Origin of the sequence: Streptomyces carpinensis, assembly GCF_002154505.1 — a bacterium.
Lineage (GTDB): Bacteria > Actinomycetota > Actinomycetes > Streptomycetales > Streptomycetaceae > Streptomyces > Streptomyces carpinensis.
Genome location: NZ_MUBM01000034.1, coordinates 1 through 52,351, shown reverse-complemented (window position 1 = coordinate 52,351; position 52,351 = coordinate 1). Strand labels below are relative to the sequence as shown.

Here is a 52,351-nt window from a genome sequence, read left to right as displayed (position 1 = left end):
CCAGGGCGCCCTGGGCGCGGCGGGGAGGCTGCGCGGGCAGGGGGCCGCGCGGGCCGGGCGGGCGGCGGCGCGCCGCCGGAGCCCCGGCTTCACGAACAGGCAGTGCGTCCGCCCTGGTCCCGGCGGGTCCCGGCCGTGCGGGTCCGCGCGGCCGGACCCCCGCCGGTGCTGATCACAGGTACAGCCCCGCGTCCGCCCCCTCGCGCGGCTCCGGGAGCGCCGTCGGGGAGGTGCCCCGGCGCAGCGCGTACAACTCTGCCAGGGTCGCGCCCTCGCGGCCGACACCCTCCTCGCTGCCCAGCCAGTTCACCGCCTCCCGCCGGGTCAGCCGCCCCACCTCGATGCGGGCCAGGCAGCGGCCCGGGCGGACCACGGCCGGGTGCAGGCGCTCCAGGTCCTCGTTGGTCGTCACGCCCACCAGGACGTTGCGGCCCTGGCCGAGCAGCCCGTCGGTGAGGTTCAGCAGCCGGGACAGCGCCTGGCCGGCCGTGTGCTTGGCCTCGCCGCGGATCAGTTCGTCGCAGTCCTCCAGCAGGAGCAGCCGCCAGCGGCCCTTGCCCGCCGAGTCCTCCTCGCCGATGGCGATGTCCATCAGGTAACCCACGTCGGAGAAGAGGCGCTCGGGGTCCAGGACGCAGTCCACCTGGCACCAGTCGCGCCAGGAGCGGGCCAGTGTGCGCAGCGCGGTGGTCTTGCCGGTGCCCGGCGGGCCGTGCAGCAGGAGCAGGCGGCCCGCGATGTCCTGCGGGGTCGTCTTCATCAGACGGTCCATCGCGTCCGCGACCGGCGCGGTGTAGTTGGCCCGGACCTCGTCCCAGGTGCCCGCCGAGATCTGCCGGGTGGTGCGGTACGGGCCGCGCCTGGGCGAGACGTACCAGAAGCCCATCGTCACGTTCTCCGGCTGTGGCTCCGGCTCGTCCGCCGCTCCGTCCGTGGCCTGGTCGAGGATCTTCTCGGCCAGTTCGGCGCTGGTCGCCGTGACCGTGACGTCGGCGCCCCGGTTCCAGCGGGAGACCAGCAGGGTCCAGCCCTCGCCCTCCGCGAGGGTCGCGCTGCGGTCGTCGTCCCGGGCCACGCGCAGCACCCGGGCGCCGTCGGGCACCAGCGTGGCCCCCTTGCGTACCCGGTCGATGTTGGCCGCGTGCGCGTACGGCTGCTCGCCCGTCGCGAAGCGGCCGAGGAACAGCGCGTCGACGACGTCGGACGGCGAGTCGGAGTCGTCGACGTTGAGCCGGATCGGCAGAGCGTCGTGTGGGTTTGCAGACATGCCGCCATGATCCGCCACGGGACCGCCGTGCGCACCCCGTTTCCGGCGCGCGCGTCATGTGTCGGTGCCCCGTCGGACCGGGCCTGCCCGGACCTGTGCCACGAGCTGCCCAAAACCCTCCCGGAGGGGTGAATTCCGCCCTTACTGTTGTCCTTGATGGGACGTCATGGGTGGAATTCGGGGGCGGGGCGGTGGCGGCTCACCGCGCTGCTCGGCGTCGGTGCGGCCGTCCTGGCCCTGGTGGTGGCCCTGGTCAACGCGCTGCCCGGCGGCGCGAGCAGCGAGGGAGCCACGCGCGACGGCGACAAGGTGCACGGCACGCCCGCGACCCCCCGGGACGCGGACGAGCCGGACGTCGGCTGGGGATTCACCCACACCCAGTTCAGCGCCGACGAGGGCAGCGCCGCCGCCACGGCCCGCGTCGAGGGGCTGCTGTCGAAGGGCGGCGGGTCTCCGCAGAACCAGGCGATCATGGGCTGGGGCGCCGACAACCCCGAGCCGGTGAAGGGGCGTTACGACTTCGCCGCGCTGGACCGCCGGATCGACTTCGTGCGCAGGTCGGGCGGCATCCCGGTGATCACCCTGTGCTGCGCCCCCGACTGGATGAAGGGCGGCAGGGCCGGTGCCGACAACACCGACTGGAGCCAGGCCGCCCTGGAGACCGCCCCGACGCCCGACCACTTCAGGGACTACGCAGCGCTCGCCGCGACGGTCGCCAAGCGCTACCCGGACGTACGCCACTTCCTGGTCTGGAACGAGTTCAAGGGCTTCTGGAACAACGCCAGGGCCCGCTGGGACTACGAGGGCTACACCGAGCTCTACAACCTGGTCTACAAGGCGCTCAAGAAGGTCGATCCCAAGATCATGGTGGGCGGTCCCTACCTCGTCATGGACAGCGTCGACCCGCGGCAGAAGGAGAACGCCTCGGCCACCCTGCGCGGCACTTGGGGGGCCATGGACCAGCGGGTCCTGGACGCCTTCGCCTACTGGAACACGCACAAGGCGGGCGCGGACTTCGTGGTCGTCGACGGCTCCAGCTACACCAAGGACGACGACCTGCTGCCCGACGAGTTCGCCGCCACCGACAAGCTGACGGCGGTCGGCCGGTGGGTGCGGCAGCAGACCCACGGTCTGCCGCTGTGGTGGGCCGAGTACTACGTCGAGCCGGCCGACGGCAACGACGACCGCAAGGGCTGGTCCGAGGCGCACCGCGTCGCCGTCCAGGCCACCGGCCTGATCGCCATGGTCAGGGGCGGCGCCTCCTCCGGCTTCTACTGGAACCCGGAGGAGGAGAACGGCAGGGGCTGCCCCGGCTGCCTGTGGACGCCCACCGGCACCGCCGCCGGCGGCCGGGCGCTGCCCATGTACGACCTGCTCTCCCGCTTCGACCGGGCCTTCCCGCCCGGCACGAGGTACGAGACGGTGTCCGTCGCGCCGGACGACGTGCCCAACGTGGCTGTCCTGGCGAGCGCGAAGACCGTCCTGGTGGTCAACACCCTGAACCGGCCGATCAGCGCACAGGTCGACGGCAGGCGGTTCGACATGGGGGCGTACGAAGTGAAGTGGCTCGAACGGTAGACCGTCCGAGCCACTTCACCAGCCGCCGTGCCGGCCGCTCAGCCCTTCCCCATCGTCATGAACCGCTGCACCAGCGAGGCGAGCAGCACCGCCAGCAGCGGCAGCGAGAACCAGAAGCTTCCCTGGAGCCACCGCAGTTGGCGCACGCTCGGCCGCATCGCGACCCGGACGATCTCCCGGGCGGTGAGCATCACGACCAGGGCGAGTGCCGCGAGTCCGCCGACCACCGACCACGGCGTCCAGGTCACCTTCGGTCCGATCGGCCCCGGATCCGGTTTCGGCACCGGCCCCGCGGGCTGCTTGCGCAGCGTGTACAGGGTCGCGTCGTCGTTGGTGAGGACCTTCTTCAGCTCCTGCCGGTTGTCCAGGTTCTCGACGAGCCGCGACGGCCAGGTGGCCGAGTAGCCGACGTCCATCCGGAGATAGGTGACCTGACTCTTGTTGATCATCAGATACGAGTTGGGGCCCGCGTCCTTGAGTGCCTTGACCAGGCCGGACACCAGCACCGGGTCGGTCGGTGCCAGGGCCGGCACGTAGTTGACGCGCTCCATGTCCCGCGCGCCCCACGGCATGGCCGGGGTGACGTCGGTGACCGGGTCGTTGCTCAGCCACAGCAGCCTTACGGTCGGCCGGTCGTGGGCGTACACGTAGTCCATGGCCGTGACCTCGCCGGGCCGGATCCGCTCGAACGGCTCATTGCCCCAGCGCGCCACCAGGAAGCCGCCCATGAGCAGTAGCCCGGCGAGCAGCGCCGCGACCGGCGCCAGGCTCACCCGGTCCTTCTCGCGTTCCCGGGCGGTGACCCCGGCGCGCGGGAACAGCGCGAGGGCCGCGAGCAGAGCGGCCCCGGGCAGGGCGAACATGAAGACGCGCAGCGCCATCTCGCCGCCGTAGGACTGCATGCCGAAGCCGAGGAACGGCACGAAGGCCAGCACCAGCAGCGACCGCTCCCGGTACTTGTGCTCGCGCCGCCGCCACCAGCCCCAGCAGGCGAACAGCATGATCGCCCCGGCCAGCAGCACCCGCGTGTACAGCACCAGTTTGTGCGTGGAGTCGCCGCCCTGGATCCGGCCGGAGACGGACGTCGACACGTTGCTGCCGACCCCGCCGACCCCGCCGAACAGCTCGTCGAAGTGCCCGGACCAGTACGGCTCGGCCATGAAGCCCAGCCAGAACGCCACCAGCACCGCGAACAGGATCGGCAGGCCGCGCAGTTCGGACCGGCCGACCAGGACGAGGACGGCCAGCACGCCCAGCATCACGAACGGCGTGAGCTGGTGGGCCGGGACGCTGGCGGCGAACAGGCCGATCACCACCATGAGCAGCACGGCCCGCTGCCGCCGGTTCGCCGGCTCGACCTCCGCCTCGCCCGGGCGCGCCTTGGTCCAGATCACGCGCGGCGCCCGGAACCAGACCAGGAGGATCGCCACGAAGGCCAGGTACAGCAGATAGGTGAAGCCCTGCGGGGAGAAGTAGTCCTGCCCCACCCAGCCGCTGAGCACGAAGATCCACACTCCGGTCCACCGGGCCCGCCAGCTCGCCCGCAGCGAGCGGGTGAGCAGGAACATCGGCGCCAGGTAGAGGAGCTGGACGGTCAGCGGCCACCAGCGGATGACCTCGGTGAAGTCGCTGAGCCCGCAGGCCCGGGCGACGAACGCGGCCACGGCGAAGAAGCCCGGCCAGCTCCAGCGCGCGTCCAGGTCCGGTACGGCCGCCCCGGTGCGGTCGATGTAGTCGATGAATCCCAGGTGCTGCCAGGCCGTGGCGAACCGCGGCTCGGTCTCGACGACCGCGGGCAGCGCGTGCAGGGAGACGACCGTCGCGAGCAGGGTGAGCAGCAGCAGCGCCCGGTGCTCGCGGCGCAGCCAGAGCAGCGCGGCGAACACCGTGATCAGCAGTGCCGCGCCGACCAGCGTCGGCAGCGGCAGCACCGAGATCAGGCCGAGCCCGCCCATCCGGTCCAGGGCGGAGTCGTCGAGCCGCAGCGCGGGCACCCAGTACAGCAGCAGCGCGGCGGTCAGCAGACAGCCGAGGACGACCCCGGGCCGGGTGGGCGCCAGGCGCTCGCGCAAGGAGCGCGGCGGCGCGTCGGCAGGCGGCGCCTCGGGCCCCGCGCGAAGGGCGTTCCCCGCCTCGGCCGCAGCCGGCCCTGCCGTCGCCGGGCCGGCCTCCTCCTCCGCAGCCGCAACCTCCGGCACGACGGGCCGCTCCCCGGTGGTGAACGGCGCGTGGGGCACGACCGCCCGCTCGTCGGTCCCGAACGGCGCGTCCACCTCCCGGTCGGCCGGCCCCAGCGAGGCCTCCGAGCCGGGTCGCCGTTCTTCGACGGGCAGCCCGAGGGTCTCCCGCCGCCGGGGCCCGCGCGCCCACGCCTGCGGCCCCTCCGGTCCTGCCACGGCGGTGCCCGCGGGCGGGGTGCCCGGTCCGGGACGTACGTCGGGCCGGCGTTCCACGTGGTCGAAGTCGACGTGAATGCCCAGGGCGAGCGTGTCGGACTCCAGCGCCCACGCGGGCCGCCGGTGCGGTTCGGGCCGGGCGGGGACCTCGCCCGCCCCCAGGTCGGCGAGGTCCCCGTCGGGTGCCGCGTCCTCGGGGACGGCGGCGGCCGGTGCGGCACGGACGGTCCGGAACAGCTTGGGCGCGGCGATCGCGACGATCACGGCGAGACTGGAGATCTCCGCGACGCCGGCACCGGTCAGCCCCATCCGGGGCAGCAGCAGCAGCGTCAGTCCGAGCACCAGCACGCACAGCAGGCCCTGCAGCCAGGCGAGCCCGGAGGTGCGGCTCTGCGCGCGCAGCACCGCGAAGTACGTCTCCATCACGACCCGCAGCAGCGCGCCCACGGCGAACCAGCGCAGCAGGGGGGTGGCGGCGTGCGCGTAGCCGTCGCCGAAGACGTGGAGGATCTGCGGCGCAAGCAGGAACAGCAGACCGCAGATCGGCACCATGATCCGGGCCATCCGCTTCAGCGCCGCCCGGGTGTTGGCGGCCAGCCTCGCCGGATCGTGGGAGCCCTCCACGGTGAGTGAGGCACCCATGTTGATGGCGAGCAGGTTGACCGTTCCGCCGATGGTGGTGGTGATGTAGAAGTAGGCGTTGTCCTCGGAGCTGACCCGCGAGGCGATGATCACCGGCACGAGGTAGACCACGGCCAGCGAGAACAGCGAGCCGGTGTAGTCGCCCGCGAGGAAGCGCCCGAGTTCCTTCGTCGTCGGCGGCTTGGCGCGGTCCTCGGTGGCCGTCACGTGCCGGGGCACCAGCCGCCGGAACACCAGCCAGCCCAGCGGCACGATCGAGGTGGCGATCGCCAGGCCCCAGGAGACGAACACGCCGGTCGTGGGGATCGCGGCGGCGAATCCCACCAGCAGCGCCAGCTTCACCGCCGAGAACACGGTGTTGCCGACCGGCACCCAGGGCGCGCTGCGCAGCCCGGTCAGCACCCCGTCCTGCAGGGTGAGCAGGTTCCAGGCCATCACGACCGCGATGAAGCCGAGCCCGTGGACGAGCCCGTGCAGGAAGCGGTACGACGGTCCCCATGTGTCGAGCGTGAGCAGGAAGACCGCGGCCGCGCACGCCACGATCAGCGAACTGCCCACGTACGTACGGGCGATCAGCGGCCCGGTGGCGCGCCCGGAGACCGGGATGAAGCGGGCCAGGGCGCCGGTGAGCGTCACCGCGGTCAGTCCGGCGAGGAACTTCATGGCGGCGATCGCGGCCGATCCCTGGCCGACGGCGGAGTCGGAGTAGTAGCGGGCGGCGACCAGCCAGAAGCCGAGGCCCAGCACCGCGGAGATCCCGGTGTTGAGCATCAGCGCGTAGGCGTTGCGGAACAGCTGGTTGCCGCCGGCGGACCGGCCCCTTCCGGGCAGGCGCAGCCGGCGTCCCGGCCGCTCGGACGCCTCGGGTTCGGTGGCCGACGCCTCGGTGGTGGTCGTGGTGTCAGACACGGGTACGGATGGCCTTCCGGCGGACCTGTCGGGCTCTGCGGACCATGGCGTAGCCCTTGGTGAGGGCACGGTCCCTGGCGAAGTTCCGGGCGATCGCGCGGCCCTGGACGAGCCGTTCGAACTCCTCGGTGGTCGTGGAGCGGCGCACGGTGAGCCGATGCAGGGCGTACGGGCCCTGGACGCGGCGGGCCAGGCCGTTGCCCACGGCGAGCGCCTGCGCGAAGCCGGCCGCCCGCACCCGTGCGCGCACCCGGCGGCTGGAGTAGCCGTAGGGGTAGGCGAAGGAGAGGGGCACGGTGCCCAGTTCGCCGGCGACGATGTCCTTGCACCGGATCAGCTCCGACCACAGCGTGTCGTCGTCGAGCTGGTCGAGCTCCGGATGGGTGTGGCTGTGCCCGCCGATCTCGACGCCGCCCGCCGCCAGCTCGCGCACCTGGTCCCAGTCCAGCATGGTGTCCAGGCCGCCGCCCATGTCGTACGCGCCCCGGATCCAGCCCGTGGAGACGAACAGCGTGGCCGGAAACGCGTGCTTGGCCAGCACCGGCAGGGCGTGCCGGTGCACGCCCTCGTAGCCGTCGTCGAAGGTGATCAGCACCGGGTTCCCGGGCAGCGCCGAGGCGGTCCGCGCACGCCAGTGGGCGGCCAGTTCGGCGGTGGTGACCGGATGGTGGTCCAGGTCCTCCAGCACCGCCATCTGCTCCGCGAACGCCTCCGGTGACACGGACAGGCCCCGCGTGGCCTCGTTCGGTTCCCGGGCGACCGCGTGGTACATGAGCACCGGCACGGGTGCGTTCATACGGCTCTTCCCCCCTCGTCGTCCGTGATCTCCACGATGCGGAAGCGCGCCCCGCCCCGCCGCGCCCGGACGCTGCCGACGGCGTATCCGCCCGCGGCCGTGAGCACGCCGGCGACGATCGCGCCGGCCCGGCCCGCGCCGCCCGGGCGGGCCAGCAGCACGTCGCGCAGCCCGCGGGCCACCCCGGCGGGCAGCACTCGGGTGGTGTAGCGGCGCTCCGACTCCAGTCCCTTGTCCGCGCCGACACTGCGCGCCACCAGTGCCTTGGACAGGCCCTCGGCGAAGGTGCGGGTGCGGAAGTAGCGGAAGTGCTCGCGGGCGCCGGGCACCCGGTGGTGGATGACCGCGCGGTCGTCGATCAGCAGGACCGCGTCCGGCCGGGCCCGGGTGAGCCGGATGCACAGCTCCGTCTCCTCGCAGCCCAGCGGGCGTTTGTCGCCGTCGCGGCCGATGCCGGTGGCGAAGCCGCCCGCCGCGTCGAACGCGGTGCGCCGGAAGGAGGCGTTGCCGCCGAGGACGTTGCGCACCCGGACCCGGCCCGGCGGCAGGCCCTTGTAGGTGCAGCCCACCACCCAGTCGAACTCCTCCGGGAACCAGGCGGGCCGGCGGCCCGACGCCCAGATCGGCATGGTGCGGCCGCCCACCGCCATCACCCGCGGGTCCGCGTACCCCTCGGCGAAGCGGCGCAGCCAGTCCCGCTCCGCCACGGCGTCGTCGTCGAGGAAGGCGATGACCTCGCCGCGGGAGGCGGCGATGCCGGTGTTGCGGCCGGCGGACAGGCCGCGGGGGCCGGCGTTGGCCAGCACCCGTACGTCCCCGGCCTCCTTGTACTCGCCGGTCAGACGGTCCAGCAGCGCCGGGTTGTGGTCGACGACCAGCAGGGTCTCCAGGGCCGGCCGGGACTGCGCCCGCACCGAGGAGACCGCCGCGAGGATGTCCTCCCAGCGGTCCTCGGTGTAGACGCAGATCACGACGGAGATGTCGGGACCGCTCAAGACACCTCTCCCGGATACGAGCCGAGCATCGGGGAGTGGCGTTCCTGCCGGCGCAGCTCACGCCGGTTGGAGTGCTCCTTGAGGATCACCCTCAGCACCCGCAGCCCGTCCCGCACGGCGCGCAGATTGCTCGCGCCGTGGATGCGCAGGTACTCGTAGCTGGGGATCTCCTGCACCTTCAGTCCGGCCTTGACCACTCTGATGTTCATCAGCGTCTCGACCTCGAAGCCGGTGCAGTCCAGCTCGATCTTGTCCAGGCAGTGCCGCCAGAAGGCGTTGTACCCGTAGCACAGGTCGGTGTAGCGGGCCCCGAACTTGCGGTTGACCACCGCGCACAGCACCCTGTTGCCGAGCTTGCGGATGAAGGTCATGTCGTCGGTGCCGCCGCCGTTGGAGAATCGCGAGCCCTTGGCGAAGTCGGCGCCGGAGACCAGGGCGGAGACGTAGGAGACGATCTCGCCGCCGTCGGCCGAGCCGTCCGCGTCGACCATCACGATGATGTCGCCGGTGCAGGCCTCGAATCCGGTGATCAGTGCGTCGCCCTTGCCCTTGCCCTGCTGCGGGACGACCCGCACCTTCGGCCACAGCTCACGGGCCACTTCGACGGTGTCGTCGGTGGAATTGCCGTCCACAAGAACGACTTCGTGTAACCAGTCCGGAAGTGTCTTGAAGACGTAGGGCAGATTCTCCGCCTCATTCATGGCGGGAATCACCACGCTCACCGGCGGCGCGATGGCCAGGTGAGAGGAGATCGGCCGGTACTGGGCGTCGACGGACGGATCTCGGTCCGAGGACGGCGGGTGGAGAACGGAGCTCACGAGTCTTGTCCCTCTCGTCCGGCGGGACCGCCCGCCCCCGGGCGGTCCGGCTCTGTATCCGGTTCGAAAGGGGGGTTCTCACGCGGAACACGACGGAATTGATCTCCGTGCGCGCCGAGTGAGCTGGTAAAGCTCGCCGGCCTGCCGAGAAACGGCAGTCGGTCGCGCGGCACGGCCCGGTCACCCTTGCGGCGACCGAGCACGGCACCCCCCTACCGCGCTCCGCGCCGGAACGTCCCGGTTCAAAGCCCTCCCCTGAAACCGAGTGCGGACGAACCGATGCGGGTGAGATGTACGACGGTATTGATGATTGAACCAGTATGGCAAGGCCTGGACTGATGCCTCACGTTTTTGTTGGTTTTTCCGTTACTCGGATTTGTACCGGCCGTTCATCGCCTCGAACGAATTTTTCCCATCCGTTTGAGAATTCTGTCCGCGGGTTCGAACAGTTCCGGCCGGGACTGCACCGCATTACGCAGCGCCCGGACCGGGGCGCGGCGCGCCCGGTGTCCGGCCGCGACCGGATGACGTCGCGTCACCCACCCCTCAGAGACGGTGAGTTCCCGTGTCTTGAGGGAATCCTTGTATTCCTTCTGGCCCCGCCCGAGATCGAGATACGCGATGCCGTCGGCGGCGGCCGCCTCGGCCATCCGCAGATGCAGGATCAGCCCCGGTGAGTACTTCCCGTACGCCGGGTCGTAGGCCGGGAACCAGCACGCCAGCACCCGTTCGGTGCGCAGCCCGAAGTGCGCGGCGATCGGCCGGCCGTCCGCGTAGAGCACGGACAGGATCCCCGCGAACGGCTCGGAGCGGGTGTGGAACAGCCTGATGACCAGCCGGGTGATCCAGGCGTGCGCGAAGCGGTCGCTGCGCCCGGTGCGCCGGTACTGTGCGGACTTCCAGGCCATCAGCGTGTCCAGGACGGCCGGATCGCGCTCGTCGTGGACGTACGTCACCTCTCCCGCGTCCCGCCCGAGCCTGCGCTCCTTGGCGAGTGTGGTCCTGGTGAACTTGGGCGAGCGGGCGCGCAGTTCGCGCAGATAGGTGCCGTAGCCCTGGTCGACATCCATGACCGGGGACGGGAAGGTGCCGGAGGCCGCCACCTCGAACGGCTGCTGGCCCGCCACCAGGTGGTCGAACTCCCACACGGAGAGCCCGCAGGCCCGTAGCAGCTCTTGGGCGTCCCAAGTGAAGCCGGGGCGGTGCACCAGGCCCTGGCAGTCGGAGACGCCGAGCCCGATGGCCCGGCCGACGCCGACGGCGGATCTGTGGAACGGGAAGAACGCCGCCGGCTCTCCGTCCTCGCGGACCACCGCGATCCGCACCCCGCGTCTGCAACTGCCGACCGCGAGCGCGAACTCGGGCGAGAGAAAAGGGTTCGCCAGCTCCTCGGAGCCGTGCAGGTGGGCCTTGGACTGCATTGCCGTCCAGGCCGCCCGGTCGGCGGCGCTCAGCTCGCCGGGGCGGTACACGCTGATGTCCACGTCAGGAGCCCTGTCTTCTCGCCGTACGGCCGCGCGACCGCCGTACGGACACCAGCAGGAGAGCGAGGGAGCTGAACACCGTCACGGCCACGATTCCGCCGTGGACCGACCACCGGTGCACGGCCAGCATTCCCTGGGCCACCAGCATGTCGAGGACGACCGCGCCCGCCAGTGCGGCGAGCGTGCGGCCGAAGGGATCCAGCCCGCGCAGGCCGGCCGCGATGGCCGCGGCCGGCGCCACGAGCAGGAAGAACAGCGTCAACGGGCCCCGCAACGGGGAGCCCGAGTCGGTGAGCGCGAGGAGCGCGCCGGTCCCCGCGACGGCCGTCGCGGCACCCGTGAGCAGCGGCGACAGGTCCCTCCCCGGCCCTGGTCGCGCCCGCTCGGCGCCGTCCGTCGACCCATCTGTCGAAGGTGTCTTGATGCGGATGGTCTGCATTGGCGACTTTGCCCCCCGAAGCGCCGGATGCCGGGCTTCAATGTCGCGCAGCCGCCTGGGGGCCGTCAAGACCGGGAAGCCCCACTTACAGGTTCTTGTCCGTCTTTGAACCCCTCTTCGCCGAACCCGCCTCCACTCTTACGGATGACGGGCCGTCGGGACCGATCCCCTGGTCGCGCAGGACATTTCGTTGAGTACTGGAAAAGTTCTTGGCATGCACACTTCCAGTCAACACGCGTAGCTGCTACCACAGTTGGAGCAGAGATCCTGCTAAAGGGAGGTTCCATGAGACGTTCCCGAATTGCCGCGTACGTCGGCTCTCTCCTACTGACCGTCGGTCTCGCCCTGACCGGGGCGGCCTCCGCGCAGGCGTCCCAACAGGCCGTCACCGGCGGTTACGTGGCTCTCGGCGACTCCTACTCGTCCGGGGTCGGCGCCGGCAGTTACATGAGCTCCAGCGGAGACTGCGACCGCAGCACGAAGGCGTACCCCTACCTCTGGAACGCCGCCCACTCACCCTCGTCGTTCGACTTCACCGCCTGCTCGGGCGCCCGAACGGATGATGTTCTGGCGAACCAGCTCGGCCCGCTCAACTCCGGCACGTCCCTCGTCTCGATCACCATCGGCGGCAACGACGCCGGGTTCTCCGACGTCATGACGACCTGTGTGCTCCAGTCCGACAGCACCTGCCTGTCCCGCATCAACACCGCCAAGGCCTACGTCGACACGACGCTGCCCGGCAAGCTCGACAACCTCTACTCGGTGATCCGCAGCAAGGCGCCCTCCGCACACGTGGTCGTGATCGGCTACCCCCGCTTCTACCTGCTCGGCCAGACCTGCCTCGGCCTCTCCGAGACCAAGCGCTCCGCCATCAACGGCGCGGCCGACTACATGGACGCCGCCATCGCCAAGGTCGCCGCGAACCACGGCTTCACCTTCGGCGACGTCCGCACCACCTTCAGCGGCCACGAGATCTGCTCCGGCAGCTCCTGGCTGCACAGCGTCAACTGGCTCGACATCGGCGTTTCCTACCACCCGACGGCCTCCGGCCAGTCGGGCGGCTATCTGCCGGTGCTCACCAACGCCGCCTGACCTCTGCTCAAGAGGCCGGGCCAGGACCGTGACCCAAGCGGAGACCCCGCCCACCGGGGTCTCCGCGCACGTCGCCGCTCAGACCGGAGCGGACGCCGCCCCTCGAGCAGCAGCCCGGCCCCCAGCGCGACGACGACGAACGCGGACGCGAGCGGCGCGGCCCTGCGCGCCGGCGCCACCACCGGGCCGGCGCTCCAGCATCCGGCTCATGCCGCTGCCCGCCTTGACGACGGCGAACCCGGCCGCGGTCAGGCTCAGGGCGCGCCCCGGGCCGTACGCCACGACGAGCAGCAGCCCGAACCAGGCCTTCCCCATCGCGCCGCGGCCACCAGGACCACCACGGCCGAAGGGCTGGAACGTCCTCAGTGCCGAGTTGCCCGTCGACCGGGCATTCGAAGAGTCGGCGGGGGCGGATCGGGCGGCGCGCGAATTTTTCTCCCCCCACTGCTCGACCCGCGTTTTCGGGCCGCCGATCCGTATTCGTCAGGAGGGTGCGTGCGCGTCCGTCGGGAGGGTGCGCGCGTGCCCGTCCGGGGGTGTGCGCCGCGCACGCCTCGTGCGACGGGACCGGCCGCCGGGTGCGGGCCGCCGGTGGAGAGGGGGACGAGTGGAGGCGGACGAACTTCTGGTGCTCGTGGCGGGCGGTGACCAGAAGGCATTCGAGGAGCTGTACGGGCTGGTCTGCGGACCCGTGTACGGGCTGGTGCGGCGTGTGGTCCGCGACCCCGCGCAGTCCGAGGAGGTGACCCAGGAGGTGCTGCTCGAACTGTGGCGCTCCGCCGCGCGGTTCGACCCCGCGCGCGGCAGCGCCCTGTCCTGGGTCCTCACCCTCGCCCACCGTCGCGCCGTCGACCGCGTGCGCAGCGCCCGCGCCGCCGGCGAGCGCGAGCGGCGCGAGGCGCTGCGCGCCGGGACCCCCGCCTTCGACCACGTCACCGAGGAGGTCGAGGCGGGCCTGGAACGGGAGTGGGTACGCCGCTGCCTGGCCCGCCTCACCGCCCTGCAGCGCCAGTCCGTCACCCTGGCCTACTACGACGGCTACACCTACCGAGAAGTGGCCGAGCGGCTCTCCCTGCCGCTGGGCACCGTCAAGACCCGTATGCGCGACGGACTGACCCGGCTGCGCCAGTGCCTCGGGGGTGTGGCGTGAGCCTTCTCGACCGCCTCCTGCACCGCGAGGGCCTGCACTCCCTCGCCGCGCCCTACGCCCTCGACGCGCTGGAACGGGCCGAGCGGCACAGGTTCGAGAGGCACTTGGCGAACTGCGGGCGATGCGCCGCCGAGGTGCGCGCGCTCTGCGAGGACGCGGTGCGCCTGGCCTGGTCCGCCGCCGCCCCGGCGCCCCCCGCGCTGCGCGACCGGGTGCTGGCCGCCGTGCGCAACACCCCGCAGGACCCCGCACCCACGGGGCGGAACACCCCGCGTGAACCCGCCCGCGGGCACGCGTCCCGACTGCCCGGGCACGTCTGGGGCACCGAGCCGCCGCCCGCACGCACCCGTGCGCCGCGGTCGCGCCCCCTGCTCGTCCCGTTCGCCACGGCGACCGCCGCCGCGGCCCTCGTCGTCGCCGCCCTCTTCGCGGTCCAGGCGGAGCGGACCCGGGACCAGCTGGACGCCCAGCGGGACCGGGCGCGTGAGATCGCCCACGTTCTGGCGGCACCCGACGCACGCGGCACCACCGGCCACGACGCCCGGGGACATGGACTAGGAGTGATCGCTTCCGTCGCCGAGGGGCGGGCGGTCGTCACCCTGAGCGGATATCCCTCCCCGCCCCGGGGCCGGGTTCGCCAGCTCTGGCTCATGCGCCCCGGCGCGCAACCGCGATCCCTCGGGCTCTTCGCCGGTGACACGCCCTTGGTCGCCACCGGTCTCGGCAGGTCCGCCGTGTCACTCGCCGTGACTGTGGAACCCGACGGCGGATCAGTTCAGCCCACTGGCCAGCCGATTGTCCAACTCGCCTTGAAATCGGCCGGATTCGGAGAGTAGTCGTCAACACCCTTACGGGGAAGGTGAATCCTGTGACCGTGATACACGCGTGCCGGGGCGGAGCGATAGGGTTAGTCTGCCCGGGCCGGGTGGACTCGTACGGGTGGGGAGTGACATGGAGCAGATAACAGTGCGCAGCAGGGCCAGGGTCCCTGCGATCACCTGCGGAAGCAGCGCGACCAGCTCGCGCCTCGACCGGCATCTCTCGGTGCTGGGCGGCCCCGCCGTCCCACAGCGCGAGACGGCCGAGGCGACGTCGCTGATGCGCGAGCTGACCACCCGTGACGCGCACGACAGCACGGGCCGGGGTGCCCGGGTGCGCCGGGTGTCGCTGTTCGCGCCGCTGCGCAGGCTCCGCCGATCGCTGTTCGGCGGCCGCTGAGCACGACCGGCGTCTCCTGACCTCCGAGGGCGCCACCGGCGTCCCCGGAACCGCACACCAGGTCCCGCGCTCAGACCACCACACCATCCCGGCGCCGCGCTGCGATCTCGTCCGCCGCCATCCCCACGGCTCGCAGCAGCGTCTCGGTGTGCTGTCCGAGCGCGGGCACGTCCCCCGAGCGCGACTCGGCCCGCCCGGCAGCTGATCGGCGGCAGCAGCGCCTCGGGCGACCCGACCGGCGTCCCCGCCTCCCGCCACCGCTCCCGGGCCGCCGGCCGCGGACGCGCCGCCACCTCGTGCGCGTCCCTCTAGCGCACACGCGATGCCGGCACCCTCCGGCCGCTTCGCCGCCCCGTCGGTGGTCGGCGCGCGTCCAGCGCCTGCGCGGTGAATCCGCCGGTCCACTGCCGGTTCGCGACCCGGGCCGCACCGGTGGCGAACGCCGGGTGCCCGTCCCCGGCTCAGGCTGGTCCAGGACCTGCTCGGCGAGGCACCGCCACTCCCGGTCGTTGCGCGCCGGCCGCAACCCTCGTGCGCCGTCGGCACGTCCCGCCGCGAGCAGCGGCCTGGTCGACGCCGGCCCCTCCCGTCGGCGGTCTCGAACGGTCATCCCTCGCCGTGCGCGTAGCGGCGGACGGCGAGAGGCGCGCACACCGCGATCAGTGCCGTGCACCAGGCGAGCGTCCCGGCGACGGGGTGGGCCACGGGCCAGGCGGCGCCCTCGGGAACGGGCGCGTTGCCGAACAGGTCCCGCAGGGCCGTGGTCACCGCGCTGATCGGGTTCCACTCGGCGACCGCGCGCAGCCAGCCCGCCAGGTTGTCGGTGGGGATGTAGGCGTTGGACAGCAGCGGCAGCACGAAGGTCGAGGCGCCGAGCTGACCGGCGGCCTCCTCGCTGCGGCTGAGCAGCCCGAGCAGGATTCCCGCCCAGGTGCACGCGAACCGGAACAGCAGCAGCAGCCCCACGGCGCCCAGTGCCTCGGCCGCTGTGCCCTCGATCCGCCAGCCCACGGCCAGCCCGACCAGCAGGAGCGGCACCGTCCCGATCGCAGTGACGACCAGATCGGCCACCGCCTGACCGGCCGGCACGGCCGCCCGGCTCACCGGCATGGTGCGCAGACGGTCCATGACGCCCCGGTGGGAGTCCTGGGCCGCCTGGAACATCCCGGTCATGATCCCGCCCGCCGCGGTCGCCGCCAGCAGCCCCGGCACGAGGAACGACCGGTACTCCCGGCCGGGCATCGCCAGGGCGCTGCCGAAGACGTAGCCGAAGAACAGCAGCATGTTGACGGGCATGACCTGGGTCATGACCGTGATCCCCGGGTTGTTGCGGATCCGGCGCAGCTGCCGGCCCACCATGGCCATGCCGTCGTACGCGAGCGCGCTCACGCGGCGACCTCCTTCGCCGTGCCGAGCGACTCTCCGGTCAGCCGCAGGAAGACGTCGTCGAGGGTGGGCGGCCTCAGGGTGGCGTCGAGCAACGGCACGCCCGCCCCGTCCAGTTCGCGCACCAGGCGGGGGAGGGTGAGCGTCGGGTCGGTGGTGACCGCGCCGACGGCACGGCGCCCGGGGTCGAGCACCGGCTCGGAACCGGTGAGGTGGTCGAGGACGGCCGCCGCCCGCGCCATGAGGTCCGCGTGCGGGACGACGACCTCGGCGTGCGACCCGATCAGGGCCTTGAGCTGGGCCGGTGAGCCGGTGTGCGCGACGCGCCCGCGGTCCACCAGGGCGATGTCGTCGGCGAGCCGGTCGGCCTCCTCCAGGTACTGGGTGGTCAGCACCACCGTCGTGCCCTGCCGCTTCAGTTCGTGTACGGCGTCCCAGATCCGGTTCCGGCTGGCCGGGTCGAGGCCGGTGGTCGGCTCGTCCAGGAACAGCACGTCGGGGCGGCGGATCAGGCTGACCGCCAGGTCCAGGCGGCGCCGCATCCCACCCGAGTAGGTCGACGCGGTCCGGTCGGCGGCCTCGGCCAGGCCGAACCGCTCCAGCAGTTCCCCGGCCCGTGCCGCCGCGTCCCGGACCCGGTGCAGCCGTGCGAACAGCCGCAGGTTCTGCCGTCCGGTGAGGTCCCCGTCGACCGACGTGTCCTGCCCGGTCACCCCGATCCGGCGGCGCACGGCGGCGGGCTCGCGCGCCAGGTCGTGCCCGGCCACCCGCGCCGAGCCCGCGTCCGGCCGCAGCAGCGTGGTCAGCAGCCGTACGGCCGTCGTCTTCCCCGCCCCGTTCGGCCCGAGCACCCCGCAGACCGTGCCCTCGGCCACGGCCAGGTCGAGCCCGCGCAGGGCGTGCACGGCCCCGAACCGCTTCTCCAGGCCCTCACTGAGTACAGCGTACGTAGTTGTCATGGGTCGACCATAGCGCACTACGTACGCTGTACGTAACTACGATGGTGGGGCGAGGTGATGATCGATGGCTGGCCGAGCGGCCGTACCCGAGGTGATCTGGGCCCGACCCGAGCGGACGGGACGGGGGCCGAAGCCTGCGTACACCCGGGCCGACATCGCCGCGGCCGCCGTGCGGATCGCCGACGCCGGCGGGCTGGACGCGGTGTCCATGCGGCACGTCGCCGCCGAACTCGGCTGCGGCACGATGTCGCTGTACAACTACGTCCCCCGCAAGGAGGACCTGTACGAGCTGATGGTGGACGCGGCCGGCGGCGAGCACGAGCTGTGGGAGCCCGGCGGCGACTGGCGCGCCGAGATGCTCCGGGTCGGCCACCAGACGCGCGCGCTGATGCACCGCCACCCCTGGCTGCCCCGCCTGATGTCCGGGGTCCACAGCTCCAGCCCGAACACCCTGCGCTACCTGGAGCACTGCCTGGCCTGCCTGGACCCCCTGGAGGCGTCCTACGGCACCAAGGTGGAACTCGTCGCCATGCTCAACGCCGTGGTGACCATGTACGTCTCCAACGAGCTCGCGGTGGCCGAGCGCACCCGCTCCCTGCCGTGGTCCGAGGAGCAGGAGCATGCCGTCCGGGCCGCCTACCTGGGCGGTCGGCTCGCCACCGGCGCCTATCCGCGCCTGGCTCAGGCCTTCACACAGGGCGCGGGCCCGATCGACCCGGAGGCGGTGTTCGAGCGGACGCTGGGACGGGTCCTGGACGGCTTCGCGCCACGCGGCCGATGACCTCGCCGGGCGTCAGAGCAGCGCGAACTGGCCCTCCGGGCCCTCCTCCTGGTGGTCCAGGACGGAGGCCGGGCGGCGGGCGGTGCCGGGTACCGGCAGGACTCCCGCCGACCGCAGCTCCGCCGCGGTGACGGGGTCCGTCACGCTCAGCGCCTCCCGCCGCGGCCGCAGCTCCGCCAGCAGCGCCAGAACGGTGATCAGCTCCAGCAGCTCCGAGGTCCAGGCCTGCCGCCATGTCGCCGGGCGGATCGCCGCGAGGGTGCCCGGTTCGCCCTCCGCGGTCCGGGCCGCGAACCACTGCTCCAGCACCCGCGCCGAGCCGGTCTCGAAGTCCCAGGCCTGAGGGGGGACCGGTGCGATGCGTCCCTCGTCGAGGTGGAGGGTCTCCTCGTCGCGGTCGTAGTGGAGGGTGAGCGGGCGGGCCGGCAGAGGCGCGCGGACGTAGGGGCGGCGGCCGCCGGGCAGCTTGGGACGCTCGCCGTCGCGGCGCATCAGCCAGAGCATCCGGCGGCCCGACTCGACGCCCTCGGCCCAGAGCCCGGGCTCCCCGGTGAGCGGGACGGCGAGGCCGTCCGGCCCGGGGCACGCCGCCGCCAGCGTCCAGGCGAGCACGTCCAGCGGGTCGGGGGCGTGTCCGAGGCGCGCGCGCAGATGCTCCAGCAGGCCCGGAGCCAGGTTCGGTTCCTCGCCTCCGGGGCGGCGGTAGAGGGGACGGACACGGCCCGGGCGGAGCAGCGGCAGCAGGGACGTCGCCAGCAGGGGCGGTTCCGGGGCGCCCGGAGCGGCGGCCGTCTCCACCGTGAAGATCTGCCGGGCGTCCGCCACCCGCCACAGCTCGGGGCGGGCCGCGTCGATCAGGCGGTTGTCGGGGATCAGCCACTGCTCGTCGAAGGGGGCCGCCAGCACCCGTACCGGCTCCGGGCAGGGCCCCGAGGCACGGACCAGCTTCTCCGTGCCGCCGGACCGGCCCGGCAGCTGTCCGACCGCCGTGTGCGGGGTGCGCGAGCGCGTCGGTTCGAACAGCGACTCCCGGTCGGGGCCCTCGGCCTTCAGCAGGGCGTCCCAACGGGCCTTCAGGCAGGCCGCGTCGGGGGCCGCCGGCCACCCCCGGCCGAGTCGCGGCGGTGCGACGGACCACGGCATGAGGTCCGCCAGCAGCGGAACGTCGTCGAGCGTCACGCCGGGCATCGTACGGCCTTAGGCCAGCACCGTCCCGGGATCGGCCGGCGGGTACCCGGGGAATGGGGCATCGCCCTGGGCCCCCGGTTCACGTGGCGTCCAGGGTCACCGTGAAGGAGAAGCGGTCGCCGCGGTAGTGGATGACCGCCACGTCCAGGGGGCGTCCCGCCGTGTCGTAGGTGATCCCCGTGTAGTGCAGGATCGGGCTGAGCAGCGGGACGTCGAGCAGGCGTGCCGTCTCGGGGTCGGCCAGGCGTGCCTCCACCGTGTCCGTGATCCGGCTGATGTCCGCGCCCACCACGTCCCGCAGCACCTTGGTCATCGGCCAGCGCGCCAGGTCGTCGACGGGTATGCGCGCCGCCAGCTCCGGACGGACGTAGTTGCGGGCGTGGTTGGTCGGCTCGCCGGTCTTCTCGTCGCTGCGCAGCCGGTGGTACGTCGCCACCTCGTCCAGATCCGGGAAGGACTCGGCGAGTTCGGCGGGTACGGGCGCCGGGCCGTGGGCCAGCAGCTCGGTCGTCATCCCGGACTGCTGGGCCACGATCGCGTCCACCGAGCCCAGCAGCCGGACCGGGGAACTCCGGGTGGCCGCGGGCTCGATGAACGTGCCGCGCCGCCGGTGGCGGGTGATCAGCCCCTCGTCCTCCAGCTCCTTCAGCGCCTGCCGCATGGTCAGCACGCTCACCCCGTAGTGGCCCGCCAGCTGCTCCTCGGTGGGCAGCCGCAGCGGGTCCCGGGGCGAACGGCCGAGGATCGAGGCGCGCAGCGACTGCGACACCTGGTACCACAGGGGCAGCTTGCGGTTCAGGACGATCGAGTCCGGAGCGAAGGAGGTCACGGGCCATCCGTACCTGGCGGGGAATCGTCAGTGCAACCGAGTGAGCCGAAGGGGCGCGCCGGTGACGAGAAGTGGATCGCGCAAAGCCCCGAAGGCTGAGCACGGCTGGGCTCTCGGCACCGGTTGAGAGCGCCCCGGAGGCGAACGACCGTCAAAGCCGGCGGAAGTGCCGCTCCAGGCCCTGCCAGACGTCGTCGTAGCGTTGTTGCAGGTGCTCCGCGCGGATCGCGTGCGGGGTGAGCGTCACCGGCCAGCGGGTCTCGAACATGAACGCCAGCCCGTCGTCGATCTTCTGCGGCTTCAGCTCGGCCGCGCTCGCCCGGTCGAAGGTCTCCCGGTCCGGGCCGTGCGCCGACATCATGTTGTGCAGCGAGCCGCCGCCCGGCACGAAGCCCCCTGGACCGGCGGTCTTGGCGTCGTAGGCGCCCTCGATCAGACCCATGTACTCGCTCATCACGTTCCGGTGGAAGTACGGCGGCCGGAAGGTGTCCTCGCCCACCAGCCAGCGCGGCGCGAAGACCACGAAGTCCACGCCCGCCAGTCCCGGGGTGTCCGACGGCGAGGTCAGCACCGTGAAGATCGACGGATCCGGGTGGTCGTAGGAGATCGTCCCGATCACGTTGAAGCGGCGCAGGTCGTAGACGTACGGCACGTGGTTGCCGTGCCAGGCCACGACGTCGAGCGGGGAGTGGTCGTAGGTGGCCGTCCACAGGTTGCCGCAGAACTTGTTCACCACCTCCACCGGGCCCTCGACCTCCTCGTAGGCGGCGACCGGCGCGCGGAAGTCACGGGCGTTGGCCAGCCCGTTGGCGCCGATCGGGCCGAGGTCGGGCAGGCGGAAGGGGGCGCCGTAGTTCTCGCAGACATAGCCGCGGGCCGTCTCGTCGAGGAGCTCGACGCGGAAGCGCACCCCGCGCGGAATCAGCGCCGCATCGCCCGGCTCGGCGTGCAGCAGGCCGAACTCCGTGTGCAGCAGCAGCCCGCCGCGCTCCGGCACGATCAGCAGCTCGCCGTCCGCGTCACTGAAGACGCGCTCCATCGAGGAGTCGGCGTGATACAGGTGCACGGCCATGCCGGTGCGCTGGGTGGCGTCGCCGTTGCCGCCGAGGGTCCACAGGCCGGCCAGGAAGTCGGTGCCCGGCCCGGGCTCCGGAAGCGGGTTCCAGCGCAGCCGGTTGGGGTCGGGCACCGCCTGGGTGAAGGGCGCCGTGCGCAGCGTGCCGTTGCCGGTGCGGGTGAAGGCCGGGTGCGCGGCCGAGGGGCGGATGCGGTACAGCCAGGAGCGGCGGTTGTGCGTCCTCGGCTCGGTGAACGCCGTGCCGCTGAGCTGCTCCGCGTACAGCCCGAGGGGGGCGCGCTGCGGCGAGTTGCGGCCCTCGGGCAGCGCGCCGGGCACGGCCTCGGAGCTGTGCTCGTTGCCGAAACCGTGGAGATAGGCCAGTCCCTCGGCTCTCTTGCGTGCGTCCCCGCTCATCGTCGCTCCCTCGCGCACAACCCGATCCCAACCCGAACGTGATCGAACTAATTCCTATGCATCACCGTAGGATTGCGGTCCACCGGGCGCAAGAGGGCCTGAAGGCCTCCTTCCGGGGGAGGGCGAGAACCAGACCTGAGGGGGATCCGACTGCCGGAGGGCTGCTCTACGCTCCGGAGCATGACGTCGTGGACGCGCCGACCTCTCGCTGCGCTCGCCGTCTGTGTCCTGCTGCTCGCCGGGTCGGCGGGCTGCGGTGCGAACGGGGCGCGGGGGAGTGCACAGGGGGAATCGCCCACACCCGTGGGCAAGCTGATCGATCACACCGACGAGGAGGGGCGGCCCTACCGTGAGGTGGACAAGAAGGCCGCGCCCGAGGTCGGTGTCGAGGTGCGGCCCGACGAGGCGGGCAGCTGGGACGTACGGCTGACCGTCCACCGCTTCCGCTTCTCGCCGGCCGGCACGGCGGCGCGGGCCGCGGTCGGCCGGGGTCTGGCACACCTGCTGGTGGACGGCCGGCTCGTCAGCCGCCTGCGCGCCCCCGAGTTCCACCTCTCCGCCCGCCTCGTCCCGCACGGTACCCACCACGTCACCGCCCGGCTGTACGCCGACGACGGCACGGTGTGGGCGGTGTCCGGGAAGCCGGTGCAGAGCACGGCGGACATCACGGCGTCGGCCCCGACGCCCACCCCTCTCACCACGGCGAGCCCGGCCGGCACCACCCGGACCGCCACCGCGGGCCCGCGCGGCGGCACGACCGCCGCGACGGGCACGACCACCGGGACCGGCGCCACCGAGGCGACCTCCGCCTCCGCGACCTTCTCGACCTCCGCCTCCGTCGCGACCTCCGCCTCCTCCTCGGCCTCCGCGACCTTCTGGTCCTTCCGAGCCCACCCCACCGGCGCGTTCCGCGTGCGGTGTGCCGGGGGTGCGCCGGATGCTTCCGTTGCCTGCCCGGGTACCGGAGGGCGAGCTTCACCCGATCGCCGCGGAACGGCATCATGAAGCCCGTGCCCCACGCGACCCCGCTTCGCCGCGCACCCGTGCAGCGGCGCAGCGCCGAACGGCTGACCAGGATCCTCGACGCCTGCGCCGATCTCCTCGACGAGGTCGGCTACGACGCCCTGAGCACGCGCGCCGTCGCCCTGCGCGCCGGCGTCCCCATCGGCTCGGTCTACCGCTTCTTCGGCAACAAGCGCGCGATGGCCGACGCGCTCGCCCAGCGCAATCTGGAGCGGTACACCGAGCGTGTCACGGAGCGCCTGAAGGAGACGGCCGCCGAACCGGCGGACGGCGGCTGGCGCGCGGCCATGGACGCCGTGCTCGACGAGTACCTGGCGATGAAGCGGACCGCCCCCGGCTTCTCCCTCGTCGACTTCGGCAACCAGATCCCGCTCGGTGCCCGCCATGCCGGGCCCAACCACCGCGTGGCCGACCGCCTCGCCCGCCTGCTCTCCGGCCACCTGCGCCGCGAACCGGACGACGACCTGCGCCGCGTCTTCCTGGTGGCCGTCGAGACCGCCGACACCCTCGTCCAACTCGCCTTCCGCGTCGACCCGCAGGGCGACGAGAAGATCATCGAGGAGGCACGGGAGCTGCTGCGGGCGTATCTCGGCCGGGTGCTGGACTGAGAACCGGGGCTCCCCGCCGGGCATACCGCTCGGTATGCTCGCCTCCAGTGCGTGCGTCGCCGTCGCCGCGACCCACCGTGACCCCCGGGAGGACCCGTGTCCCGCACCGCCCTGCGAATCTGTCCCCTGTGCGAGGCCACCTGCGGGCTGACGCTCACCGTCGACGGCAGTCGTGTCACCGGCGCCCGGGGCGACCGGGAGGACGTGTTCAGCAAGGGGTTCATCTGCCCGAAGGGGGCCTCGTTCGGGGCCGTCGACGGCGACCCGGACCGGTTGCGCGGCCCGCTCGTGCGCAGGGAGGGCGTGCTGCGCGAGGCCACCTGGGAGGAGGCGTTCGACGCGGTGGCGGCCGGGATCCGGCCGGTCGTCGAGCGGTACGGGCCGCATGCGGCCGGCGTGGTCCTCGGCAACCCCAACGTGCACACCGTGGCCGGCGCCCTGTACCCGCCGGTGCTGCTCGCCGCCCTCGGCACCCGCAGTCTGTTCACCGCCTCCACGCTGGACCAGATGCCCAAACACGTCTCCAGCGGACTGCTCTTCGGCGACGCGGGCGCCATCCCCGTCCCGGACCTCGACCGCACCGGCCATCTGCTCCTCATCGGCGCCAACCCACTGGAGTCCAACGGCAGTCTGTGCACCGCCCCCGACTTCCCCGGCCGGCTCAAGGCGCTCAAGGCCCGCGGCGGCACCCTCACCGTCGTCGACCCGCGCCGCACCCGCACCGCCGCACTCGCCGACCGGCACCTGGCGATCCGGCCGGGCACCGACGCCCTGCTGCTCGCGGCCATGGCCCACGTCCTCTTCGAGGAGGGGCTGACCGACCTCGCCCACCTCGCCCCGCACGTCCAGGACGTCGAGGAACTGCGCTCGGCCATAAGGGACTTCACGCCCGAGGCGGTGTCCGGGGCGTGCGACGTGGACGCCGACGTGATCCGTGCTCTCGCCCGCGACCTCGCCGCCGCCCCCACCGCCGCCGTCTACGGCCGCATCGGCAGCTGCACCGTCCCGCACGGCACCCTGGCAAGCTGGCTCGTCGACGTGCTCAACATCCTCACCGGCAACCTCGACCGGCCCGGCGGCGCCCTCTTCCCGCAGGCCGCCACCGACCGCCCGCCCAGGCCCGCCGGCCCCGGCCGCGGGTTCGCTCTCGGCCGCTGGCACTCCCGCGTGAGCGGACATCCCGAGGCGAAGGGGGAGTTGCCGATCTCCGCGCTCGCCGAGGAGATCGACACCGCGACGCGGGAGGGAGAGCCGATCCGGGCCCTGGTCGCCGTTGCCGCCAACCCCGTGCTGTCCGCACCGGACGGCGACCGGCTCGACAAGGCGCTGGCCTCGCTGGACTTCATGGTCAGCGTCGACCCGTACCTGAACGAGACCTCGCGCCACGCCCACGTCGTGCTGCCGCCGCCCCCGCCCGCGCAGAGCCCGCACCACGACTTCGCCTTCAACACCCTGGCCGTGCGCAACCAGGTCCGCTACACCCGCCCCGCCGTCCCCCTCGAACCGGGCAGGATGGCCGAGAGCGAGATCCTGGCCCGGCTGATCCTCGCGGCCACCGGCATGCACGGGGCGGACCCGGCAGCCGTCGACGAGACGGTCATCGGGCAGACGCTGGGCAAGGCGGTCAAGGAACCGCACTCGCCCGTGCACGGCCGCGACCCGCGCGAGCTCGCGGCACGACTCACCGGCGACGGCGGCCCCGAGCGGCGCCTGGACATGATGCTGCGCCTGGGCCCCTACGGCGACGGTTTCGGCGCACGCCCCGACGGGCTGAGCCTGGAGAAGCTGCTCGCCCACCCGCACGGCGTCGACCTCGGCCCGCTGCGGCCCCGGCTGCCCCAGCCGCTGAAGACCGTCTCCGGCAGGATCGAACTGCTGCCCAGGCCCATCGCCGACGATCTGCCGCGGCTGCGCGCGGCCCTGCGCGAGCGCCCGGCCGGGCTCGTCCTGGTGGGCCGCCGCCATCTGCGCTCCAACAACAGCTGGATGCACAACGTGCCCGCCCTCACCGGCGGTTCGAACCGCTGCACCCTGCACATCCACCCCGAGGACGCCGCGCGTCTGGGCATCCGTGACGGGGCCGCGGTGCACGTCAAGGGCGCCGGGGGAGCGTTGACCGCGCCCGCCGAGATCACCGACGGCGTGCGACCCGGCGTGGTGAGCCTGCCGCACGGCTGGGGTCACGACCGGCCCGGGACCCGGCTGGCACACGCCGCCACCGATCCCGGCGTCAACGTCAACCAACTCCTCGACGGCAGCCTGCTGGACCCTCTGTCCGGCAACGCGGTCCTCAACGGCGTACCCGTCCGGCTGAGCCCCGCGGCGGCCCCCGCGTAGCCCGCCGCCGCACGGGCGGGCCGGCGCCCCGTCAGGTGGGCAAGCCGGCCTCCGGTGCCGTGAGCAGGGCCGGTGACCTGGAATTTTGCGCTTATTGCTCGCGCGTCAACCACTTGTTAAGCGTTCTTTACGCCACCTAACGTCAACGCCACCCCCGGCCCTGGTCGGAAGTTCAAGGGCGAACGTTAGGTATCCATTCATGCTGACCATCCTCGGCTTCGCCATGATCGCGACCTTCCTGGTCCTGATCATGATGAAGAAGATGTCGCCGATCGCGGCGCTCGTGCTGATCCCCGCGCTGTTCTGCGTGTTCGTCGGCAAGGGCGCCAAGCTCGGCGACTACGTCATCGACGGCGTCACCGGCCTCGCCCCCACCGCGGCGATGCTGATGTTCGCGATCGTCTACTTCGGTGTGATGATCGACGTCGGCCTCTTCGACCCGATCGTCCGGGGCATCCTGAGGTTCTGCAGGGCCGACCCGCTGCGGATCGTCGTCGGCACGGCCCTGCTCGCCGCGATCGTCTCGCTGGACGGCGACGGCTCGACCACCTTCATGATCACCGTCTCGGCGATGTACCCGCTCTACAAGCGCCTGAAGATGAGCCTGGTCGTGATGACCGGTGTCGCCGCCATGGCCAACGGCGTGATGAACACCCTGCCCTGGGGCGGCCCCACCGCCCGCGCCGCCACCGCCCTGAAGCTGGACGCGAGCGACATCTTCGTGCCGATGATCCCGGCCCTCGCGGTCGGTCTGCTCGGTGTCCTCGCCCTCGCCTACGTCCTCGGCCGGCGTGAACGCAAGCGGCTCGGCGTGCTGACGCTGGACGAGGTGCTGGTGGAGGAGCGGGAAACCGTCCTGGCCGGCGGCGGTTCGGCGAGCGAGGCCGGTGCCGGTTCGGGCGCGGGCAGGCGGAACGGGCGCACCGGCGGCGCGGGTTCGGACGCCGGCGCCGCCGAGGAGGACGGCGCACCGGACGAGGGCTTCCAGGGGCTCGACCCGAACCGGCCCACCCTGCGGCCCCGGCTGTACTGGTTCAACGCGCTACTCACGGTGGCCCTGCTCACCGCCATGATCATGGAGTGGCTGCCGATCCCGGTGCTGTTCCTGCTCGGCGCGGCCCTCGCCCTGACCGTCAACTTCCCCCACATGCCGGACCAGAAGGCCCGGATCGCCGCCCACGCCGAGAACGTCCTCAACGTCTCCGGCATGGTCTTCGCCGCCGCCGTCTTCACCGGCGTGCTCCAGGGCACCGGCATGGTCGACCACATGGCCGCCTGGCTGGTCGGCAACATTCCCGACGCCATGGGCCCGCACTTGGCGCTCGTGACCGGTGTGCTGAGCATCCCGCTCACGTACTTCATGTCCAACGACGGCTTCTACTTCGGCATCCTGCCGGTGCTCGCCGAGGCCGGCCAGGCCCACGGGGTCTCCGCCGTCGAGATCGCCCGCGCCTCGATCGTGGGCCAGCCGCTGCACATGTCCAGCCCGCTCGTGCCGGCCGTGTACGTGCTGGTCGGCATGGCCAAGGTGGAGTTCGGGGACCACACCAGGTTCGTGGTGAAGTGGGCCGCGCTGACCTCGCTGGTCGTCCTCGGCGCGGGAATCCTGTTCGGCATCGTCTGACCTTTCCGGCACATCACTCGGAGGACACGATCATGGGGCCCGGTGGGAACCGCGGCTGGCTGCTACGACTCGTCATCGCCTTCGGCTTCGCTCAGGGGGCGGTGTCGATGGCCCGGCCCGCCGTCTCCTACCGGGCCCTCGCGCTGGGGGCCGACGAGCGCGCGGTCGGCGTCATCGCGGGCGTGTACGCCCTGCTTCCGCTGTTCGCCGCGGTGCCGCTGGGCCGGCGCACCGACCACGGCCGGTGCGCGCCCCTCCTGCCGGCCGGTGTGGTGCTCATCGCGGGCGGCTGTGCGCTCAGCGGGGTGGCCGGGTCCCTGTGGACGATGGCGGTCTGGAGCGGGGTGATGGGCCTCGGCCACCTCTGCTTCGTCATCGGCGCCCAGTCGATCGTGGCACGTCAGTCCGCGCCGCACGAACAGGACCGCAACTTCGGCCACTTCACCATCGGCGCCTCCCTCGGCCAGCTGGTCGGCCCGATCGCGGCGGGCGCACTGATCGGCGGTCCCGACAGGGCCGAGAGCAGCGCGCTGGCGCTGCTCGTCGCCGGGGCCGGAGCGGCCGTCGCGTGTACGTCGCTGTGGCGCATCGAGCACCGTGGGGCGGCGCCCGACTCCCGTACCGCACCGCGCGCACGCGTCCCCGTCCGGCGCATCCTGGGCGCCCGGGGCGTGCCCGCGGGCATGTTCGTCAGCCTGTCCGTGCTGTCGGCCACCGACATCCTCACCGCCTACCTGCCCGTGGTGGGCGAGCACCGGGGCATCGCGCCGCCCGTCGTCGGTGTGCTGCTGAGCCTGCGGGCCGCGGCCACCATCGCCTGCCGGCTGGTGCTGACCCCGCTGCTGCGGCTGCTGGGCCGGGCGGCGCTGCTCACCACGACCTGTGGGCTGGCGGCGGTGCTGTGCGCCGGTGTCGCGCTGCCGGTGCCGGTGTGGGCGCTGGGCGCGATGCTCACGGTGCTCGGGTTCTGCCTGGGGGTGGGGCAGCCGCTGTCGATGACGACCGTGGTGCAGGCCGCCCCGGACCAGGCGCGCTCCACCGCGCTGGCGCTGCGACTGACCGGCAACCGGCTCGGCCAGGTCGCCGCACCCGCCGCCGCGGGGCTGGTGGCCGGGGCCACGGGCGTGGCGGCACCGTTCGTGATGCTCGGGGTGCTGCTGCTCCTCTCGGCGGGCGGCGCCCTGCGCGCGCCGGGAGCCGGGCGCCCCGCCGCGGGGGAGCCCGCGGGAGAGAACGACGAGGAGGAGGGCGAAGGGAGGAGAGACGAGGGGAAGTTCGAAGGGAAGGCCGGGGGAGAGACCGAGGGGAGCGAGGAGGACCGGCGAGGACGGCGTGGCGGCGCGCGGTTGCGCCGGTCGAGCGATATCTGACGGCGCGTCGGCGGGGGTGCCGTGCCCCAGGGAGGGCATGTGAAAGAGAGTCAGATGAAAGTGCGATTTGTATGAAAATCGTCTGACTCGGAGGAACGCGCATGCCCACCCTGACACTCCCACGCACCCTCGGCTCCCGTATCGGTGCCGCCGCGGCCCTGACGGCCCTGACCGTGGCGGGTGCCACGTGGCTGGCGACGCCGGTCGCCAAGGCCGTGGGCGAAGGCGGCGACATCAAGATCCATCGGGTGGGCGTGCCTTTCGGCGTCTCGAAGGACGACCCCATGGTCTGCCGGTTCTACCTCGACGCCGTCAACTTCGGTGACCTGACGACCGTCGCCTACACCATCCAGGCGCAGCCGCCCCTGCCCACCAGCGCCACCGTCTCCGGCACCGTCGCTCTCGGCCTCAACTCCGGTGCCGGTCACACCGATCCGCTGGGTCTGGCCGACGGGGACTACAGGCTGACCTGGACCATCGGCACTGCGCCCAAGGCGAAGATCTTCCGCGTCAACTGCCGGGACGACCACGAGCGGCACGACGGCCGGGAGGGACCGAACGGCCAGATCCAGGACCCGGGCCACGACGACGCGGACCCGGGCCGGGACGACAACGACCAGCACGGCTGGGCCCCCGGGAGGCACGACGGCCCGCAGGGCCCGAAGGGCGGCGTGCACGCGGGCGGCGGCGGTCTCGTCGACACCGCCCAGGCCTTCTCCCCGGTGGCCGGGGCCGCGGCCGTGGGGCTGGTCGTGGTCAGCGGGGTCGCGTACGTCCGGCTGATCCGCCGGCGCCCGCATGGCGCCGCGTAGGCCGCGCAGGCGCAGACGCAGGCCCTGGTACCGGACCCGCGCCTACCGCCTCGCCCGCACGGCGGTGCTCGCGGCCGCCCTGGTCACGGCGGGGGTCCGGTGCGAGGGACACTCCGGGCGGGGCGCGCCGGACCGGGCCGCCGTGGCTCGGGCGGCTCCGGCCCCCGGCGACCCGGACGACAGCGGCTCGGACGACGGCCCGGACGGCGGCGGCTCCGCCGGCGAGGAGCCCTCCGAGCCCCCGCCCGCGCCGCTGCCCCGCTCCCGGGCGACCTCCCTGCGCATCCCCTCCCTCGGGATCGACGCACCCGTCGTCGATGTCGGCCTCGGCGCCGACCGGCAGCTGGAGACGCCGCCGGTCGACAGGCCCAAGCTGGTCGGCTGGTACAAGGACGGCCCCACACCGGGGGAGTCCGGCACCGCCGTCGCGGTCGGGCACCGCGACACCACGACGGGCGCCGCCGTCTTCGCCGCGCTCGGTCAGGTCGAACGGGGCCGCTCCATCGAGGTGCGGCGCGCGGACGGCCGTACCGCCGTCTACACGGTGGACAAGGTGCGCGTCTTCGACAAGGACCGCTTCCCCGACAAGGAGGTGTACGGCCCCGCCCGCCGCCCCGAGCTGCACCTCATCACCTGCGGCGGCCTCTACACCCGCCGCACCGGCTACTCCAGCAACGTGGTGGTCTTCGCACGTCTGACGTCGACGAGGTGAGGCGGTCCGGGCGGGAGGCGGCCGGGCCCAACCGGCCGCCCCCTCAGGGAAGTCGATCGTCCGCTTTCTCACCTGGTGGACGAAAACGTTCGGTCGTGCGCGGTGTCTTCCCCGGGTGCGCACCTTCCGTTAACTTCCGTGACTCACACGCCCCGTACGACCCGCGCGGGGCGTTCGACCCGCGCAGTACCAGCGCTCCGGTGAGTCCCCGAAGGCATCACATGACACGCGCCATCTCTCTGCACGACGTGAGCAAGACCTACACCAGCAAGGGCACCCCGTGGTGGACCGGCTGTCGCTCGACATAGCGCCCGGCGAGTTCCTGGTGCTGCTCGGGCCCTCCGGCTGCGGCAAGTCCACCGTCCTCAGGATGATCGCGGGCCTGGAGGAGATCACCGAGGGACAGCTGCTGCTCGACGGCGAGTACGCCAACGACCTGCCGCCCGCCGGGCGGGACATGGCGATGGTCTTCCAGAACTTCGCGCTGTACCCGAACATGACCAGCCGCGACAACATCGGCTTCCCGCTGCGCATCGAGTCGCCGGGCGCCGACCCCGGCACCCGGGTGGACGCCACCGCCCGGACGCTGGGCATCGAGGACCTCCTCGACCGCTTCCCCGGCCAGCTCTCCGGTGGCGAGCGCCAGCGCGTTGCCATGGGCCGCGCGATCGCCCGCCACCCCTCCGCCTTCCTGATGGACGAGCCGCTGTCCAACCTCGACGCCAAACTCCGCAACCATCTGCGCGCCGAGATATCCCAGCTCACCCGGGAGCTGGGCGTCACCACGATCTACGTCACCCACGACCAGTCCGAGGCCATGTCCCTGGGTGACCGGGTCGCCGTCCTGCGCGGCGGCGTCCTGCAGCAGGTCGACTCCCCACGCGCCGTCTACGCGCTGCCCCGCAACGTCTTCGTCGCCGCCTTCATCGGCACCCCGCGCATCAACCTGCTGCGCGGGCTGGTCCGCGCCCCGCTCGGCGGGGCCATGACCATCAGCCTCGGCAAGCAGTTCCTGCGCCTGCCCGAACCCCTCTCGCTGGACCACCAGTTTCTGCGCGTGCAGCAGGGCCGCGAGGTGATCGTGGGCCTGCGCTCGGAGGCCGTGCGGATCGCCAGGCCCGGCTCGGCCCGGCCCGGCGAGGTGCCGATCACCGGGCTGGTGGAGCACCTGTAGTTCCAGGGCCACGAGGTCCTCGTCCACTTCAACACCGGGTCCCGCCCCGCCGTCGTGCCGGACCTGGAGGCCCCGCGCCCCACCGGTCGCCCGGACCGGCGGCGCCGCCGCGACGGCACGGTCCTGGACCGCCTCCGGGAGCGGGCGGGGGGCGCTGCGCGCCGGGCCCGTGGGGGTGCTCGACCGCCCTGCCGAGGCCGCCGCCGCACCGGAACTCGCCGCGGCCGCCGAGCCGCGCCTGCCCGGCGACCTGGTGGTCCGCACCACGCCCGACATCCAGCTCCGTCACGGCATGCAGGTGCCGCTCCTCGTCGACCTCGCCCACCTGTTCGTCTTCGACCAGCACGGCGAACGCATCTGCCCGGCTCCCGACCACCTGCCCGGCCTGGACGAGTGAACCGGCCGCTGCTCCCGCGGCGGTGTCTGGCGCCGGAAAACTATCGACGCTAGTTTATGGGGCTGTCGGTAGGTTGTGACGCGTGACGACGCGCCCTCGGGCCACGCCCCCGTGGACCGAGCGGACGCGGAGGACGCCCCGCCCGGAGGAGCATCAGCACCATGAAGGCACACGACGGCATGTACATCGGCGGCGCCTGGCGTCCCGGCGCGGGCTCCGACGTCATCGAGGTGGTGAACCCGGCCGACGAACAGGTCATCGCCACCGTCCCCGCGGGCACCGCCGAGGACGTCGACACGGCGGTGCGCGCCGCCCGCGCCGCCTTCCCCGGCTGGGCCGCCACCCCGCCCGCCGAGCGGGCCGCCCGCCTGGCCGCCCTCCGGGACGTGCTGGAGGCCCGCAAGGACGAGATCGCCGAGACCGTCACCGCCGAGCTGGGCTCGCCGCCGGCGCTCTCCCGGACGGTCCACGCGGGCGTGCCCGTCGCGGTCGCCGGCTCCTACGCCGACCTGGCGGCGACGTACGCCTTCGAGGAGAAGGCCGGCAACTCCACCGTGCTGCACGAACCGGTCGGCGTGGTCGGCGCCATCACCCCCTGGAACTACCCCCTGCACCAGATCGTCGCCAAGGTCGCCCCGGCGCTCGCCGCCGGCTGCGCCGTCGTCCTCAAGCCCGCCGAGGACACCCCGCTCACCGCCCAGCTCTTCGCCGAGGCGGTGCACGAGGCCGGGATCCCGGCCGGCGTCTTCAACCTGGTCACCGGCCTCGGCCCGGTCGCCGGGCAGGCGCTCGCCGAGCACCCGGACGTCGACCTGGTCTCCTTCACCGGCTCCACCGCCGTCGGCAGGAGGATCGGCGCCGTCGCGGGCGGTGCCGTCAAGAGGGTCGCCCTGGAGCTGGGCGGCAAGTCCGCGAACGTCATCCTGCCCAGCGCCGACCTGGCCAAGGCGGTGGCGGTCGGCGTCGCCAACGTCATGTCCAACTCCGGTCAGACGTGCAGCGCCTGGACCCGCATGCTGGTCCACCGCGACCAGTACGACGAGGCGGTCGAGCTTGCCGCGACGGCCGCCGCCAAGTACGGCGAGCGGATCGGCCCGGTGGTCAACGCCAAGCAGCAGGCGCGCGTGCGCGGTTACATCGAGAAGGGCGTCGCCGAGGGGGCGCGGCTGGTGGCGGGCGGCCCCGAATCCCCGCGTGAACAGGGCTACTACATCAGCCCGACCGTCTTCGCCGACGTCACCCCCGACATGACCATCGCCCAGGAGGAGATCTTCGGCCCGGTCCTGTCGATCCTGCGTTACGAGGACGAGGACGACGCCCTGCGCGTCGCCAACGGCACGGTCTACGGCCTCGCCGGCGCCGTCTGGGCGGGCGACGAGAGCGAGGCGGTCGCGTTCGCCCGCCGGATGGACACCGGCCAGGTCGACATCAACGGCGGCCGCTTCAACCCCCTCGCCCCCTTCGGCGGCTACAAGCAGTCCGGCGTCGGCCGTGAACTCGGCGTGCACGGGCTCACCGAGTACCTGCAGACCAAGTCCCTCCAGTTCTAAGGGAGTCAAGTCATGGCCGTACGTGCCGCCGTTCTGCCCGCCGTCGGCGCCCCGCTGGAGATCACCGGGATCGAGCTGCCGGGGCCCGGCCCCGGCCAGGTCCGCGTGCGCCTCGCCGCGGCCGGGGTCTGCCACTCCGACCTGTCGCTGACCAACGGCACCCTGCGGGTGCCGGTCCCGGCCGTCCTCGGCCACGAGGGCGCCGGGACGGTCGTCGCCGTCGGTGAGGGAGTCACCCATGTCTCGCCCGGTGACGGCGTCGTCCTCAACTGGGCCCCGTCCTGCGGAAACTGCCACGCCTGCTCGCTCGGCGAGGTCTGGCTGTGCGCCAACGCCCTGAACGGCGCCGCCGACGTCTACGCCCGCACCATCGACGGCACCGAGCTGCACCCCGGCCTGAACGTCGCCGCCTTCGCCGAGGAGACGGTCGTGGCCGCCTCCTGCGTCCTGCCCCTCCCGGACGGCGTCCCGCTCACCGACGCCGCTCTCCTCGGCTGCGCCGTCCTCACCGGATACGGCGCCGTCCACCACTCGGCGCGGGTCACGCCGGGGGAGACGGTGGCGGTGTTCGGCGTCGGCGGAGTGGGCCTGGCCGCCCTCCAGGCGGCGAGGATCGCGGGCGCCTCGAAGATCGTCGCCGTCGACGTCTCCCCGGAGAAGGAGGAACTGGCGCGGGCCGCCGGGGCCACGGACTACGTGGTCGCCTCCGAGGACACCCCCCGCGAGATCCGCGCCCTCACCGGCAAGCAGGGCGTCGACGTCTCCGTGGAGTGCGTGGGCCGCGCGGTCACCATCCGCGCCGCCTGGGAGTCCACCCGCCGCGGCGGCCGCACCACGGTCGTGGGCATCGGCGGCAAGGACCAGCAGGTCACCTTCAACGCCCTGGAGATCTTCCACTGGGGCCGCACCCTCTCCGGCTGCGTCTACGGCAACTCGGACCCGGCCGCCGACCTGCCCGTGCTCGCCGAACACGTCCGCGCCGGACGCCTGGACCTAGGCGCACTGGTGACCGAACGGATCGCCCTGGACGGCATCCCGGCGGCCTTCGACAACATGACGGCCGGCAAGGGCGGCCGGGCCCTGGTGGTCTTCTGAACTTCTTGGCCCGTGACGAGGGCGTCCTTCCGGGTCCGTAGGCCGCCCGTGGTCTCGATGTCGGTGAGCTGCCGGTGGTCCCGGGGGTCCGGCCGGCTGCCGGTGGTCCGAGGGTTCGGCGGGTGGCCGGTGGCCAGCTCGGGGGGCCGCTTGCGGGCCGTTTGTGGCCCCGGGGCCGGAGGGCCGCCCGTCGGTCCGGGGTCCGGGAGGCCGGTCGTGGCCCGGGGTCCGGCCGGTCGTGGCCCGAGGCCCGGGAGGCCGGTCGTGCCCCGGGGTCCGGGAAGCCGCCCGTGATCTCGAGGCCCGGGAAGCCGCGCGCGGTCCGCTGGCGCGGCAGGCTCAGGACACGACTTCGGGTCGCGGATCCGTCGCCGTGTCCGGGATCGCCGGGCGCCGTGGCCGCGACCTCGACACCGCCACGCCGGCCAGGCACAGCACGCCGCCCGCCAGCGTCAGCACCCCCGGCACCTCGCCCAGTGCCAGCCACGACATCAGCACGACCAGCGCGGGCACGGCGTACGTCGTCGCGCCCATCCGGCTCGCGGTGGTTCGGGCCAGGGCGTACGCCCACGTCGTGAAGGCGAGCGCGGTCGGGAACACACCGAGATAGACCATGTTCAGCGTCGCCGACAGCGGGGCGTCGGCGGCCTCGTGGACCAGTTGCCCGGTGAACGGCAGACAGGCCACCGCCCCGATCAGGCAGCCGAACGTCGTCACCTGCAGCGCGCTCGCCCGGCCCAGCGCGGGCTTCTGCGCGACGACCCCGGAGGCGTACGCGATCGCGGCGAGCAGGCAGAGCGCCACTCCGAGCACGGAGGAGCCGCCCTCGCCGGACATCGACAGGCCCACGGTCACGGCGCCCGCGAAGGACACCGCCATGCCCGCCAGCAGCCGCGGCGGCATCGGATCCCCCAGCAGCCGCGCCCCGAGCAGGGCGATGAGCAGGGGGCCGACGTTCACGACCAGGGCGGCGGTCCCGGCGTCCACCTGCTGCTCGCCCCAGTTGAGGGCGACCATGTAGAAGCCGAACCACAGCACTCCGGATATCGCGATCCCGCGCCAGGCGGCCCGCGGCGGCCACCCCTCCCGCCGTACGAGGCAGATCGCGCCCAGCGTGACGGCCCCGGCCAGCAGCCGCCCCAGCGCCAGCGCGCCGGGTGAGTACGCGGCGCCCGCGCTGCGGATGGAGACGAAGGCGGAGGCCCACAGCACCACGGTCACCGTGGCGGCAGCGGCGGCCAGTCGGGAGGGGGAGACGTTCATCATGCTTCCTGAGGCTAGGCGGGGGAGGGGAGGGAAAGCTCGCGGATTTCGGACGGAGGCCGCGGGGACCCGGGAGACGCGCCGGACCGAAGAGACAGGCGAAGGGGACGGACCGGGCGGATCGGGCTCAGTGCAGTGCCGACGCCTCGATCCCCAGCAACTCGGACAGCGCGCGCTCGCCGGCCGGCGTGACCTTCACGGCGCGCTCCGAGCCGATGCGCACGCACCAGCCGGTGTCGAGCGCGTGCCGGCACAGCGCCGCGCCCGCGACCCCCGCCAGATGCGGGCGGCGTTCCGTCCAGTCGAGGCAGGCGCGGGCCAGCGGGCGGCGGCCCCCGCGGTCCAGGCCGATGCCGGCCGAGTCGAACCAGCTCAGCCCCGCGTCGGTGAGCGCGAACCCGGTGTCCTGGCGCAGGAGCCCCCGCCCGGTCAGCGCGTCCGTCACCGCGATGCCCAGCCGCCCCGCGAGATGGTCGTAGCAGGTGCGCCCACGGGCCATCGCCGAACCGGCGCTCGACTCCCGAAGCGTGCGGGGGCGCCGCGGAGCCTGGGGGGAGACGTGTGCGGCCAGGTCCTCGACCAGCTGCGCCACCCGGGTGCCGGCCAGCCGCACATACCGGTGCCGGCCCTGGCGCTCCTCGGTGAGCAGTCCGCCCGCGACGAGCTTGCCCAGGTGTTCGCTGAGGGTCGACGCGGCCACGCCCGCGTGCCGGGCCAGCTCGCCCGCGGTCCACGCCCGTCCGTCGAGCAGCGCCAGCAGGCAGGCCGCCCGGGTCTCGTCGGCCATCAGCCCGGCGAGCGTCGCCAGGCCGGCCGCCTGGGGGTCCTTGGTGCGCTCCCTGGTGGTCATGTGAACCAGCATGCGGCACGCACGCTTCGGCGGTCGCCGAAGTGTGGCTATGTGGCCTGCGCCGTCCGTCCGACCTGCTCGTACTGCTGGACCAGGCCGTCCAGCAGGGCGGTCAGCCCGGTCTCGAACGCCCGCTCGTCGATCTTCTCCTGCTGGTCGGCCAGCAGATGGGCCTGGCCGAGGTGCGGGTAGTCGGCCGGGTCGTAGGCGCCCGCGTCGCCCACGAAGCCCCCGGCGAAGGAACCGAGCGCGGAGCCCATGACGAAGTACCGCATCAGCGCGCCGATGGAGGTGGCCTGGGCCGGCGGCCAGCCCGCGTCGACCATCGCGCCGTAGACGGCGTCGGCCAGCCGCAGCGCGGCCGGGCGCCGGCCGGGGCCGTGGGCGAGGACGGGGACGATGTTCGGGTGGTCGCGCAGGGCGGTCCGGTAGGAGACGGCCCAGTCGTGCAGCGCGGTCCGCCAGTCGCGGCCGTCCTCGAACATCGACAGGTCGACCTGGGCGCTCACCGAGTCGGCGACCGCCTCCAGGATCTCGTCCTTGGTGCTGAAGTGGTTGTAGAGCGACGGCCCGCTCACCCCGAGTTCGGTGGCGAGCCGGCGCGTGGAGACGGCCGCCAGGCCCTCGGTGTCCACGAGGTCCCGTGCCGTCGCGACGATGCGGTCGGTGCTGAGGAGGGGCTTGCGTGGTCGGGCCATGGCGCACATAGTAGGGCTGCGGCATTAAACTAGCGCTGCTAATTTAAATGTACGGCTTTCAAGATCTGTCATGTGTCGTCATATGTGGGGTGATCTCGTGGTGAACCTGGAGCTCAGCGAGGAGCAGACCGCCGTCCGGCAGCTCGCGCAGGACTTCGTGGAGCGGGAGATCGCACCCAACGTGGTGGCCTGGGACCGCGCCGAGGAGGTGGACCGCGCCATCGTGAAGAAGCTCGGCGAGGTCGGCTTCCTCGGGCTCACCGTCGACGAGGAGTACGGCGGCTCGGGCGGCGACCACCTCTCCTACTGCCTGGTGACCGAGGAGCTCGGCCGCGGCGACTCCTCCGTGCGCGGCATCGTGTCCGTCTCGCTCGGCCTGGTCGCCAAGACGATCGCCGCCTGGGGGAGCGAGGAGCAGAAGCGGCGGTGGCTGCCGGGGCTCACCTCGGGCGAGTACGTCGGCTGCTTCGGTCTGACCGAGCCCGGCACCGGCTCGGACGCGGGCAACCTCGCCACCCGGGCCGTGCGCGACGGCGACGACTACGTCGTCAACGGCACCAAGATGTTCATCACCAACGGCACCTGGGCGGATGTCGTCCTGCTCTTCGCCCGCTCCACCGACGCCCCCGGCCACAAGGGCGTCTCCGCCTTCCTCGTCCCGACCGACACCCCCGGGCTGACCCGCCGTACCATCCACGGCAAGCTGGGCCTGCGCGGCCAGGCGACCGCCGAGCTGGTCCTGGAGGACGTGCGTGTCCCTGCCTCCGCGATGCTGGCGCCCGAGGGCAAGGGGTTCTCGGTCGCCATGTCCGCCCTCGCCAAGGGCCGGATGTCGGTGGCCGCCGGCTGCGTCGGCATAGCCCAGGCCGCGCTGGACGCGGCGGTCCGCTACGCCGGCGAGCGCGAGCAGTTCGGCAGGACCATCGCCCATCACCAGCTCGTCCAGGAGCTGATCAGCGACATTGCCGTGGATGTGGACGCCGCCCGCCTGCTGACCTGGCGGGTCGCCGACCTCATCGACCGCGGACTGCCCTTCACGGTCGAGTCCTCCAAGGCCAAGCTGTTCGCCTCGGAGGCCGCCGTACGGGCCGCCAACAACGCCCTGCAGGTCTTCGGCGGCTACGGCTACATCGACGAGTACCCGGCGGGCAAGCTGCTGCGCGACGCCCGGGTGATGACCCTCTACGAGGGCACGAGCCAGATCCAGAAGCTGGTCATCGGGCGTTCCCTGACCGGGGTCTCGGCGTTCTGAGCATCTGAGTACGGGTCTGAGTACTTCGGCGGATGTGGCGCGGGCCACGTCCGCCGATGCTCTTCTGCATGAGTGACACACCGGTCAAGCAGCAGAGCACGGCCGCCTTCTACGGCCAGGCCGTCGCCTCCTTCGCGGTCGCCATGTCCGCCACCGCCATCGGCATCTACCAGCTGGACACCAGCGCTTGGGTCCGGGCCTTCCTCGCGATCGCGGTCCTGTACCTCGTCACTTCTGCCTTCACCCTGGCCAAGGTGATCAGGGACCGGCAGGAGGCGGGGCAGATCGTGAGCCGGGTCGACCAGGCGCGGCTGGAGAAGCTCCTCGCCGAGCACGACCCCTTCGAGAAGATCTGAGCAGGCAGGCTAAGCGCTCGCTCAGCTTCGGCGGTATGGTGGTGCTCCTGTCACCGAGAGGGGCGAGCGAGCGATGAGTACGGCGGAGGAGACGACCGGCGGCGAAGTGGAGCCGTGGGAAGAGGTCACCCCTGACGCGGCCCGACGGCTGCTCGTCGCCGCCGTGGAGGCCTTCGCCGAACGGGGTTACCACGCGACGACCACCCGCGACATCGCGGGCCGCGCCGGCATGAGTCCGGCCGCGCTCTACATCCACTACAAGACCAAGGAAGAGCTGCTCCACCGGATCAGCCGGATCGGCCACGACAAGGCCCTCGACATCCTGCGCACGGCGGCGCGGCGCGAGGGGACGGCGAAGGAACGGCTGGCCGACGCGGTCAGCTCCTTCGTTCGCTGGCATGCGGGGCGGCGCACCACCGCGCGGGTCGTGCAGTACGAACTCGACGCCCTCGGCCCCGAGGCCCGCGCCGAGATCGTCGCTCTGCGCCGCCAGGTCGACGCCGAGGTGCGCGGGATCATCGAGGAAGGTGTGACCGCGGGCGAGTTCGACGTGCTGGACGTGCAGGGCACCACCCTCGCCGTGCTGTCGCTGTGCATCGACGTGGCCCGCTGGTTCAACGTGGACGGCCCGTTCACCCCCGAGGAGGTCGGCGCGCTCTACGCCGACCTCGTGCTCCGGATGGTGGGCGCCAAGTAGGGCGCCCGCCGGGTCACAGGTAGTACCGCGACACCGACTCCGCCACGCACACCGGCTTGTCGCCGCCCTCCCGCTCCACGGTGAAGGCCACGCTCACCTGCACCCCGCCCGGCACGTCCGCCACGCCGCTGATCGTCGCGGTGGCGCGCAGCCGCGAGCCGACCGGGACGGGGGAGGGGAAGCGCACCTTGTTGGTGCCGTAGTTGACGCCCATCTTCACGCCCTCGACCGAGATCAGCTGCGGCCCGAACAGCGGGAGCAGCGACAGGGTCAGATAGCCGTGGGCGATGGTGGTGCCGAAGGGGCCGGCTGCGGCCTTCTCCGGATCCACGTGGATCCACTGATGGTCGCCGGTCGCCTCCGCGAAGAGGTCGATCCGCTTCTGGTCGATCTCCAGCCAGTCGGTGTATCCCAGCTGCTCACCCACCGCCGCCTTCAGCTCGTCGGCGGAGGTGAAGATCCTCGGCTCTGCCATGTCCCGGCCTCTCGCGTCGCACATCAACTCTAAGCAACTGCTTAGCATGCTCGGCTCGGCGGGTCATGTCAACGGAAGCGGAGCGCGACACGGTGGGTAGGCTCGGAGGAGTGCCCCAGATTCCCGAGAAGATCCACGAGCTGACCGTCGGACAGGTGTCCGCGCGCAGCGGTGCCGCCGTCTCCGCCCTGCACTTCTACGAGTCCAAGGGCCTGATCAGGAGCCGCCGCACCGCCGGCAACCAGCGCCGCTACACCCGCGACACCCTGCGTCGGGTCGCCTTCGTCCGGGCCGCGCAACGCGTCGGCATCCCGCTGGCCACGATCCGCGAGGCGCTCGCCCAGCTCCCCGAGGAACGCACACCCACCCGGGAGGACTGGGCCCGCCTCTCCGAGGCCTGGCGCACCGAGCTGGACGAGCGCATCAAGCAGCTCAACCGCCTGCGCGACCACCTCACCGACTGCATCGGCTGCGGCTGCCTGTCCCTGGACACGTGTGTGCTGTCCAACCCGGACGACGCGATCGGCGAACGCCAGGTGGGCTCCCGCCTGATGGTGGAGCGACGGACCTCCTAGGTCTAAAACTGACGGACGTCATTGACAGGTGGGTGGGCCCTGCGGCGGCAGGTGCGTCCATGGCGCCGTAGGGCAGACGGGAGTTCGACGACAGGGCTTGGGGGTGTCTGACAAACGAGTGCGGGACACGGAGCGGTGTCCGGCAACACCGTCCGCCGGGTCACTCGTACTCCGTCCCGCCCATCCGCGTCAGATACGCCGGGCTGACCGCCTTGGCGATCGCCCGGCCCGCGGTCACCGGGCTGTGGCGCTCCACGGCGGGACGTATCACCACGCCCTCGCGCAGATGCAGCTCCCGCCCGGACACGGTCTCCCTCCCGGTCGCGAACTCCAGCACCCGCCCGATGTCGTACGGCCCCTCGTACAGCCGCGGCGCCAACGGCAGCTCCCCGTCCAGCAGCTCCCCCGCGTCCAGCCACCGCACGGCTCCGTCGATCTCCGCTGACACGTCGAACACGGCGTACCCCAGTGTGTCCCGCCGCCCGTCGGCACCGTAGGTCAGGTCCTGCACGCCCGCCCCGTACACCTCGCCGAAGATCCCGACGCGGCGCGCCCCGAGCCGTTCGGCGAGCCGGGCCGCCGCCTCCGGCACGCGATGCGCCCGCACCGCCCGCCAGTACAGGTTCCGCGGGTCCTCCTTCAGCGCCAGTGACCTCGCGCCGAAGCCCTTGGAGGAGATCTGCACCCGGCCGTCGTCGGCGAAGAAGGTGAGCAGACAGGCCGTGCCGTGCAGCTTCTCGGTCAGGACCACCGGCTCACCGGCGGTGAAGACGTCCGGGTAGCGCTGGATGTTCTCGATGTCGACCCAGGGCAGCAGATCGGGCGCCGGCTCCACGTCGCCGCTCATCGTGGGCGGGACGGGCGGCACCCACTTGGTGATGCCGAGCAGCTCGGCGAAGTCGGTGCCCTCGGCCGCCGCCCGCGTCAGGTCGACGTCCGCGAGCGCCTTCGGCCGGCACACGATGCCCTGCGACAGCTCGCCGCGCAGCCGCACCGCCTTGACCCGGTCCCGGTCGCCGCCCGCCAGCCGCCCGGTCAGCCCCAGCTCCTCGATCAGCGCGACGGGGAGCACCGACTGCTCGGGGATGTACACGGCGGCCTCGCCGGTGCGGTACACGCCCTTGGCTACGACGGCGCGGTACAGGCCCACCTGGGCCAGCTCCAGTGCGTCGGCGTTCGGATGCGGGTGGACGGTCAGCACTTCGGCGGTGACGCGCAGCGTCGACATCGGGACTCTCCTCACGGTCCTCACACGGGTCTCATCGCCTCCAACTGTCCGGGCGGCAAAGGGGTGGAGCGAGCGGATTAGCCGCTGGTAGCCTGCCGACCCCCCGATCGGCGGTCGGCCGTCCCGAGCCTGACGGCACCGGTTCCCGCGCCGTCGCCCCGCGCGGGCGACGAACGGCGACACGCCGGACGCTACGGCGAGCGCTGGGCCGACCCGTACTGGACGAGGCCCTCCGCCACCAACTGGGCGTTGGACAGGGCCCGTTCACCGTCTGGCAGGGTCAGCGTGTCCTCCAGGCCGATACGGGTGGCCAGGCCGAGCCGGCCGGCCAGTCGCAGTACCGGCCACGCCCCGCCCTCCTCGCCGTGCAGCAGCACCGGACGCCCGTGGGTGTCACCCAGCTCGGCCAGCAGGGTCCGGGCGGATTCCTCGGCAGTCTCCGGGTCCGGGTCCGTGACCTTGGCCAGTACGCGCAGGACGGCGGGTCCGAGGGGCGAGGCCGCGAACCGGGCCGCGCCGTCCGTGCCGGACCGGATGCCCGCCTCCACGCCGACGCCCAGCGCGAGCAGCGCGGCGGCCAGCTCCTCCGCGCCCGGTTCGTGCCAGTCGACGGAGGCGACGTCGGGCAGCACCGTCCAGCCGCGCACACGCGCCGGCCGGGCCGCCGGGCCGGGCTCCGTCCAGCCGCCCGTGGCCACCCCGACCGGCACCGGCACCCGCTTCCGGATCGCCTCCACCGCCGCCGCGACCACGCGCGGCGACACGCTGTCCCGGCCGCACGGGGTCCTGGGGTGGACATGGATCCCCGTGGCCCCGGCCGCGACGGCGCCGGCCGCGGACTCGGCCATCGCCTCCGGCACCAGCGGCACCACTGCGCTCTCGGTGGGCTGCCGGGCCCCGTTCAGACACACCTGCATCCTGGAATGGTCCCCCGTCCCCCGTTGAAAAGCCTCCGGACTCCGTGGTGTTCGAGGACATCGTCGGTGTTCGAACAGAGGGGTGCGGCATCCCCCTGCGCACCCCCGCAACGCTCATGCGCTGTTCTCCGTGCGGGCTCGGCTCAGGCCGACACCAGCAACCTCCCCCGCCCGGCGCAGGCCAGTGCCTCGGGGGTGAGGACGGGCCGCGGCACCAGGATGCCGCAGTCCACGCACACCGGCCCGGTCGACGGCTCGTGGTCCAGGCCGTACCTCCAGACCAGCCGTTCACCGCCGCACACCGGGCAGACCGAACCCGGGTCACGCTCCAGTGCGGCGATCAGCCGGCGCAGCACCTCGGCCAGTGGTTCGGCCGGATGCACCCGCGGGTCGTCGCACCAGGCGACCCCGAAACCGCCCCAGGTCAGCCGGTGCCAGTCGTCCACGCTGCCCGGCCGGCGCAGCCCGTCGTGCTTCTCCTTCCTGCGGCGCCGGGCGAACTCGACCTCGTAGTCGAGCCACACCGAGCGCGCCTCCTCCAGCTCCTCCAGCGCGGCCACGAGCCGCACCGGGTCGGGGGACCTGTCCTCGGGGCCGAACCCGGCCCGGGAGCACAGATGGTCCCAGGTCGCCCTGTGCCCGTAGGGAGCGAACCGCTCGAGGCACTTGCGCAGTGAGTACCGCCGCAGCGCCAGATCGCACCGCGGATCCCTCACCTGTCTCGCCAGACTCCGGAAACCGGCCATCGCCCTGCACCTCCGTCAGACCTGCACCTGTACTTCGGTCACTTCGGCGTCGTCGTACGGTCCGTCGCACGGTCCGTCGTACGGAGTCCTTCGTACGGGGTCGTCGTACGGACTCGCCAAGTAGACGTGCGAACCGGCGATCCGGCTCCATCCGTTTTTCGATGTCTGCCATAACTTCGCCCCGGTTGACCGTCATGTCCACCATGAGGTGACGCAAAAAAGTGACGCATGTTCATCTTCCAACTCGGGGATACCGCGGGTAACGTCCCGCTCCACCCCCGTCGGGAGGAGCTGTCGCCATGCCACGGCGCACCCCACACAACGCGCTCGACGAAGTGAGAACTCCCCGCAGATTCCCCGGGTTCCTGAAGGTCGCATCCGTATGCGCCCTCATTACCGGTCTTTTGTCACCTTTTTCCTCGGCGGTGGCGGTCGACGCCACGCCCACGGCGGCCGCGAACGACTACTGCGGCGGCCAGTGCTCGGACATCCTGCCGCCCGGTGAGAACGGCAATGCCACGCTCGCCCAGATCCTCCTCAACCAGGCGTTCGGCACCCAGCCCGGCCACGCCGAGGACCAGCTGGGCCCCTACGCCGACCTGGCCAAGGGCTACCCGGCACTCACCGACGACAAGGTCAACACCTTCTTCGACGACGCCTCGTTCGGAGTCCCCGCCGACCAGGTCGCCTCCGCCGAGAAGCCCGCCGGGCGCGGCGACGTCACGATCGTCCGCGACAAGAAGACCGGTGTGCCGCACATCACGGGCACCACTCGCTACGGCACGGAGTTCGGCGCCGGGTACGCCGCCGCCGAGGACCGGCTGTGGCTCATGGACCTCTTCCGGCACGTCGGCCGGGGCCAGTTGACCTCCTTCGCGGGCGGAGCGGCCGCCAACCAGGGCTTGGAACAGCAGTTCTACCGCAACGCGCCGTACACCGAGGCGGACCTCCAGGCACAGATCGACAGCGCCGTGGCGAAGAACGGGGCGCGCGGCCGGCAGGCACTCGCCGACGTGGACGCCTACCTCGCCGGCGTCAACGCCTACATCGACGCCTCCGACTCCGGCCGCTACTTCCCCGGCGAGTACGTCCTGACCGGCCACAAGGACGCGATCACCAACGCCGGCACCATCGAGCACTTCAAGGTCACCGACATGGTCGCGCTGGCCTCCGTGGTCGGCTCGCTGTTCGGCTCCGGTGGCGGCGGTGAGGTGAACAACGCCCTGTCCCTGCTGGCCGCGCAGGCCAAGTACGGCGTCGAGGAGGGCACCAGGGTCTGGGAGTCCTTCCGCGAGCGCAACGACCCCGAGGCCGTCCTGACCGTCCACGACGGCCGGAGCTTCCCCTACGCACAGAAGCCGGACGACCCCAAGGGCGAGGCGCTGCCCGACGCCGGTTCGGTGACCCAGGAACCGCTCGTCCACGACCGCACCGGCAGTGCGGCGACGTCGGCCGCCAGGAGCGCCTCCACCCGGGCCGCGACGACCACCCTCTCCTCCGCCCGGCGGGGCATGTCCAACGCCCTCGTCGTCAGCGGGGAGCACACCGCGAGCGGCCACCCGGTCGCCGTCTTCGGCCCGCAGACCGGATACTTCGCGCCGCAGCTGCTGCTGCTGCAGGAGATACAGGGCCCCGGCATCAGCGCCCGCGGCGCCTCCTTCGCCGGCCTGAGCATGTACGTGGAACTCGGCCGCGGCCAGGACTACTCGTGGAGCGCCACGACCTCCGGCCAGGACATCATCGACACCTACGCGGTCGAGCTGTGCCAGGACGACTACCACTACCTGTACCACGGCACCTGCACCGCCATGGACAAGGTGGAGCAGGCCGATTCCTGGAAGCCCACCGTCGCCGACGGCACGGCCGCCGGTTCCTACACCATGCGCGTGTGGCGCACGAAGTACGGCCCGGTCCAGTACCGCGCCACCGTCGGCGGCAGGAAGGTCGCCTACACCACCCTGCGCTCCTCCTACCTGCACGAGGCCGACTCCATCGTCGGCTTCCAGATGCTCAACGACCCCGGCTTCGTCAAGGGCCCGGAGGACTTCCAGAAGGCCGCACAGCACATCAACTACACGTTCAACTGGTTCTACGCCGACTCACGGCACACCGCGTACTACAACAGCGGCGACAACCCCGTGCGGGCGAACGGAGTCGACGCCGAGTTCCCGGTATGGGCGCGGCCGGCGTACGAGTGGCGGAACTGGGACCCGGCGACCAACACCGCCGACGACACCCCGCCCTCCGCCCACCCCAACTCCGTCGACCAGGACTACTACATCTCCTGGAACAACAAGCAGGCCCAGGACTACACGGCGGCCCCCTGGGGCGAGGGCTCGGTGCACCGGGGGAACCTGCTGGAGGACCGGGTGAAAAAGCTGGTCGCGGCCGGCGGTGTGACCCGCGCCTCGCTGACGAAGGCGATGGCGGACGCGGCCCTGGCCGACCTGCGGGCCGAGGACGTGCTGCCGAAGCTGCTGAAGGTGATCGACAGCTCCCAGGTCACCGACCCGACGGCCGCCGCCGCGGTCGGCGAGCTGCGTACGTGGGTGTCCGCGGGCGCCCGGCGCACCGAGACCTCGGCCGGGTCCAAGAGGTACGCCGACGCCGACGCGATCCGGATCCTGGACGCCTGGTGGCCGCTGCTGGTGAAGGCCGAGTTCGAACCGGGCCTGGGCAGCGACCTGTACACCGCCCTCACCGGCAACCTGCCGATCGACGAGGCCCCCTCCGCCGGGCACGGCCCGACCGGCTCGCACGCCGGAAGCTCCTTCCAGTACGGCTGGTGGAGCTATGTCGACAAAGACATCCGGGCGGTGCTCGGTGAGCCGGTGCGGGGACCGCTGGCAGAGAAGTACTGCGGCGGCGGCAGCCTCGGGGGCTGCCGGGACGTCCTGCTCACCACCCTGAAGCAGGCGGCGGGCATGACGGCGGTCCAGGTCTACCCGGGCGACGACCAGTGCTCGGCGGGCGACCAGTGGTGCGCCGACTCGATCGCCCAGCGCACCCTGGGCGGTATCAAGCACTACCGGATCAGCTGGCAGAACCGGCCCACCTACCAGCAGGTGGTGGAGTACACCTCCCACCGGTGACGTCTCGTGGCGGCGGGTCAGCGGACGCGGCCCGCCGCCAGCACCAGCCGTGCCAGCTCCGGGTGCACGATGTCGCTGTGGGCACCGCTCGGCGGCCCGCCGCGCCGGACCACCTCGGCCGCGTCGACGTTCACGCACCCCGATGTCGGCAGCGGCGCGCCCAGCGCGGCAGAGAGGGTGCACGCGCGCGTGCCCGGCACCGCCTGCACCCCGTCGTGCCCCATCGCACCCCATCTGGCCCCCAGCACGGCGCCGACGTCGACGCCCAGCACTGACCGGTCGTCGTCGGCCATGCGCGAGGCCAGGGGGTAGAACGTGCCGAGGGCCGAGTCGAAACGGGAGTGACAGCACACCAGCGGGCCGTCGATGCGGTGCTCCTGGCCCTGCAGCACCCCGCCCGCGCGCGGGTCGCCCGGCACCCGGGCGGCGAACGCGTAGTGCGAGAAGGCCCCTTGCAGCAGGGTCACCGACTTCACCGCCCGCACCCCCGCGGGCAGGCCGCGCAGCGCGAACGACACCAGCCGCCCGCCGAAGCTGTGACCGACCAGATGGATCCGCAGGTCCGGCGCCGCCTGCGCGAGCCGGCCGACCGCCGGGCCGAGCCCGCGCTCGCCGACCGTGCCCGCCCGCCGCTTCATCGCGTAGTAGGTCGCCTGCCGCAGCAGTTCCTTCGCGCCGTCCCACGGGTTCGGCAGCGAGAGGGACTCCTGCCCGTCCGGTGCCTGAAGCCCCGCCGCCGCCTGCGCGAACTCGGCGCAGACCTCGGCCGTGGGTTGCGAGAACATCCCCGGCTCGCTCTGCGGCACGCCCTCCGCCACCGTGTCCGCCGCGAACAGGCCCTGCGGACCCGGCGGCACCACCTCGACCAGCATCCGCACCAGCCGTCCGAACTCCTCCAGGCCCGCCTCCTCGCGCGGATGCTGGTCCAGCATCCGCGCGAGCCGGTCCACCACCGTGGCCCGCCCCGGGAAGGTCTCCAGGAGCGCGTGCCGGGTGTCCTTGTCCAGGGCCGGGCGGGGCGCCGGCCCGGTGGCGGTGGAGCGCGGGAAGTCGGGGATCGGCTCGTCGCTGAACCGCATGGACGGCCACACCACGCCCACGTACCCGATCCGCGCGGCCGGCGCGAGCTGCGGGACCGGCGCGAAGAAGTGACTGTAGAGGAGGGTGGCGCCCGACCGGTCGTTGTTCCAGCCGTGCGCGAACACGATCAGGTCGCGCACGCCCCGGGCGGCGACGCCGGCGAGCAGCCGGTCCCGCTCGGGGCCGTCCACGTCCCCGTCCGCGTCGAAGGTCAGCTCCCAGTAGGGAGCCACGCTCATCCCCGGATCCGCCATGACCGACCCCCTCGTTCCCCGAAGCGGTGCGACGTGTGCTGCATCGTCCTGCCAACGGGGGGAGTTGGCCATAGGTCACGGCTCATCCGGGCGGGGGAATTCCCCCGTCGGTCACCCGTAGAGGAGATACTCCTTGCGTATCTTCCGGAACGCGGCCAGTTCCTCCCGCCAGCCGGCCACCACCTCGTCGGTGCCCGCCCCTGCGTCGATCATCGTGCGGACCTGGGTGGAGCCGGTGAGCTTGTCGATCCAGTTGTCCGAGCGCCAGGCGAAGCCGTCCCAGACCTGACGGGCGGTCACCAGCAGCGCGATCCCGGTCCGCACCGGGTCGTAGGCGGCCCGGTCGTGGACGTGGATCTGCACCCCGCCGACCGTCTTGCCCTGGAACTTGGAGAAGGTGGGCGCGAAGTAGGCCTCCCGGAAGCGCACGCCCGGCAGGCCGAGCGCGTTCGCCGCGTCCGCCCAGCGCCCGTCCACGCCCTCGGCGCCGAGCAGTTCGAAGGGGCGGGTGGTGCCGCGTCCCTCGGACAGGTTGGTGCCCTCGAACAGACAGGTCCCGGAGTAGACGAGGGCGGTGTCCGGAGTGGGCATGTTCGGGCTCGGCGGCACCCAGGGCAGCCCGGAGGCGTCGTAGAACTGGGACCGCTTCCAGCCGGTCATCAGGACGGTCTCCAGCGGCACCGGCGTCGCCAGGAACTCCTCGTTGAACAGCCGCGCCAGCTCCGCGACGGTCATGCCGTGCGCCTGGGAGATCGGCTGCCGTCCCACGAAGGTCGCGAACTCCTTGTGCATCACCGGGCCCAGCGCCTCCCGGCCGGTCACCGGGTTCGGCCGGTCGAGCACCACGAACCGCTTGCCGGCCAGCGCGGCGGCCTCCATGCAGTCGTACAGCGTCCAGATGTACGTGTAGAAGCGGGCGCCCGCGTCCTGGATGTCGAAGACGACCGTGTCCACGCCGGAGGCGGTGAAGACGTCGGCGAGCGGCTGCCCGCTCTTGAGATACGTGTCGTACACCGGCAGCCCGGTGGCCGGGTCGTCGTAGCGGCCCTCGGAGCCGCCCGCCTGTGCGGTGCCGCGGAAGCCGTGCTCGGGACCGAAGACGGCGACCAGGTTCACCCGGCGGTCGGCGTGCATGACGTCCACGATGTGGCGCACGTCGCGGGTGACACCGGTCGGGTTGGTGACGATGCCGACCCGCTGCCCGGCGAGCTGGGCGTAGCCGCTCGCGGCGAGGCGCTCGAAGCCCGTGCGCAGCGGCCCGCCGCGGTTCTCGGGGGCGGCCTGGGCCTGTGTGGCCGGGATTCCGGCGGCCGCGACCGCTGCCGTGGTGGCGAGCAGACTGCGTCTGGACAGCTTCATGCGGTGACCTCCGTGATCGCTGCACGTGTCATGACCACGCACGCTAGCGCGCGTCCGCGCGGCAGGGAACGAACTGTCAGTACCGTCTCCGGTCTATACCACTGGAGGGTCCCGTCCCGGGCCGCCTCTTCCGTGTCACATACCGACCGGTTAGTGTGGCGCCGCAGAGTCGATGCGTTGTCGCGTCGCAGTCGTGTCGAAGGAGACCGATGGTGCAAGCCGTTCAGGGTGCGGGAGTGGTCGTCACCGGGGCCGGGGGCGGCATCGGGGCCGCGCTGGCCCGCCGGTTCGCCGCCGAGGGGGCGAGAGTCGTCGTCAACGACCTCGACGCAGGGCGTGCCGGGGCCGTCGCCGAGGGGATCGGCGGCATCGCGCTCCCGGGGGACGCCTCGGCGATCGTCGCCGAGGCCCGCGAGGCGCTCGGCGGGACGGTCGACGTGTACTGCGCCAACGCCGGCCTCGCCTCCGGCGGATCGGAGACGGCAGGCGAGGAGGTCTGGGCGCGCGCCTGGGACGTCAACGTCATGGCCCACGTCCGCGCCGCCGAGGCACTGCTCCCGGACTGGCTGGAGCGCGGCAGCGGCCGGTTCGTCGCCACCGTCTCCGCCGCCGGACTGCTCACCATGATCGGCGCCGCCCCCTACAGCGTCACCAAGCACGGCGCCTACGCCTTCGCCGAGTGGCTGTCGCTGACGTACCGCCACCGGGGGATCAAGGTCCACGCGATCTGCCCGCAGGGCGTGCGCACCGACATGCTGGCCGCCACCGGCAGCGCGGGCGACCTGGTGCTCCAGCCGACCGCCATCGAACCGGAGGACGTGGCCGACGCCCTGTTCAAGGGCATCGAGGAGGACCGCTTCCTGATCCTGCCGCACCCGGAGGTCGCCGGCTTCTACCAGGCCCGCGCCGCCGAACCCGACCGCTGGCTGGCCGGCATGAACCACATCCAGCGCAAGTGGGAGGAGACCCGATGACCGGCGCGACCGCCTCCCGCTACGCGGCCAGGCCCTGGCTGCACCTCCTGGACGAGGCCCAGCGTGCCCCGGTCGACCCCGTCGACTCGCTCGTGCACGCCCTGCGCCGGTCGGTCGCCCGGGCCCCGGACCGCACCTTCCTCGCCTACTTCGACGCCCGCCTCACCTACCGCGAGGTGGACGAGCTGAGCGACTCGGTCGCGGGCCACCTCGCCGCGCGGGGCCTTCGGCGGGGTGACCGGGTGGCCGTACTGCTGCAGAACTCCCCGCACTTCGTGCTCGCCGTCCTCGGCGCCTGGAAGGCGGGCGCCACCGTCGTCCCGGTCAACCCGATGTACAAGTCGGCGGAGGTCGCCCACGTCCTGAAGGACGCCGAGGTGGCCGCGCTGTTCTGCTCCGACCGGGCGTGGGAGGCGTACCTGCGCGAGACGGCCGCGCACTCGCCGGTGCGGATCGTGCTCACCGGCTGCGAGCGGGACTTCCAGACCCGCGACGACGCACGTGTGCTCGGCTTCGAGCGGCTGCCGCAGGCCGCGGACGCCGAGGACCTGGTGGCCGTCGCCCGCGCCGGCCACCGGGCGCCCGAGCACCGCGACCCGGCCGCCGCCGACATCGCGCTGATCAGCTACACCTCGGGCACCAGCGGCACGCCCAAGGGAGCCACCAACACGCACGGCAACATCATGTACAACGCCGAACGGCAGCGCACCGGCCTGCACCTGCCCGAGGCACCGGTCTACTTCGCGATGGCGCCGCTGTTCCACATCACCGGCATGGTCTGCCAGTTCGGCGCCTGCCTGAACAGCGCGGGCACGCTGGTGCTGGCGTACCGCTTCGAACCCGGGGTGGTGCTGGAGGCCTTCGCCGAGCACCGGCCGCACTACACCGTCGGCCCCTCCACCGCCTTCATGGCGCTGACCGCCCACCCGGCCGTCAGCCCGGACCACTTCTCGTCCTTCCGGGTCATCTCCTCCGGCGGCGCTCCGCTGCCGCCCGCGCTGGTGGAGAAGTTCCGGGCGGGCTTCGGGCCGTACATCCGCAACGGCTACGGCCTCACCGAGTGCACCGCCCCCTGCGCCTCCGTGCCGCCCGGCCGGGAGGCCCCCGTGGACCCGGTCTCGGGGACGCTCGCGGTCGGTGTGCCGGGCCCCGACACGGTGGTACGGATCGTCGACGACGCGGGGGAGGAGGTGCCCTTCGGCGAGCAGGGCGAGATCGTCGTCCGGGGCCCGCAGGTCGTGCCCGGCTACTGGCGGCGCCCCGACGCCACCGCCGAGACCTTCCCCCACGGCGAGCTGCGCACCGGCGACATCGGGTTCATGGACGAGCAGGGCTGGCTCTACGTCGTCGACCGCAAGAAGGACATGATCAACGCCTCCGGCTTCAAGGTGTGGCCGCGCGAGGTCGAGGACGTGCTCTACACGCACCCGGCGGTGCGCGAGGCGGCCGTCGTCGGGGTGCCCGACGGCTACCGCGGGGAGACCGTGAAGGCGTACATCAGCCTGCGCCCCGGCGCCGAGACGGACCCGGACGCGCTCGCCGCCTACTGCAAGGAGAGACTGGCCGCCTACAAGTACCCGCGCCAGGTGGAGATCCTGCCGGACTTGCCGAAGACGGCGAGTGGGAAGATCCTCCGTCGGGAACTGCGTTCCCGCAGACAGGACAGTCAGCAGAACCAGTAGGAACCGGCGCGCCTGGTGGGACCGGGCGGACCGGGGGACTGGTACGACCGGTAGAACCACGGAAAGGCAGGTGGCGGCAGTGCCCAGGACGACGGAATCAGCCGGGACTCCTGTGCCGCAGCGGCTCCTGGCCGCCGCCACCCGGCTCTTCGCCGAGCAGGGCTACGACCGCACCTCGGTGCAGGAGATCGTCGAGGCGGCCGGCGTGACCAAGGGTGCGCTGTACCACTACTTCGGCTCCAAGGACGACCTCCTGCACGAGGTGTACGCGCGCGTGCTGCGCGTCCAGCAGGAGCGGCTGGACGCCTTCGCGGGCGCCGACGAACCCGTCGAGAAGCGGCTGCGGGACGCCGCCGCCGACGTCGTCGTCACCACGATCGACAACCTCGACGACGCGATGATCTTCTTCCGCTCCATGCACCACCTCAGCCCGGAGAAGAACAAGCAGGTGCGGGCCGAGCGCCGGCGCTACCACGAACGCTTCCGCGCGCTCATCGAGGAGGGCCAGGAGCAGGGCGTCTTCTCCAAGGCCACGCCGGCCGACCTGGTGGTCGACTACCACTTCGGCTCGGTCCACCACCTGGCCACCTGGTACAGCCCCGACGGTCCGCTCACCCCGCAGGAGGTCGCCGACCACCTCGCCGACCTGCTGCTGCGGGCACTGCGTCCATGACGTCGCGCACGGGCGGTGCGCTCGTGGCACGCCGCGGCGCCCGTGGGACGAGCGCCGCGGGCCGCGGCCCGCTGGGC

44 protein-coding genes and 2 pseudogenes are annotated in these 52,351 nt (G+C 72.6%); 24 read left to right on the top strand and 22 right to left on the bottom strand.

The window, feature by feature from the left end; all coding sequences use genetic code 11:
* Positions 1–172: 172 nt before the first annotated feature.
* A complete protein-coding gene (locus BZY54_RS05870; protein WP_086723465.1) occupies positions 173–1,267 on the bottom strand; it encodes a DUF5925 domain-containing protein in 1,095 nt (364 codons plus the stop codon).
* Between the two features lie 156 nt (positions 1,268–1,423).
* On the opposite strand from BZY54_RS05870, the gene BZY54_RS05865 reads away from it, so the two are divergent.
* A complete protein-coding gene (locus tag BZY54_RS05865) occupies positions 1,424–2,845 on the top strand; it encodes a GH39 family glycosyl hydrolase (RefSeq protein ID WP_086723464.1) in 1,422 nt (473 codons plus the stop codon).
* Positions 2,846–2,883: 38 nt separating this feature from the next.
* Here the strand turns inward: BZY54_RS05865 and BZY54_RS05860 are convergent, their stop codons facing one another.
* The 6 genes from BZY54_RS05860 to BZY54_RS05835 all read right to left on the bottom strand — a co-directional run bounded on the left by BZY54_RS05860 (position 2,884) and on the right by BZY54_RS05835 (position 11,324).
* Positions 2,884–6,792 (bottom strand): lipopolysaccharide biosynthesis protein, encoded by a 3,909-nt coding sequence (locus BZY54_RS05860; protein WP_086723463.1) that lies wholly within the window; start codon positions 6,790–6,792, stop codon positions 2,884–2,886.
* Entirely contained in the window at positions 6,785–7,588 is an 804-nt protein-coding gene (locus BZY54_RS05855; RefSeq protein ID WP_086723462.1) for a polysaccharide deacetylase family protein, read from the bottom strand. The genes BZY54_RS05860 and BZY54_RS05855 overlap by 8 nt, the downstream gene beginning before the upstream one ends.
* Positions 7,585–8,583, bottom strand: coding sequence for a glycosyltransferase family 2 protein (locus BZY54_RS05850; RefSeq protein ID WP_086723461.1), 999 nt, complete (start codon positions 8,581–8,583; stop codon positions 7,585–7,587). The genes BZY54_RS05855 and BZY54_RS05850 overlap by 4 nt, the downstream gene beginning before the upstream one ends.
* The gene (locus BZY54_RS05845; protein WP_086723460.1) at positions 8,580–9,401 is read right to left on the bottom strand and encodes a glycosyltransferase family 2 protein; all 822 of its coding nucleotides are present in this window, start codon (positions 9,399–9,401) and stop codon (positions 8,580–8,582) included. The genes BZY54_RS05850 and BZY54_RS05845 overlap by 4 nt, the downstream gene beginning before the upstream one ends.
* Before the next feature lie 389 nt (positions 9,402–9,790).
* Positions 9,791–10,885, bottom strand: a complete 1,095-nt coding sequence (locus BZY54_RS05840) for a GNAT family N-acetyltransferase (RefSeq protein WP_086723459.1) — start codon at positions 10,883–10,885, stop codon at positions 9,791–9,793.
* Position 10,886: 1 nt separating this feature from the next.
* Positions 10,887–11,324 carry a hypothetical protein gene (locus BZY54_RS05835; protein WP_244216982.1) on the bottom strand — a complete coding sequence of 146 codons (438 nt, stop codon included), beginning with the start codon at positions 11,322–11,324 and terminating at the stop codon, positions 10,887–10,889.
* A 285-nt stretch (positions 11,325–11,609) separates the two neighbouring features.
* Here BZY54_RS05835 and BZY54_RS05830 point away from each other — a divergent pair, with 285 nt between their 5' ends.
* Positions 11,610–12,416, top strand: a complete 807-nt coding sequence (locus BZY54_RS05830) for an SGNH/GDSL hydrolase family protein (RefSeq protein WP_086723458.1) — start codon at positions 11,610–11,612, stop codon at positions 12,414–12,416.
* Between the two features lie 98 nt (positions 12,417–12,514).
* On the opposite strand, the pseudogene BZY54_RS05825 reads toward BZY54_RS05830, so the two are convergent.
* A pseudogene (locus tag BZY54_RS05825) lies at positions 12,515–12,769 on the bottom strand (nickel transporter); the annotation flags it as partial.
* Between the two features lie 254 nt (positions 12,770–13,023).
* On the opposite strand from BZY54_RS05825, the gene BZY54_RS05820 reads away from it, so the two are divergent.
* The 3 genes from BZY54_RS05820 to BZY54_RS05810 all read left to right on the top strand — a co-directional run bounded on the left by BZY54_RS05820 (position 13,024) and on the right by BZY54_RS05810 (position 14,784).
* Entirely contained in the window at positions 13,024–13,566 is a 543-nt protein-coding gene (locus tag BZY54_RS05820) for a sigma-70 family RNA polymerase sigma factor (RefSeq protein WP_086723457.1), read from the top strand.
* The gene (locus BZY54_RS05815; RefSeq protein ID WP_086723456.1) at positions 13,563–14,402 is read left to right on the top strand and encodes an anti-sigma factor; all 840 of its coding nucleotides are present in this window, start codon (positions 13,563–13,565) and stop codon (positions 14,400–14,402) included. Before BZY54_RS05820 ends, BZY54_RS05815 begins: the two co-directional genes overlap by 4 nt.
* A gap of 115 nt (positions 14,403–14,517) precedes the next feature.
* A complete protein-coding gene (locus BZY54_RS05810) occupies positions 14,518–14,784 on the top strand; it encodes a hypothetical protein (RefSeq protein WP_086723455.1) in 267 nt (88 codons plus the stop codon).
* A gap of 606 nt (positions 14,785–15,390) precedes the next feature.
* On the opposite strand, the gene BZY54_RS05805 is transcribed toward BZY54_RS05810, so the two are convergent.
* Entirely contained in the window at positions 15,391–16,173 is a 783-nt protein-coding gene (locus BZY54_RS05805; RefSeq protein WP_167413951.1) for an ABC transporter permease, read from the bottom strand.
* Positions 16,170–17,129 (bottom strand): ATP-binding cassette domain-containing protein, encoded by a 960-nt coding sequence (locus tag BZY54_RS05800; protein ID WP_086723454.1) that lies wholly within the window; start codon positions 17,127–17,129, stop codon positions 16,170–16,172. Before BZY54_RS05800 ends, BZY54_RS05805 begins: the two co-directional genes overlap by 4 nt.
* Before the next feature lie 64 nt (positions 17,130–17,193).
* Between BZY54_RS05800 and BZY54_RS05795 the strand changes: the two genes are divergently transcribed.
* Positions 17,194–17,910 (top strand): TetR/AcrR family transcriptional regulator, encoded by a 717-nt coding sequence (locus tag BZY54_RS05795; protein WP_086723453.1) that lies wholly within the window; start codon positions 17,194–17,196, stop codon positions 17,908–17,910.
* 12 nt (positions 17,911–17,922) lie between these two features.
* Here the strand turns inward: BZY54_RS05795 and BZY54_RS05790 are convergent, their stop codons facing one another.
* The 3 genes from BZY54_RS05790 to hmgA all read right to left on the bottom strand — a co-directional run bounded on the left by BZY54_RS05790 (position 17,923) and on the right by hmgA (position 21,401).
* Entirely contained in the window at positions 17,923–19,098 is a 1,176-nt protein-coding gene (locus BZY54_RS05790; protein WP_086723452.1) for a type ISP restriction/modification enzyme, read from the bottom strand.
* A gap of 79 nt (positions 19,099–19,177) precedes the next feature.
* Positions 19,178–19,927, bottom strand: coding sequence for a GntR family transcriptional regulator (locus tag BZY54_RS05785; RefSeq protein ID WP_086723451.1), 750 nt, complete (start codon positions 19,925–19,927; stop codon positions 19,178–19,180).
* A gap of 151 nt (positions 19,928–20,078) precedes the next feature.
* The gene (hmgA, locus tag BZY54_RS05780) at positions 20,079–21,401 is read right to left on the bottom strand and encodes a homogentisate 1,2-dioxygenase (RefSeq protein WP_086723450.1); all 1,323 of its coding nucleotides are present in this window, start codon (positions 21,399–21,401) and stop codon (positions 20,079–20,081) included.
* A gap of 180 nt (positions 21,402–21,581) precedes the next feature.
* On the opposite strand from hmgA, the gene BZY54_RS55315 reads away from it, so the two are divergent.
* The 10 genes and pseudogenes from BZY54_RS55315 to BZY54_RS05730 all read left to right on the top strand — a co-directional run bounded on the left by BZY54_RS55315 (position 21,582) and on the right by BZY54_RS05730 (position 34,103).
* The gene (locus BZY54_RS55315; RefSeq protein WP_425276264.1) at positions 21,582–22,406 is read left to right on the top strand and encodes a nuclear transport factor 2 family protein; all 825 of its coding nucleotides are present in this window, start codon (positions 21,582–21,584) and stop codon (positions 22,404–22,406) included.
* Positions 22,403–23,032, top strand: coding sequence for a TetR/AcrR family transcriptional regulator (locus BZY54_RS05770; RefSeq protein ID WP_086723449.1), 630 nt, complete (start codon positions 22,403–22,405; stop codon positions 23,030–23,032). The genes BZY54_RS55315 and BZY54_RS05770 overlap by 4 nt, the downstream gene beginning before the upstream one ends.
* 96 nt (positions 23,033–23,128) lie before the next feature.
* Positions 23,129–25,369, top strand: a complete 2,241-nt coding sequence (locus BZY54_RS05765) for a molybdopterin oxidoreductase family protein (protein ID WP_086723448.1) — start codon at positions 23,129–23,131, stop codon at positions 25,367–25,369.
* Positions 25,370–25,529: 160 nt separating this feature from the next.
* Positions 25,530–26,993 carry a CitMHS family transporter gene (locus BZY54_RS05760; protein ID WP_341868669.1) on the top strand — a complete coding sequence of 488 codons (1,464 nt, stop codon included), beginning with the start codon at positions 25,530–25,532 and terminating at the stop codon, positions 26,991–26,993.
* A 32-nt stretch (positions 26,994–27,025) separates the two neighbouring features.
* A complete protein-coding gene (locus tag BZY54_RS05755) occupies positions 27,026–28,363 on the top strand; it encodes an MFS transporter (protein ID WP_086723446.1) in 1,338 nt (445 codons plus the stop codon).
* A gap of 101 nt (positions 28,364–28,464) precedes the next feature.
* Positions 28,465–29,175 carry a hypothetical protein gene (locus tag BZY54_RS05750; RefSeq protein WP_086723445.1) on the top strand — a complete coding sequence of 237 codons (711 nt, stop codon included), beginning with the start codon at positions 28,465–28,467 and terminating at the stop codon, positions 29,173–29,175.
* Entirely contained in the window at positions 29,162–29,887 is a 726-nt protein-coding gene (locus BZY54_RS05745) for a class F sortase (RefSeq protein ID WP_086723444.1), read from the top strand. The genes BZY54_RS05750 and BZY54_RS05745 overlap by 14 nt, the downstream gene beginning before the upstream one ends.
* Before the next feature lie 221 nt (positions 29,888–30,108).
* Positions 30,109–31,458, top strand: a pseudogene (locus tag BZY54_RS54685) (ABC transporter ATP-binding protein).
* A gap of 161 nt (positions 31,459–31,619) precedes the next feature.
* Positions 31,620–33,008 carry an aldehyde dehydrogenase family protein gene (locus BZY54_RS05735; RefSeq protein ID WP_086723443.1) on the top strand — a complete coding sequence of 463 codons (1,389 nt, stop codon included), beginning with the start codon at positions 31,620–31,622 and terminating at the stop codon, positions 33,006–33,008.
* A gap of 12 nt (positions 33,009–33,020) precedes the next feature.
* Positions 33,021–34,103 (top strand): Zn-dependent alcohol dehydrogenase, encoded by a 1,083-nt coding sequence (locus BZY54_RS05730; protein WP_086723442.1) that lies wholly within the window; start codon positions 33,021–33,023, stop codon positions 34,101–34,103.
* A 339-nt stretch (positions 34,104–34,442) separates the two neighbouring features.
* Here the strand turns inward: BZY54_RS05730 and BZY54_RS05725 are convergent, their stop codons facing one another.
* The 3 genes from BZY54_RS05725 to BZY54_RS05715 all read right to left on the bottom strand — a co-directional run bounded on the left by BZY54_RS05725 (position 34,443) and on the right by BZY54_RS05715 (position 36,914).
* Positions 34,443–35,369 carry a DMT family transporter gene (locus BZY54_RS05725; RefSeq protein WP_086723441.1) on the bottom strand — a complete coding sequence of 309 codons (927 nt, stop codon included), beginning with the start codon at positions 35,367–35,369 and terminating at the stop codon, positions 34,443–34,445.
* A gap of 124 nt (positions 35,370–35,493) precedes the next feature.
* Positions 35,494–36,228 (bottom strand): ArsR/SmtB family transcription factor, encoded by a 735-nt coding sequence (locus tag BZY54_RS05720; protein WP_167413950.1) that lies wholly within the window; start codon positions 36,226–36,228, stop codon positions 35,494–35,496.
* 35 nt (positions 36,229–36,263) lie between these two features.
* Positions 36,264–36,914: a TetR/AcrR family transcriptional regulator gene (locus BZY54_RS05715; protein ID WP_086723440.1), complete on the bottom strand. Its 651-nt coding sequence runs from the start codon at positions 36,912–36,914 to the stop codon at positions 36,264–36,266.
* 100 nt (positions 36,915–37,014) lie between these two features.
* Between BZY54_RS05715 and BZY54_RS05710 the strand changes: the two genes are divergently transcribed.
* The 3 genes from BZY54_RS05710 (at position 37,015) to BZY54_RS05700 (ending at position 39,219) form a co-directional block, all read left to right on the top strand.
* A complete protein-coding gene (locus BZY54_RS05710) occupies positions 37,015–38,166 on the top strand; it encodes an acyl-CoA dehydrogenase family protein (RefSeq protein ID WP_086723467.1) in 1,152 nt (383 codons plus the stop codon).
* A gap of 68 nt (positions 38,167–38,234) precedes the next feature.
* Positions 38,235–38,522: a YiaA/YiaB family inner membrane protein gene (locus tag BZY54_RS05705; RefSeq protein ID WP_067052900.1), complete on the top strand. Its 288-nt coding sequence runs from the start codon at positions 38,235–38,237 to the stop codon at positions 38,520–38,522.
* A 73-nt stretch (positions 38,523–38,595) separates the two neighbouring features.
* On the top strand, positions 38,596–39,219 hold the full coding sequence (locus BZY54_RS05700) for a TetR/AcrR family transcriptional regulator (protein ID WP_086723439.1): 624 nt from the start codon (positions 38,596–38,598) through the stop codon (positions 39,217–39,219).
* 13 nt (positions 39,220–39,232) lie between these two features.
* Here BZY54_RS05700 and BZY54_RS05695 read toward each other — a convergent pair whose 3' ends face one another.
* Positions 39,233–39,694 (bottom strand): MaoC family dehydratase, encoded by a 462-nt coding sequence (locus BZY54_RS05695; RefSeq protein ID WP_086723438.1) that lies wholly within the window; start codon positions 39,692–39,694, stop codon positions 39,233–39,235.
* Between the two features lie 110 nt (positions 39,695–39,804).
* On the opposite strand from BZY54_RS05695, the gene soxR reads away from it, so the two are divergent.
* Positions 39,805–40,269 (top strand): redox-sensitive transcriptional activator SoxR, encoded by a 465-nt coding sequence (gene soxR / locus BZY54_RS05690; protein WP_086723437.1) that lies wholly within the window; start codon positions 39,805–39,807, stop codon positions 40,267–40,269.
* A gap of 160 nt (positions 40,270–40,429) precedes the next feature.
* Here soxR and BZY54_RS05685 read toward each other — a convergent pair whose 3' ends face one another.
* The 3 genes from BZY54_RS05685 to BZY54_RS05675 all read right to left on the bottom strand — a co-directional run bounded on the left by BZY54_RS05685 (position 40,430) and on the right by BZY54_RS05675 (position 43,160).
* A complete protein-coding gene (locus tag BZY54_RS05685) occupies positions 40,430–41,497 on the bottom strand; it encodes an RNA ligase (ATP) (RefSeq protein WP_086723436.1) in 1,068 nt (355 codons plus the stop codon).
* A gap of 191 nt (positions 41,498–41,688) precedes the next feature.
* Positions 41,689–42,414, bottom strand: a complete 726-nt coding sequence (locus tag BZY54_RS05680; RefSeq protein ID WP_086723435.1) for a 3-keto-5-aminohexanoate cleavage protein — start codon at positions 42,412–42,414, stop codon at positions 41,689–41,691.
* A 143-nt stretch (positions 42,415–42,557) separates the two neighbouring features.
* On the bottom strand, positions 42,558–43,160 hold the full coding sequence (locus BZY54_RS05675) for a hypothetical protein (protein WP_086723434.1): 603 nt from the start codon (positions 43,158–43,160) through the stop codon (positions 42,558–42,560).
* A 299-nt stretch (positions 43,161–43,459) separates the two neighbouring features.
* On the opposite strand from BZY54_RS05675, the gene BZY54_RS05670 reads away from it, so the two are divergent.
* Positions 43,460–46,252, top strand: coding sequence for a penicillin acylase family protein (locus BZY54_RS05670; protein WP_086723433.1), 2,793 nt, complete (start codon positions 43,460–43,462; stop codon positions 46,250–46,252).
* A 17-nt stretch (positions 46,253–46,269) separates the two neighbouring features.
* Here BZY54_RS05670 and BZY54_RS05665 read toward each other — a convergent pair whose 3' ends face one another.
* Positions 46,270–47,586, bottom strand: a complete 1,317-nt coding sequence (locus BZY54_RS05665) for a serine-threonine protein kinase (RefSeq protein ID WP_086723432.1) — start codon at positions 47,584–47,586, stop codon at positions 46,270–46,272.
* A gap of 111 nt (positions 47,587–47,697) precedes the next feature.
* On the bottom strand, positions 47,698–48,945 hold the full coding sequence (locus BZY54_RS05660; RefSeq protein ID WP_208640564.1) for an exo-beta-N-acetylmuramidase NamZ family protein: 1,248 nt from the start codon (positions 48,943–48,945) through the stop codon (positions 47,698–47,700).
* Positions 48,946–49,154: 209 nt separating this feature from the next.
* On the opposite strand from BZY54_RS05660, the gene BZY54_RS05655 reads away from it, so the two are divergent.
* The 3 genes from BZY54_RS05655 to BZY54_RS05645 all read left to right on the top strand — a co-directional run bounded on the left by BZY54_RS05655 (position 49,155) and on the right by BZY54_RS05645 (position 52,274).
* Positions 49,155–49,919, top strand: coding sequence for an SDR family oxidoreductase (locus tag BZY54_RS05655; protein WP_086723430.1), 765 nt, complete (start codon positions 49,155–49,157; stop codon positions 49,917–49,919).
* The gene (locus BZY54_RS05650) at positions 49,916–51,601 is read left to right on the top strand and encodes a class I adenylate-forming enzyme family protein (protein WP_086723429.1); all 1,686 of its coding nucleotides are present in this window, start codon (positions 49,916–49,918) and stop codon (positions 51,599–51,601) included. The genes BZY54_RS05655 and BZY54_RS05650 overlap by 4 nt, the downstream gene beginning before the upstream one ends.
* A 79-nt stretch (positions 51,602–51,680) precedes the next feature.
* Positions 51,681–52,274, top strand: coding sequence for a TetR/AcrR family transcriptional regulator (locus BZY54_RS05645; protein WP_086723466.1), 594 nt, complete (start codon positions 51,681–51,683; stop codon positions 52,272–52,274).
* Positions 52,275–52,351 lie beyond the last annotated feature (77 nt).

What these genes read in the sequence shown, in the direction of transcription:
- BZY54_RS05870 (WP_086723465.1), bottom strand. Translation starts at nt 1,267, where the DNA reads ATGTCTGCAAACCCACACGACGCTCTGCCGATCCGGCTCAACGTCGAC.
- BZY54_RS05865 (WP_086723464.1), top strand. Translation starts at nt 1,424, where the DNA reads ATGGGACGTCATGGGTGGAATTCGGGGGCGGGGCGGTGGCGGCTCACC.
- BZY54_RS05855 (WP_086723462.1), bottom strand. Translation starts at nt 7,588, where the DNA reads ATGAACGCACCCGTGCCGGTGCTCATGTACCACGCGGTCGCCCGGGAA.
- BZY54_RS05835 (WP_244216982.1), bottom strand. Translation starts at nt 11,324, where the DNA reads ATGCAGACCATCCGCATCAAGACACCTTCGACAGATGGGTCGACGGAC.
- BZY54_RS05830 (WP_086723458.1), top strand. Translation starts at nt 11,610, where the DNA reads ATGAGACGTTCCCGAATTGCCGCGTACGTCGGCTCTCTCCTACTGACC.
- BZY54_RS05810 (WP_086723455.1), top strand. Translation starts at nt 14,518, where the DNA reads ATGGAGCAGATAACAGTGCGCAGCAGGGCCAGGGTCCCTGCGATCACC.
- BZY54_RS05800 (WP_086723454.1), bottom strand. Translation starts at nt 17,129, where the DNA reads ATGACAACTACGTACGCTGTACTCAGTGAGGGCCTGGAGAAGCGGTTC.
- BZY54_RS05795 (WP_086723453.1), top strand. Translation starts at nt 17,194, where the DNA reads ATGGCTGGCCGAGCGGCCGTACCCGAGGTGATCTGGGCCCGACCCGAG.
- BZY54_RS05790 (WP_086723452.1), bottom strand. Translation starts at nt 19,098, where the DNA reads ATGCCCGGCGTGACGCTCGACGACGTTCCGCTGCTGGCGGACCTCATG.
- hmgA (WP_086723450.1), bottom strand. Translation starts at nt 21,401, where the DNA reads ATGAGCGGGGACGCACGCAAGAGAGCCGAGGGACTGGCCTATCTCCAC.
- BZY54_RS55315 (WP_425276264.1), top strand. Translation starts at nt 21,582, where the DNA reads ATGACGTCGTGGACGCGCCGACCTCTCGCTGCGCTCGCCGTCTGTGTC.
- BZY54_RS05770 (WP_086723449.1), top strand. Translation starts at nt 22,403, where the DNA reads ATGAAGCCCGTGCCCCACGCGACCCCGCTTCGCCGCGCACCCGTGCAG.
- BZY54_RS05755 (WP_086723446.1), top strand. Translation starts at nt 27,026, where the DNA reads ATGGGGCCCGGTGGGAACCGCGGCTGGCTGCTACGACTCGTCATCGCC.
- BZY54_RS05750 (WP_086723445.1), top strand. Translation starts at nt 28,465, where the DNA reads ATGCCCACCCTGACACTCCCACGCACCCTCGGCTCCCGTATCGGTGCC.
- BZY54_RS05745 (WP_086723444.1), top strand. Translation starts at nt 29,162, where the DNA reads ATGGCGCCGCGTAGGCCGCGCAGGCGCAGACGCAGGCCCTGGTACCGG.
- BZY54_RS05735 (WP_086723443.1), top strand. Translation starts at nt 31,620, where the DNA reads ATGAAGGCACACGACGGCATGTACATCGGCGGCGCCTGGCGTCCCGGC.
- BZY54_RS05730 (WP_086723442.1), top strand. Translation starts at nt 33,021, where the DNA reads ATGGCCGTACGTGCCGCCGTTCTGCCCGCCGTCGGCGCCCCGCTGGAG.
- BZY54_RS05725 (WP_086723441.1), bottom strand. Translation starts at nt 35,369, where the DNA reads ATGATGAACGTCTCCCCCTCCCGACTGGCCGCCGCTGCCGCCACGGTG.
- BZY54_RS05720 (WP_167413950.1), bottom strand. Translation starts at nt 36,228, where the DNA reads ATGCTGGTTCACATGACCACCAGGGAGCGCACCAAGGACCCCCAGGCG.
- BZY54_RS05715 (WP_086723440.1), bottom strand. Translation starts at nt 36,914, where the DNA reads ATGGCCCGACCACGCAAGCCCCTCCTCAGCACCGACCGCATCGTCGCG.
- BZY54_RS05705 (WP_067052900.1), top strand. Translation starts at nt 38,235, where the DNA reads ATGAGTGACACACCGGTCAAGCAGCAGAGCACGGCCGCCTTCTACGGC.
- BZY54_RS05700 (WP_086723439.1), top strand. Translation starts at nt 38,596, where the DNA reads ATGAGTACGGCGGAGGAGACGACCGGCGGCGAAGTGGAGCCGTGGGAA.
- BZY54_RS05695 (WP_086723438.1), bottom strand. Translation starts at nt 39,694, where the DNA reads ATGGCAGAGCCGAGGATCTTCACCTCCGCCGACGAGCTGAAGGCGGCG.
- BZY54_RS05685 (WP_086723436.1), bottom strand. Translation starts at nt 41,497, where the DNA reads ATGTCGACGCTGCGCGTCACCGCCGAAGTGCTGACCGTCCACCCGCAT.
- BZY54_RS05680 (WP_086723435.1), bottom strand. Translation starts at nt 42,414, where the DNA reads ATGCAGGTGTGTCTGAACGGGGCCCGGCAGCCCACCGAGAGCGCAGTG.
- BZY54_RS05675 (WP_086723434.1), bottom strand. Translation starts at nt 43,160, where the DNA reads ATGGCCGGTTTCCGGAGTCTGGCGAGACAGGTGAGGGATCCGCGGTGC.
- BZY54_RS05670 (WP_086723433.1), top strand. Translation starts at nt 43,460, where the DNA reads ATGCCACGGCGCACCCCACACAACGCGCTCGACGAAGTGAGAACTCCC.
- BZY54_RS05665 (WP_086723432.1), bottom strand. Translation starts at nt 47,586, where the DNA reads ATGGCGGATCCGGGGATGAGCGTGGCTCCCTACTGGGAGCTGACCTTC.
- BZY54_RS05660 (WP_208640564.1), bottom strand. Translation starts at nt 48,945, where the DNA reads ATGAAGCTGTCCAGACGCAGTCTGCTCGCCACCACGGCAGCGGTCGCG.
- BZY54_RS05655 (WP_086723430.1), top strand. Translation starts at nt 49,155, where the DNA reads ATGGTGCAAGCCGTTCAGGGTGCGGGAGTGGTCGTCACCGGGGCCGGG.
- BZY54_RS05650 (WP_086723429.1), top strand. Translation starts at nt 49,916, where the DNA reads ATGACCGGCGCGACCGCCTCCCGCTACGCGGCCAGGCCCTGGCTGCAC.